Genomic DNA, 57,074 nt, shown 5'->3' on the forward strand with positions numbered 1-57,074 from the left:
AACATCAGATGTGGGCGGCGCAGCACTTTGATTTCGAGGCACCCAACAAGTGGCTGACCAGTGGTGGCCTCGGCACGATGGGCTACGGCCTGCCGGCCGCGATCGGCGCGCAACTCGGCAATCCGGGTGCGCTGGTGATCGACATTGCCGGCGAAGCCTCGATCCAGATGAACATTCAGGAGCTTGCCACCGCCACGCAATACCGGTTGCCGGTCAAGATCTTCATCCTCAACAACCAGTATATGGGGATGGTCCGCCAGTGGCAGGAGCTGACCTACTCAAGCCGCTATTCGGAAAGCTATTCGGATGCCCTGCCCGATTTCGTCAAATTGGGTGAGGCATATGGCTGGAAGGGTATCCTGATCGAAGGGCCGGACCAGTTGGAGAGCGGCATCGCCGACATGCTCGCCCATGACGGGCCGGTAATCGTCGATTGCCGGATAGCACAGCTCACCAACTGCTTCCCGATGATCCCGAGCGGGGCCGCGCATACCGACATGCTGCTCTATTCGAGCGAAGTGTCGGGCGAGATGGACGACAGCGCGAGGGCACTGGTGTGAGAGACGACATGCACATCCAGCAGCAGATCGCCGAACGGCACACGCTCGCGGTGATCGTCGATAACGAGCCGGGCATTCTCGCCCGGATCGCCGGCCTGTTCACCGCGCGCGGCTATAATATCGAGAGCCTGACGGTTTCCGAGATTACCGACGACAAGTCGGTCAGTCGCATCACCATCGTGACGTCGGCCAGCCCGCCGGTGCTCGAACAGATCGTGGCGCAGCTCGATCGGCTGGTGCCGGTGCACAAGGTCCGCGACCTGACCGCCGAGGGCAATCACGTCGAGCGTGAACTTGCGCTCATCAAGGTGATCGGCACCGGCGACCAGCGCATCGAGGCGTTGCGCCTCGCCGAAGTGTACCGCGCGCGGGTGGTCGATGCCACGATCTCCAGCTTCGTCTTCGAAGTGACCGGCGGGATCGCCAAGATCGACAAGTTCGTCGAGCTGATGGCGGAAGTCGGCCTGATCGAGGTCGCGCGCACCGGCATCGTCGCGATCTCGCGCGGGCGCGAGGCCGCCTGATCCATTCTACCGAACAACCACCCTCGTCTCCCCGGTGTACGCCGGGATCGACGGTCGGGCGCGCTGCCCGGCCGGCATGACGATCTTGAAGCAAAGGGACTGAACATGCGTGTCTATTACGATCGCGACGCCGATCTGAACCTCATCAGCGACAAAAAGATCGCGATCGTCGGCTATGGTTCGCAGGGCCACGCCCATGCGCAAAACCTGCGCGATTCGGGCGTCAAGGAAGTCGCGATCGCGCTGCGCGAGGGTTCCGCCACCGCCAAGAAGGCGACCGACGCCGGCTTCAAAGTGATGACCACCGCCGAAGCCGCTGCCTGGGCCGACATCACCATGATCCTCGCGCCCGACGAGCATCAGGCCGCGATCTATACGAATGACCTCCACGCCAACCTCAAGCAGGGCGCGACGATCGCGTTCGCGCACGGCCTCAACATCCACTTCGGCCTGATCGAGCCGCGCGAGGATCTCGACGTCATCATGATCGCGCCCAAGGGCCCGGGCCACACCGTGCGCAGCGAATATGTGCGCGGCGGCGGCGTGCCGTGCCTGATCGCGATCCACCAGGACAAGAGCGGCAACGCGCACGACATCGGCCTCGCCTATGCATCGGGCGTCGGCGGCGGGCGCTCGGGCATCATCGAGACCAACTTCCGCGAGGAATGCGAAACCGATCTGTTCGGCGAACAAGCCGTGCTGTGCGGCGGCACCACCGCGCTGGTGCAGGCCGGGTTCGAGACCTTGGTCGAGGCGGGCTATGCGCCGGAAATGGCGTATTTCGAGTGCCTCCACGAACTCAAGCTGATCGTCGATCTGATGTACGAAGGTGGCATCGCCAACATGCGCTACTCGATCTCGAACACCGCCGAATATGGTGACATCAAGACCGGCCCGCGCATCATCACCGACGAGACCAAGAAGGAAATGAAGCGCGTGCTCGCCGACATCCAGTCGGGTCGCTTCGTCAAGGATTTCGTGCTCGACAACCGCGCTGGTCAGCCAGAACTGAAGGCGGCACGCGGCGCGGCGCAGCGACATCCGATCGAGGAGACCGGTGCCAAGCTGCGCGCGATGATGCCGTGGATCGGCGCCAACGCACTGGTCGACAAGGCGAAGAACTGATCTCCGCGCCGGGTCGCCGTCGTGGCGACCCGGCGCTTCGATTGTGAAGCCTGCGGGCAGCGGCGCAATCGCCACAAACGGGGTACCTGCGAAACGATCGGTTGCGGACTCTGGCTTTGACGGGCACGTTCCGCTCGCCCAAGGCTCGCGCACCTCAACAGGAGACCTTCGTGATGCGCCGTTTCATTCTTGCCGCCTCGCTTGCCGCCGCCGCCGTCGCGGTGCCACTGACCGCGCAGATGCACCGCCCCGACATGCTGCACGGTGCCGGTGCACCCACTGACGTCAAGGCCGGCACCTATGCGGTCGAGTCGGGCCATACCCAGGTCGCGTTCAGCGTCAGCCACATGGGCATCTCGCCCTTCGCCGGCTGGTTCTCGGGCGCAAGCGGCTCGATGAAGCTGGACCCGGCCCATCTTGACGCCACCACGCTTAGCGTCTCGATCCCCGTCGACAGCGTGCAGACCACCAGCGGCAAGCTGGTCGAGGAACTCAAGAGCGCCGACTGGCTCGACGCCGGCAAGTATCCGACCGCGACCTTCCGCTCGACCAAGGTGACCGCGCTCGGCCCCGACGCCGCACGCATCGAGGGCCAGCTCACGCTGCACGGCGTCACCAAGCCCGCCGTAATCGACGCACGCTTCTTCGGCGCGGCGACCAACCCGATGAGCAAGAAGCCGTCGATCGGGTTCCTCGGCCGGCTTTCGTTCAACCGTTCCGAGTTCGGCGTGACCAAGTACGTGCCCTTGGTGTCCGACCGGACTGTGCTCGTCATCAACGCCGCGTTCGAACTGCAATAATGACCGAAACGCCGTCCGAGGAAGTCGAAGGCCGGCCCGGCGTCGGCCGGGTCGAGGCATTCTCGGACGGCGTGATCGCCATCATCGTCACGATCATGGTGCTGGAATTGCACCCGCCGATCTCGGAAGGGATGGCGAAGCTGTGGACGTTGTGGCCGGTGTTCCTCGCCTATGTGCTGAGCTACGCATACGTGGCGATCTACTGGGTCAACCACCACCGGCTGTTCAGCCACGCCACGCATGTCACCAATGGGCTGGTCTGGTCGAACATGCTGCTGCTGTTCGCGCTGTCGCTGGTGCCGTTCTCGACGTCGTATCTCGGCGAGCATCATTTCAATCGCGAGGCGACGTGGCTGTATCTCGCGACGATGTTGTTCCCGGCACTGTGCTATACGTGGCTACAGGCGACGATCCGCCGCACTGGTCTCCGCGGCGTCGCCGCCTCGCGATTTTACACCGCCAGCAATCGAAAGGGGATCGCCGCCTCGCTGATCTATGCGCTCGGCATCCCGCTGACGTTCGTGTCGCCTTGGCTGGGCATCGGCTGCGCAGCCGTCGTGGCGTTGCTGTGGTTCCTGCCGCAGAGCCGTGTCGACGGCTGGTTCTCAGGCCGTCAGGCGGACTGAAGCCGCGCGAAGCTGGTGAATTGCGCGCGGACGCTGGGCGACGCGTCGATAGTGAGCGCATCGACGCGGTCGATCGCCGCCTGTCCCGCCGCCTCGCCCGCACCGAGCGACGCCATCGCCCAGTCGCCAAACTCGCGGGTATCGACTTCACGGCGTGACAGCGTGACGACCGCGGCGTGGCGATCGTCCGCCTTGATCCGCGCGATCGCCGTCTCGACCACCGCCGCCGGTCCTTCGAGCGCTTGCAGGAAACGTCGGCCGTTGAAGAACAACAGTCCGCTGATCCCGTCACGCGCATTGTTGCGGCGCGATGCCGACAGGATGCGCGTGAGTTCCGGTTCGCGCATCGCCGGTGTGGCGGTACTGATGTAAATCAACTGCAACATCGGTGCATCTCCTTGTCTTGAGAGGATTTATCGACGGTGTTTGAGCGAATGGTTAACACCAGGGGATTTATTGCGCCGATCAGGCTGGACAAACCGCGTAACGCGACGCTATCGCTAGCAAGGATGACGATCGGGACCGGCCTGCTGCTTCGACTTACGCGCCCTTAGGCGCGACCGTCCCGTTGCGCGGCTTTGCCGACGCACGACGCGCCTGAGGGCAAGACCGAGTTCCCCACCCTTCAGCAAGCGAGATACGCCCATGCTGCGCGATCCTTCGACCAAATACCGCCCCTTCCCGCAGATCGATCTGCCCAATCGCGAATGGCCTTCGCGCACGATCACCCATGCGCCGCGCTGGCTGTCGACCGATCTGCGCGACGGCAATCAAGCGCTGATCGACCCGATGGATGCCGAGAAGAAGACGCGGATGTTCGATCTGCTCTGCAAGGTCGGCATGAAGGAGATCGAGGTCGGCTTTCCGAGCGCGGGCGCGACCGAGTTCGATTTCATCTCCGGCCTGGTGCAGACCAGCCGCATCCCGGACGATGTGACGGTGCAGGTGCTGACGCAGTCGCGCCGCGACCTGATCGAGAAAAGCTTTGAGTCCCTGCGCGGTGCGCCCAAGGCTATCGTCCACCTCTACAATGCGGTCAGCCCGGCTTGGCGCAAGATCGTATTCGGCATGACGCGCGACGAGATCCGCGCAATCGCGATCGAGGGTGCGAAAATCCTGCGCGACTGCGCCGCCGCGCAGCCCGACACCGACTGGTTTTTCGAATACAGCCCAGAGACGTTCTCCACCGCCGAACTCGATTTCTCGGTCGAGGTTTGTGAGGCGGTGATGGAGGTGTTGCGCCCTACCCCCGACCACAAGCTGATCCTCAACCTGCCCGCCACGGTCGAGGCGGCGACGCCCAACGTCTATGCCGATCAGATCGAATGGTTCGGCAAGAACATCCGCAACCGTGATTCGATCGCAATCAGCCTGCATACGCACAACGATCGTGGCACCGGGGTCGCTGCGGCGGAACTCGGGCTGATGGCGGGGGCGGACCGGGTCGAGGGCTGTCTGCTCGGCAATGGCGAACGGACCGGCAATTGCGATCTCGTGACGGTCGCGCTCAACATGTACACGCAAGGCCTGTCGCCGGGCCTCGACCTGTCGGACATCGACGAGATCGTCAACACGGTGAACTATTGCACGCAACTGCCGGTGCATCCGCGCACGCCCTATGCCGGCGATCTGGTGTTCACCGCCTTTTCAGGCAGCCATCAGGACGCGATCAAGAAGGGTCTCGCCGCGCAAGAAGCCAAGAACGATCCGCTGTGGGAGGTGCCGTATCTGCCGATCGATCCCGCCGATCTAGGCCGCAGCTACGAAGCGGTGATCCGCGTCAACTCGCAATCCGGCAAGGGCGGCGTCGCCTGGGTGATCGAGCAGGACAAGGGGCTGAAGCTGCCCAAGCGCTTGCAGGCGGATTTCAGCCGTTACGTTCAGGCGCTGGCGGACGAAACCAGCCGCGAACTGAACGCCGCCGATATCTGGGGCGCGTTCGAGCGGACCTATCTCGCCAAGTCCGGCGACCGGTTCGTGCTTGGCGCGTATGACGAAACGCGGGGACCGGCCAACGAGCGCATCTTCGTCGGCGATATCGAAGTGGCTGGCGAGCATCATTCGGTGAGCGGGCGCGGCAACGGCCTGATCTCTAGCGTAACCGCCGCGCTCGCCGATGGCTTTGGTGTGAACCTTGAAGTGGCCGATTACGTCGAACACGCGATCGGCAAGGGGTCGGACGTGCGCGCCGCCGCCTATGTCGAGTGCCGCACCGTCGAAGGGCGGACGGTTTGGGGTGTTGGCATCGACGAGGATATCGCCACTGCCTCTGTTCGAGCGGTGCTGTCGGCGGCGAACCGGGTGTAAGCGATCGCGGCTACCCGCCTCACTTGGGGAGGGTAGCCGTCACCGCCGCCGAAGGATTTCGCAGCCGATCCGCGCATCGGGGTAGATGTCCGCCTTCACAGTTCGCACCCGCACCCCGACCACGCGACGATCGGTCATCGCTAATGCGGCGATCGCCTCACACAACGTCTCCTGCAACTCAAAATGGCGTGAGCCGGCGAGCGCGTGGATGCCGGTGCGCAGGAAATCGTAATCGACCACTGCGTCGATCCGGTCGGCCGGGGGGGCTTCACCGTAATCGCAGTACAGCCACACGCTGACCAACACGCGCTGCGGCCCGGCGCGTTCCGCCGGATGGATGCCCAGGCCCACGGAAATATCCAGCGTGTCGAGCAACGTGATGTAACTCGCCCGACCTGCGGCGGGGTCGTCCAGATCGCGAAAATCAGTCAAGCGCACGCTCCCGGGTCGCGAACATCACATCGCTGTCGCGGGTGATGAACCGCTGCCCGCAATCCACGAAGATGTTCTGTCCGGTGATGCCGCCGCACATCAGAAGCCATGCCACGGTGCCGGCGATATCCTCTGCTGAAACGGGGCGGCGCAGCAGATTGTCACGCGCTACCGCCTCGAACTCGTCCGCGCTCTGGTCGTGGCTGACCATCGTCAGCCCAGGCGACACCGCATTGACGCGCACGCGCGGGGCGAGCGCCTGTGCGAGCATCACCGTCGCACTGTCGAGCGCAGTCTTGCTGAGTGAGTAGGAGAAGAAGTCCGGGTTAAGGTTAGCAATCTTCTGATCGAGCACGTTGACGATCGCGCCATCCGCGATCCCGTCCTGCCGCGCCAGCGCCGTCGCCAACGCGATGGGCCCGGCAAGGTTGGTCTGGATCATCGTCGCGAACAGATCCGGCTTCTCGTGCGGCGGCCGGTCGAAGTCGAACAGCGATGCGCAGTTCACCAGCCCATCGACAATCCCCCCCGCCGCCGCGCGCGCGTCCGCGAACACCCGGTCGGCATCGACCGAAATGTCGCCGTGGATCAACCACGCGTCCGCGCCGCCGGCGCGCAGATCGCTCACCAGTGCTTCGGCATCCTCGGCCGAGTGGAAATGGTGGACGACGACCCGGTGTCCTGCATCCGCCAGGGTTCTGGCGATCTCCGCGCCAATCCGACGCGCCGCGCCGGTGACGAGAACGGTACGTCGCACGCGGATCAAAGCCCCATCAGCGCGAGCACTTCCTTCCGGCTGCGGTCGTCATCGCGGAACACGCCCATCATGCGGCTTGTCGTCATCGACACGCCGGGCGTACGCACGCCGCGTGCCGTCATGCAGGCATGGCTCGCCTCAATCACGACGGCCACGCCGACCGGCGCGAGATTGTCCCAGATGCAGTCCGCTACCTCGGCGGTAAGCCGCTCCTGCACTTGCAGGCGCCGCGCGAAGGCATGCAGCACGCGCGCCAGTTTCGAGATGCCGACGACGTGGTTTTTCGGCAGATAGGCGATGTGCGCCTTGCCGATGATGGGTGCCATGTGATGTTCGCAATGCGACTGGAACGGAATGTCTTTCAGCAGCACGATCTCGTCATAGCCGCCAACCTCTTCGAAAACGCGCGAGAGGTGATAGGCTGGATCGTCCTCGTACCCGGCACAATATTCCCGCCAGGCGCGGGCAACGCGGTTGGGCGTATCGAGTAGCCCCTCGCGCGCGGGATCGTCACCGGTCCAACGGATGAGCGTCCGCACCGCGTCGGCGACATCGTCCGGAACGACGATCTTGCCGTCGTCGCCGATCAGATCTCCGGATGTTGCGGTGCCCGATCGTTGGTTCATTGCACATCCTCAGTGATTAGCTTCACGGTGCGACGCGCGCCCGACGCTTGGGCGCGATTATCTGCGACGTCCAGAGCAGATACGGTCTGCCTGCTGGCTCCGCAATGGTGGCGGGCAGATAGGGTTCTTGCGGCGCGGCTCACCTGAGATCAAGCCGCCTGAGCGATCAGAATTTGCAACCCCCGGCGTCTCTCTTTATCGAGCGCGCCCCGGCCCGCTTCCGTAACGACACGGGCCATAGCGGTCAGGACGCGCGACATCGAACCAAAGGCGGCGCACAAGCGCACCCACGCTGCGCGCCAGCGCGCAACCGATGTCGCGAAGAACGACACAGCAGGAAGGACCAAAGAATGGCAAAGACCGAAACCGCAGCAGCGCCAAAAACCGGCGGCATCCACGCGCCGATCCAGCCTTCGGAAGATCTGGCGAAGATCGTCGGCAGCGATCGGCTTCCGCGCAGCGAAGTCATCAGCAAGGTCTGGGAATATATCAAGAAACACGATCTCCAGAACCCGGAGAACAAGCGCGAGATCGTCGCGGACGAGAATCTCAAGAAGATCTTCGGCAAGGATCGGGTGACGATGTTCGAGATGAACAAACATCTCGCCGGTCACATGAAGGCCTGAACGGCCCGACGGGGCGCCGGCTCATGGCTGACGCCCCGCAGTACCAAGGGCAGTCGCTACACGGGGCGGAATTGGTGGTCCCGGAGGGACTCGAACCCCCGACGCCCACATTAGGAATGTGGCGCTCTATCCGGCTGAGCTACGGAACCACGCTGCCCTCCCCCTAACCTGCCGCGCTCGCGCGCTCAAGCGTGTCGATCAGTTGATCGTCTCGGGCGGCAGAACCGGAAAGGGAAGCGGCGCGACCGCGACGCCTTCGTCGATCAAGGATTTGGCTTCTGCCAGCGACGTTTGGCCGTGGATCGGCCCCGCCGGCAGCTCACCGGCATGCATTGCCCGCGCCCGTTCCGGGAAAGCCGTGCCGACCCATTCGGAACCGGCCAGCGCCTTTGCTTGCGCTGCTGCCATTGCGCGCATCGCCGCCTTGATCGTTGCCGGGTCTGGCGGTGCATCGGTCATCGCAGAAGCGGCGGGGCGGGTGTTGCCCTTAGCCGCTACGTTCGGCGCCATAACGGCTTTGACCACATCGCCGTCCCCGCAAAACGGGCAAGACAGCAGGCCACGCTCGCGCTGCTCCTGATAAGCAGCGCTCGATCCGAACCATGCCTCGAAGACGTGCGCCTGCGAACAGCGCAGGTCAAAGACGATCATGTGGTCGACACTTCGGGGATGGGTCGGCGGTGCGCGATCACCGGTACGCGTGCGCGCACATCGGCGATCCGTGCCGGGTCTATGTCAGCAAACCCGAGTCCGGCAGCCTCACCCATGTCGAGCAGCACCGTGCCCCACGGGTCGATCACCACCGAATGGCCGTACGTTGCGCGGCCATCCTCATGCGTGCCGGTCTGCGCAGCGGAAACGACATAGGCAGCCGACTCGATCGCACGCGCGCGCTGAAGGATATGCCAATGCGCCGCACCGGTCGGCCGCGTGAACGCGGCCGGCGTCGCCAGCACCGTCGCGCCGGCATCGCTCAGCGCCGCGAACAGCGCGGCAAAGCGCAGATCGTAGCAGATCGACAGACCGAGTGCGCCGACCGGTGTATCGACCACCACCGCATTGGCACCCGGAGCGTAAGCAGCGGATTCACGCCAGCTTTCACCACTTGGCAGGTCGACGTCGAATAAATGTAGCTTATCGTAACGCGCCCGGACCTCACCGGCGTCATCGATCACGAAGGCGCGGTTCGCCAGCCTGCCATCATTGCCGTGTACCGCAAGCGAGCCGAGGTGCACCCAAATGCCATGTTCCCTCGCCGCCGTGCGGGTCGCTGCCAGCACCGGATCATCACCTTCCGCGTGGAGCGAAGCGGCAGCGCGTTTGCGGTTTTGATCGATCAGGCCGGACATTTCCGGCGTGAACAGCATCGCCGCCCCGCTTCGCGCCGCTTCCGCCGCCGCGTCGACGATGGTGCGTGCATTGGCAAGCGGATCGACCCCGCTCGTCATCTGGAGCAGCGCGATCTTCATGCCGCGAGCAGCACGTCCAGCTTGCCGGCGGCTTCCAGCGCGGCGAGGTCGTCGGATCCGCCGACGTGCGTATCACCGATGAAGATCTGTGGCACCGTGGTGCGACCGTTAGAGCGGCCTAACATCTCGGCGCGCTTGGGGCCGCCCATGGTGATGTCAAACTCTTCCACCTCGACGCCCTTCGACGCAAGCAACCGCATCGCGCGCGAGCAATAGGGGCAGAACGCCTTGGTATAAATTTGTGTCTTTGCCATAGGTTTAACGTGTGCAGTCAGTCACCGCTTGTCAATCATGCAGCATCCGAATCGATCACCCGCGCCCAGCACAGAATGGCCACCGAAGCGGCACCCGCCGATAGCAATGCGTCGACGCATGCATCGGTCGTGGCGCCGGTGGTGTAGATGTCATCGATCAGCACGACCGCCCGCCCCGCCACCCGTTCAGGCTTGTCCACGGCAAACGCGCCATGGACCGCCCGGGCGCGTCCTTTCACCCCCAGACCTCGCAGCATCGGCGTGGCGCGTACGCGCCGTAGCAGCATCGGATCGGCCTCGATCTGCATCGTCTTCGCCAGCGCGTCCGCGATCAGCGCCGCCTGGTTGAAACCGCGCGACCAAAGCCGCCAGCGGTGCAGAGGCACCGGCAGGAGCAGGTCCGCCCCCGCCGGCACCAGCCGCGCCATCTGCCGCGCAACCGTTTCCGCGAAGGCGATACGGCCGCCATATTTCAGGCGTAGCGCCAGCGTGCGTGCGACCTTGCCATAGGCAACCGCCGCGAACACGCCGGCGTGGACAGGCGGTTCGGCTAGACAGTTGGCGCACTGTTCGGAAACGCCATAATCATGCTCGAAGGGCGTCTGGCACCCTGCGCACCACGGCGGCGCGAGGAAACGAAGATCACCCCAGCAGGTGGCGCAGAACCGGTGATCCGCCCCGGTCACCGCCCCGCACCCCGGGCAGCGTGGCGGCAGCGCAAGACCGGCAACGAAACGCAAAGGTGCAGCAAGCCGTGACACAGCCCCTTGTCGCGTGCGCGGCGAACCGGCACAAGCCGCAGCGTGAGCGTACCCGATATCTTCGATCGCGCCGCCCGGCGTCAGCACCGTGACCGCGCAGCACCCGGCTTTGCTGGCCATGACTTCGTGCGCGCGGTCATGCTGGACGGCATCCAGGAGCGCCTCGACAGTGTGAAGCGCAGCTTTGCCGACGTTCTCGACCTCGGTTGTTTTGACGCAGGCTTCATGCCCGATAGGTCGATTACGCGCTGCGACGCCGGTCCACGCTTCGCGGCGGCGGCAGGCGGGATCGTTGCCGAGGAGGATGCCCTGCCGTTCGCGGAGGCGAGCTTCGACCTGATCGTATCGGCAGGCGTGCTGGATAGCGTAAACGATCTCCCGGGCGCACTGATCCAGGCGCGGCGCGCACTCCGACCCGACGGGCTGTTCCTCGCGGCGTTCGTCGGCGCAGGGTCTCTCGCCACGCTCCGCGCCGCGTTACGTGTGGCAGAAGGCGACCGGCCAGCGGCGCGCTTACACCCGCAAATTGACGTGCGCTCGGCCGGCGATCTGCTGATGCGGGCCGGCTTCGCGCTGCCGGTAGCGGACAGCGAAACACTCAATGTGCGGTACGGGGATCTCGGCGGCTTGTTGCGGGATCTGCGCGGCATGGGCGCCAGCAACGCGATGGTCGGGCGGCGGCCGTTACGCCGCGATACGCTGGCCATGGCTTATCAAGCGTTCGCGGACCTTGCCGATGCGGATGGACGCGTACCTGAGCGTTTCGAAATCATTTTCATGACCGGCTGGGCACCCGCGCCATCGCAGCCACAGCCCGCGCGACGTGGCAGCGCCACGGCCTCGCTGGCGGCGGCGCTGAAGATACCGGACGCTTAAGCAACGCTGATAAACGCCACGATCAGGAGCGCGGGCCGTATACAAGCAGGCAATTCAAAGGCGCTGGAAGACGACTTCAGACCGTCGCATCAGCTCCCGAACGTCAGCCGATCATGCCTTCGCCAGCGCCTTTGGCGAGCATGCGACCGATCGCATCGAACAGTGAATCCATCGCGACGGGCTTGAACAGCACCTCGTCCGCGCCAGCCGCGATGCAGCGTTCGCGCAAGTCGATCGCGGTGTCGGCAGTGATTACGATTACCGGCAGATCTGCCTTAGCGTCGCCGCGTGCGCGAATATGGCCAAGCGCGGTCAAACCGTCCATGCCCGGCATCCGAAGGTCGAGCAGCACGATGTCGAAATCACTCTCATCAATCAGGCCCAGTCCGATCTCGGCGCTTTCGGCTCCGATCATGGTGGCGCCAGCCACATCAAGCATATCATTCACGACCCGACGATTCATCGCATCGTCTTCGATGAACAGGATCTTCATGGCCGGTGGCCGGCGAAGACCGTCAAGATTTGCTCACGTTTCATGCCATGCTCATTATCGGATCATACCGCTTGCGTTACAAGCCTGCTTGTCGACTCGTCTCGCAGATTTCCGCCGTACATCATGTCTGCCAGCCGCGTGCCGGCAACCGGCTTCGCGACCAGCCGGTCGATGCCAGCTTGCTCGGCGCGACTATAGTCACCCATTTCGGGTATAGCCCACAACAAAGTGCTGCCCGCGCCCGAAGACCGGGCGGAGTTCGCAATTTGGCCCAGCGCGGTCGTTACATCCTCGCCGGCCTTGATCGTTGCGTCGTCGATCAGCACCTGCGAGACCCCGCCAGCGTCGATTTGCGCTACGGCCTCCGCTACGCTGCTTGCAAACGTCACCGTGCCGGCGTGCGGCGCGAGCACAGTGCGCAACATCGCCCGCGTAATGGGATTGCGGTCTACGATCAGCAATCCACGCGTCAACGGCTCCACCGGCAGGGTGTCGGGGGTGGTGGCATGCACCAGCGGCAGGTCGATGGTGAAGGTAGACCCCTCGCCCGCTACACTGGTGACCGTCACGTCGCCGCCCATCGCACCCGCGAGATTGCGGCAGATCGACAGACCGAGACCGGTGCCGCCGAAGCGACGCGTGGTTCCCGCATCGACCTGTCGGAAGGACTCGAAAATCAGGTCGAACTTGTCCGCCGGGATCCCGATGCCGCTATCGCTGATCGCGATCCGCACGCGCTCCCCGTCGACGGCGGTCGCGGTGGTCACCGCGAGCCTGATCGTGCCACGCTCGGTGAACTTGATCGCATTCGACAGGAGGTTGAACACGATCTGCCGCAGCCGCGTCACATCGCCTTCAATGCAGCGCGGCGACGTGTTCAGGTCGAGCGCGAAGACCAGTCCTTTTGCGCGCGTCTGCTCCTGCCACATCTGGCTCACCTCCTGTAGCATGGCGGCGAGGTCGAACGGCGCCTGCTCGAGTGAAAGGTTGCCGGTCTCCATCTTGGCAACGTCGAGAATGTCGTCGACGAGTGCGCGCATCGTCACGCCCGCGCTGTGTACGATGCCGATGCGATCCCGCAACGTGCCGGCAATCGCCTGATCTGCAAGCATCACCTGCGTCATCCCCAGGATGCCGTTGAGCGGTGTTCGGATCTCGTGGCTGGTAGTGGCAAGGAACTCGGTCTTGGCGGCGAGCGCCTTGCCCAGTGCGGTGTTGGTTTGGGCGAGATCGAGGTTGACCGCCCAGACATCGTTGCGGCTACGGCGGATCACGACCAGGTTGGTCGCCAGCAAGGCTATGACAACAAGGGTGACAATCGCTGCGCCGGTGAAGATCAGTTGCTGGGATTCCGCGCGTGAATGTTCAAAGGCGTTGGTGCGCGCCAGTTCCTCGTTGCGCAACTTGGCTATGCGCAGTTCTTGATTGGCGAAGTCGAAACGGGCGGCGGCCAGCGCGGTGTTGGTCGAGGCGGCAAGCGTAGAGGTCTGGTCGTCGAAACGCTTGAGCGCTTCGAGGTGTTCGAGCGCCTGCTTCTCGTCGCCGACGCTTTTGAATGCCTTGTATGCAGTTTCGTGCGCCTCCCGATCCGACAGCGTTGGATGCGCCTGATCGACGTTCACGAACGCGTGCGTGATGAGTGCGGCCGCACGCCGCGCATCGCCATGCTGGAGTGCGGATTGCGCAGCAAGCGCCCAGAACTGTACGGTCGCGGGGGCTGCATCCGGATCGCGTTGGTAGCCAAAGCCTAATGCAATTGTGCGATCGGCGTCGGCGACCTTGCCGGCGCGAAGCTCGCTACGCGCGATGTTGCTCAGGACACGCGCTTCCAACGCAGGGCTGTGTAATGTCTTGGCCAGCGTAAACGCTTCGCGAAACTGCTGCTCGGCCTCCCGAAAGCGGCCGAGTTCCTTGAGGGCGTTGCCGCGATTGTTGAAGATCGACAACAGCAGTTGTGGATCAGCACTGTAAACGTCCCGCGCCTGATCGTAATAGCGTAGCGCGTTACCGTAGTCGCCGGCTTCCTGGTACAGCAACGCGATGTACAACAACGCAACCGCCCGACTGCGCGTCTCGCCGATGTCGCGAAACAGATTGTGCGCTTGCTGGTAATCGGCAAGCGCAGCGGCAACTTGTGCAGTGGCTGTATGCAGCCCGCCGCGTGACAACAAAATGTCACCGGTTAATTTTGTCGCCGGCCCGGCTGCTGTTGCCAACGCGTAGGCGCTGTCGATCAGCGGACGTGCATGCGTCACGTCGTCCGAGCGCAGATAGGCCTCTCCCTGCAGCCATTGCGCAGTGGCGACACCGATTGCACGACGGTTGGCCGGCAAGGTCTCCGCGGCGCGTTGGGCGACTTTCGCCGTCTCGATCGTTTCGCTTGGGTTCACCAGCATCGCCGCGCGGGCTGTTGCGATCAGCGCATCGAAGCGGTCGTCGCCAGCCGACGCCCATGACGCTTGCGGAGCAAGCAGCAGGCCGCACGCCAGCAACAACGGAGCGAGCAGGCGCGCCAGCCGCACGTATGGAGAACTACAGCCCATCGCCGGACGTCTTACTCCCTGGATCGTTAAGGTGGCGCTACGCACCCATGGCGATCAGGCAGTACGCCAGAAACTTGCGGGGCGCTTGAACATGGAGTCACGCCCGTCGCCGCCCAGCTTGAGCTTGTCGTCGCGCAAGAACGCACGGAAGGCCTCGATCGAGATCGGCCGGCTAAGCAGGTATCCCTGTACCATGTCACACCCCATCACGGTCAGCAATGCGAGCGCAGCCTGCGTCTCGACACCCTCGGCGGTAACCTCCATCTCCAGCGCGTGTGCGAGATCGATGGTGGAGCGCACGATCAGCGGGTCGCGGTTACTGCTGGTAAGCTGGAGTATGAACATCTTGTCGATCTTCAACTCGCGCGCAGGCAACTCCTTGAGGTACGCTAAGGACGAGAGGCCAGCACCATAATCGTCGATCGCAATCGTGATTCCAACTTCGTCAAACTTGCGCAGGTTGGCGATCGCGCTCTGCGGATCGCGGATCACCGCTGTCTCGGTGATCTCGAAGCCGATCCGGGCGCCGCCCTCGCGCACCTTGCGACACGCGCTGGCGACAAACTCGGCATCGCCCAGCAACTGGCCGGAGATATTGATGAAGATCGTCAGGTCGCGATCCTCGGCGCGCAGAATGCGTTGGTCTGCGATGACGCGATCCAGCGTCCAGAGCGTCAGCGCGTCGATCTGACGCGATTCCTCTGCGAGGGTGATAAAGTCACCCGGCAAGATCAGTCCGCGGCGCGGATGTTGCCAGCGCACCAACGCCTCCGCGCTCGCGATTTCCTGGCGACGGACATGTACCTTAGGCTGATATTGCAGGAACATCTCGCCACGTGCGATCGCATCGGGCAGATCGCGGATCAGCGACAGCCGGTCAAACGCCGGCGTGCCAGCGGACAAATCGCGCAAGACGGTACGAAACTCTGCCCGCGCCTGTTCTAGGGCGCCCTCGGCCTCCTCGACAAGCCGCACATCTTCCGTGCTGCCCACCGGTGCCGCGGCAGCAGCAAAGGTGATTTCGAGCTTGTGTCGCTCGCCCTCGAACTCGAAGGGTGCCTCGAACGCAACGCGCAACATCTCGACTGCCGTCTCAATCGCGGCGAGATCTGTCGAGCCAAGCTCGAATTCGACGAGGCTGCGTGCGACCGCAGTTGCGCGCAGCCCGGCGATACACCCGGTCGCCCGGTCAACCAGTGCCGTGGACAGGCGATCGGCGCAGAGCCGTCCCAGGTGTCGACGCAAACCTGCGAAGTTGGCGATCTCGGCGAGAGCGACCACGCGCCACGCAACTGTCACCGACGGTCCGCCCGATTGATCATTACGTGCCCACTGCCGAACATGTCCCAAATCGGAACGCATCGGAAGGCCGCTTAACGGCGCTTCGCTCCGCATCGGCACCACGCCAGCATGAGAATAGCGCCAAACGGCTGGAAGATCCTCGGTTTGGAGAGCACGGGCCATGGAATTGGCTTAGAACGAGAGGCTTGAACGAAGCGTTAAACAACACCTCCATTTTCGCAACGATCTCGCAGAGGCGATTGAGATATCGTTAAATTTGGATTAACGAAGCGGGGCACCCAACGAGGTGCCTATAGGGAGAAAGTACATGCTTCGTTTCGTTCTCGCGCTGATCTACGGCGACAACATCCGCCCTTGGTAATCGCTTAACCCGACTCGGCGCGGAAACAACAGGCTGATATTTCAGTGCGTTAGTTTCCGCGTCGGGCTGACCTTCCGACGGGACATCGGCTAGCTCGCGATCAAAGCACACAGCCGGATCTCTGTTGATAAGATGGTCGCGGATGACGCCGCGACTGCAATGGTTACTTTGGTCTCTTACGCGAAATACGTATTCGTACCTAGGCTGCTTACGATGCACATGATGAGGCCTGCCGTTACCTCAGCGCTTCATCCAATCGTGCCATGAAAGCTGATCCACGTTCGAACTGTGCAACCTCAAGATACTCGTCCGGCTGATGCGCCTGCTCAATCGAGCCGGGGCCGCAGATAATTGTCGAGAACCCTGCTTCCTGAAACTGACCTGCCTCTGCCGCATAAGACACCACGCGCGCGCTCCCGTTATCGTCCGCCAGCCGTCGTGCGAGCGCCTCGGCAGGGCTGTCGGGCTTGAGCGCGAACGAGGGCGTCGACGACCGGCGCACGATCTCCACGCCAGCGTCGGGAAACCGGGCGCGGATCGCTTTGTCCTCTGCGGCGCACAGCAGCTCGAACGGTGCGATGATCGCCTGCGGGTCCGTGCCGGCCGGCGTGCGTAGATCGAAGACGAATTCACATTCGCGCGCCAGTATGTTTACCGCAGTGCCGCCTTTCACCACCCCGATCGTCAGCGTCGCATGTGGCGGATGATAAGGCGAGTTACGATCGGCGGGCCGCTCCAATCCGTCGGCAATTTCGCTGAGCGCGTGCATGAGCTTCACCGCGACCATATTCGCCGACACGCCGAGATGCGTCAGGCTGGAATGCGCCTCGTGGCCCCGCACGACCACGCGCCAGCTTGAGATACCCTTGTGGCCGCTCACCACCTCCATGTTGGTAGGCTCGCCGACGATCACGGCAAGCGGCGGCGGTAGATCGCGCACCAGCTCTCGGATCATCGAGGGTGCACCCAGGCAACCGACCTCCTCGTCGTAGGAAAACGCGAGATGCAGCGGGCGCGCAACCTGCCCGCGCGCGACTTCGGGAACGATCGCCAACGCGAGCGCCAAGAAACCTTTCATATCACACGTGCCGCGCCCGTACATACGATCGCCTCGCCGGGTCAGCGTGAACGGGTCACTGGTCCAGTTCTGCCCGTCGACCGGTACCACGTCGGTATGGCCGGAAAGCACGACACCACCGGGTACGGCCGGGCCGATCGTCGCGTACAGGTTCGCCTTACGGCCATCCGCGTTGGCCACACGATGCGACGCGACGCCATGACCGCCGAGAAACGCCTCGACATAGCCGATCAACGCGAGGTTCGAATCCCGCGAAGTCGTGTCGAACGCGATCAGCCGTTCGAGATGTGCAAGCGCGGCGGTGGCAATGTGCGATGTGTCCATGGCCGGTACCTTACCGGCTGTGCCGGGCACGTCAAAAGGTCACGACACCAGCAACGCCGCCTCTGGCGAGCATCAGGACGTGGCCGGCGACGTTTCGCTCCACCCGCCGCCGATGGCCTTGAACAGCGACGCGGTATCCTCGCGCAACTGCATGTCACTCGCCGCGACCTGTTCACGCGCGGACAGCACGTTTACCTGCGCGTTCAGCAGTTCATCCTGCGTGACAAAGCCGCTGCGGTAACGCGCTTCGATCGAGCGTGCCGTACTCTCCTGGTCCTGAACGGCACGTCGCAACGTGGCGTTGCGCCGCCGCTCGGCGTCGAGCCGGGCAAGCGGGTCCTCGACGTCGCGCAATGCGCCGAGCACCGTTGCCTTGTACTGCGCGTACGCCTCTTCTGCCTGTTCCTTGCGGATCGACACTGTCGCGCGGCGGCGACCCCAATCGAGCAACGGGAAGTTGATCCCGCCGGTCGCGGTCGCCTGCAAGCTGTCCTTGCTGAACAGATTGCCGAGCGAGGTGGACAGCAGTTCGCCGAGGCCAGTCAGCTGAAATTTAGGATAGAGATCCGCAACCGCTACGCCGATATCCGCTGTCGCTGCCGCCAGGTTGCGTTCGGCAGCGCGAATGTCCGGGCGGCGGCGCAGCAGGTCGGACGGCAGCCCCGCTGGAACGCCCGGCAGGCCCAGTGGAAGCCCGGGCGCCACCGCCAGTTCGGTGTCGAGGGTCGCGGGCGCTTCGCCGATCAGAATGCCAAGAGCATGGATGCGCACGCGCACGTCGGCCTTTAGCGGCTCCAGCCGTGCTTCCAGCGCAGTCAAGGTGCCGCGCTGCCGCGTAACGTCGCTCTGCGGCACGAGGCCGGCTTTGGCGATGTGGCCGGCGATCTCCAGCGCTCGGTTCTCGCGGGCGATCTCATCCGTGACGATTGCGATTTGGTTCTGATCGAGCCGAAGGGAAAAATACGCCTGCGCGACCTCAGCGGCGAGCGTCACCGCCGCGTCTCGCTGGTTCCAAACGGCGGCACTGGTCCGTGCGACCGCCCCCTCGACCTGCCGACGGCCGCCGCCGAAGATGTCCAGTTCCCAGCTCGCGTCGAAGCCGACCGCGTAGGTGGTGATGCCGCTGCCAGGAAGTGCGACGCCGCCGCTGTTCGAGCCGCCACCGCTCGACCCGCTTCCGCCAGATCCGCCGGAGAACAGCTTTGCGATGCTGGAGATGCCGCTGTTCTTGCTCAGCTCGATATGTGTGGCATTCGCGGTGGCATCGATCGTCGGACGGCCGACCCCGCGCGCCGCCACCTCCGAAAGGCGCGCCTGCCGCACCCGCGAAGCGGCGATCGCCATGTCGGGATTACCGTCCAGCGCGCGCTCGACCAGCGTATCGAGTTGCGGATCGCCAAAGCCCGTCCACCACCGCGCCGGATCGATGCTGGCGCCCGGCATCTGAGCCTGCGGTTCTGCGAAGGTCGCCGGCACCGGCAGGTCGCGCGCGTGGTAATTCGGCCCGACCGTACAGGCGCCGGCCAGCAGCGCCGCTGCCAGTGCGGAAAGGTTGCGTGCCTTTTTCAATGCGCCATTCCTCCGCCGCCGCCGCCCGATTTGCTGGGCTTCATCAGAAACACCGCAGGGGACACGATCAGCACAATAATCATCAACGACCGAAACACGTCAAGGAACGCCAGCATCGACGCCTGCCGCTGCACCTGACTGTACAGCAACGCCAGCGGCGTCATGGTATCGCCGACGCTGCCGACTGCATTTTGCGCCTTGGCGAGCCACTCGCTGTAGTTGAAATTCAGCGGGTTCAGCCCCTGAACCAGTTCCGTCTGGTGGCGCTGCATCGCGTTCGCCAGCATCGACTGCGAACTCGAAATCCCGATCGTTCCGCCGAGATTGCGCGCGACATTAAGCAGGCTGGACGCCTGCGCCGTCTTGTTCTGCGGGAGGCCCGCGTAGGCGACCGCGTTCAGCGGCACGAACAGGAACGGCAGGAACATCGATTGATACAGCCGCGCGATCGCCGCATCGGCGAAGCTGATGTCCGCACTCAGATGCGACATGTTCCAAAGCGCGAACGCCTGCCCCAGCAACGCGGGGAACAGCAGCATTCGCACATCGACCGCTCCGCTGAGGCGCCCCGCGACCGGCACCATCACCAACGTCGCGATGCCGCCGGCCGTGAGGGCAAGACCCGCATCGAACGACGTATAGCCGATCACCTGCTGGAGCATCTGCGGAATGAGCTGTGTCGTACTGAACAGGATCATGCCTGTCAGTCCCATGACCAGCAACGTCGCCGAGAAGTTGCGATTGCGCAGCAGCTTCAGGTCGACGACCGGCTCATCGGTATGGGTTTCCCACAACACCAAACCGATCAGCGATATCACCGCGATCGTCGCCGTGGCGATGATGAACCCGCTCGAAAACCAATCCTCGCGCTGGCCGCGGTCAAGCGTGACCTCGAGAAAACCAAGACCGAGCGCGACCAGCAGCACGCCGATATAATCAATCCGAATGCCGCGTTTCAGCAGCTTGTCGCGATCCTTCTTGATCGTATCCGGCTCGTCCACGAACAGATTGACGAGGAACAATGACAGAATGCCGATCGGCACGTTGATGAGAAACACCCAATGCCATGTCCACGTTTCCGTGATGTAGCCGCCCAGCGTTGGCCCGAGCACCGGCCCGACCACCACCACGATCGCGAACGCGGCGAACGCCATACCGCGTTTACTGGGCGGAAAGGTGTCGGCCAGCATCGACTGTTCGACCGGAGCAAGACCGCCGCCACCGATCCCCTGCAATACGCGCGCGATCACCAGCGTGCTGAGATTGGGCGATAGCCCGCAGATCAGCGAGGAGATGGTGAACAACGCGATCGAAATCATGAAATAGCGCTTGCGGCCGATCACGTCGGACAGCCAGCCGCTGATCGGGATGACGATCGCATTGGCGACGAGGTAGCTGGTCAGCACCCATGTCGCCTGATCGCTCGAAATCGACAAGCCACCTGCGATATGGTCGAGCGACACGTTGGCGATCGATGTGTCGAGCACCTCCATGAACGTCGGGATGCTGATCAGCGCCACGATCATCCACGGGTTATAGGACCCGGCCGCCGAACGGCTGGGATCCCAGCCGTCCGCGCGTTTCGCCGCGCTCGCCATGCTCAGCGCACCTTGACGGTGGGAATGACCGACATGCCGGGACCGATCGGGTATTTACGCGGATCGGGCGCATCCTTGCCGTTGCGATCGAATTCGATGCGGACTGGAACGCGTTGCACCACCTTGACGTAATTGCCGGTCGCATTCTGTGGCGGCAACAGCGCAAACGCCTGCCCCGCCCCGCGCTGCACCGAATCGACATGACCGTGGAACTTGACGTCCGGATAGGCATCGACCTTGATCTCTACCGGCTGGCCGATCTTCATGTTACGCAGCTGCGTTTCCTTGAAATTGGCCGTCACCCAGACGTGGTCGGGCACGATCGCCATCAACTGCGTACCCGGCCCCACATAGGAGCCGAGATTGACCTGACGGTTGACGACCTGCCCCGACACCGGTGCAGTGAGACGCAGATAGCCGATCGTCACGTTGGCCTGCTTCACCTGCGCCTGACGTGCGGCGATGACTGCCTCGGATGCCGCGACCTGGCGACGCGCGACCTCTACCTGCGCCTGCGCACTGGTGATCTCGCGACGGGCGGCGGCGGCATTCGCCGCGGTGGCGCGCGCGGTGGCGCGCGCTTGATCGAGTTGCTGCCCGGCAACCGCCTGCGGGTCGATCCGCTGGAGCTGTTGATAGCGGCCGAGATCCTGCGCAGCCTTCTGCGCATCGGCGAGTGGGCCGCGCGCCTGTTCCTCGGCCTTCGCGGCGGCGGCCTGCGCCGCAACGACCTGCGCCCGCGACTGTTCGGCCTGCGCGGTTGCTTGGCTGACGTTCGCTCGCGCCTCCGATAGCGTTGCCTCGGGGCCGTTGGGCTGGATCACCGCTAACAACCGCCCCGGCTCGACGTGTCGGTTATCGACGTTCGCGACCTGCACCAGCGTGCCGGCGACGTTGGGCGCAATCCGTACGATATGTGCATCAACGAACGCATCGTCAGTTGATTCGTACTGCCGCGCGTGAAGGTAGTATAACACTCCGGCGATGACGATGATCGCAGCCACCACGACCACGATGATCCAGAACAACGGTTTTCGAACAAGCGAGGGCTTTTTCGGCTTGTCGTCGCCTTTATCATCGCCAGCGTCATCAGACTGGTCGCTCTGCTTGTCCTGACCGCCGTCGCGCTGCTTGTCCGACGACGGTGCGTTGGACTCCTGCTCGTCGCCCTGATCGTCATTGCGGTCGTCCGATCCATTGCCGGACTTCGGGGCCTGATCTTCGGTCATGCGGTCTCCTGGCGATCGGCATGCAGCCGGTCGAGCATCGCGTCAGTATTAAAGGAAATGAGACTCGTCAGCGACTGCGCGAACGGCCCCTCGGTGGCGGTTTGCCCGGCCACGCGTAACAGCGCGCCACGCGCCGAGCGAAGTGAGAACACCTGTGCGGCAAGCAGAAAGGCGAAGAGGCGCGTGCGCTCGTCAGCCGGCGCATCCGTCGCAACCGCTACGAGCTCGGAGAGGTAATCAAGCACCTGACCCATTGCCGCTTCGTACAACCGATCGAACGCCTCGCCGGGGTGAAGCTGCTCGCGCATGATAAACATCGACAGTGCAGCGGATTTTTGTCCCATCATCCGCTGCGCGAAAGCGTTCAGGATGTGGTGAATCTTGGCGCGTGCGGCCTGTGGATCACGAAGGGGGGCGGTATTCGCAAGATCGAGCACCGGCAGCATCTCACTCGCCATATGCTCAGCGATGTAATCCGCCACGGCGAGATACAGGCCCTGCTTGCTACCATAGTGATAGGTAATCGACGACATCGCAGTGCCGGCGGCGCTGGCGATGCTACGCGTGCTCGCGCCGTCCAGCCCCTTTTCGCCGAACTCGCGAATCGCAATGTCGAGAAGACGATCGTGAACCACGAACCTTTCTAGTTCGTTCGACCGAACGATACAATTATGTTGTGTGCAGTGCAGCAGACGATTTCTGGCTCATGGCATACTGCCGGCGGCGTTGAGCACTCATCTATCGGAGTCCTTCTCCGTAACCGGGAAGTGAAGCACAGCAGATCGGCACAGTAGGACTAGATTGCGGCGCCGGCCTGCAAGGGAACAATCCTCCGCATGTCGAGAACGGTCAAACCGGTGACGACTGGATACGATGACCAAGCGTGGGCATAATCACAGCCGGGACGATGCTTGGGACGTGGCAGACGTCCTATATCTCCGACGCAATCCATATCAAACGAACGTGGTGGCTGCGCTGACTGTGGCAGTGACATAGCCGATGCCGAGATTCCGGCATCGGCTATATTGGAGATTGCAGTCGTCTCGACAGTGATAAGCGAAACGGCGATCAGTAATCCTTCTTGTAGCGCAGGCTTACGTTCGAACCACCGAATGTGCCCGCCTGCGACAGGGCGCTCAATCCCTTTGACAGCGCGATCTCGAGCTGCGTGGCGGTGAACCCCTTCGCGTCGGTTATGATCTCCACATAGATGTTCTTGGTGATGTACTTGCCCGCAGCGAGCGACGTGCCCTGACCCGTCGTCTTGTCGCCACCGACGATCCGCAACCGATCGAACCCGGTCGCCGAACGCAACTTGCCGAGCGGGTTCAGTCCGCCTCCACCGCTCCCGCGCAGCGAGTTGAGCGCCGCCGCCAATTGGATCGCCTCGGTAGCGGACAGGTTGGTGACGGAGGTTCCAAACAACAACCGGCTCAGCACCTCATCCTGCGGCAGCGTTGGCGTCGACGTGAAGGTGATCTGAGGATGCTGCCCCGTGCCACCGATTGCGATGATCGCCGAGACGGAGTCTACCGTTGTCGATGCGCTGATATCCAGCTCCGGATCGGCGAGCGGACCACCGTTGAAGCGTACCACACCATGGTCGATATCGAAGCGCTTGCCCGAGAACGTGTACGTGCCGCGCACGATCTCCAGCTTGCCGACGACCTTGGGATCGGCCGACGTACCGCTGACCCGCATGTCAGCAGACCATTCGGACTCCAGGCCCATGCCGCTCACATAGAGCTGTTCTGGCGCGCGGATGTGGATGTTCAGCTTGAACAATCCCGGCGGACCGGCGGCAGTTGCCTCGCCGGATGCAGTGGCCTTCGCCACATCGCTCTTGCGGCGCACGCCCGTCAGTTCCTGCACCTCGGCCTGGCCCTGCGTGACGATTTCGTAACGGGCGTTCGGTATGCGCAGATCACCGGTGATCTGCCCGCCCGCCGCCTTGCTGTTGGTAATCGCGAGCGTGCCGCTCACCGTCGCGCCGAGCGCATCGCTCTTGGCAAGCTGGGCATTGTCGAGCGTTGCCTTGATGTTGATCGGGAAACCTGAGTCCGCCGCAAACCCGACCGACCCCTGCGCCTGAACCGTACCGCTGCCGGCCTTGGCATTCAGCTGCGTGATTTCGAGACGATCGTTGGTGAACCGCCCGGCCATCCTGATGTTGGTCAGCCGCGTTCCGTAAACATCATGGTCATACGTCAGATTGTCAGCGCGGATTAGACCGTTGAGCTGCGGCGCGGAAGCGCGACCGGAGAAGTCCGCCGCAACGGCGATCGGTCCGCTGAGTTGCTGCTGGGCGAGACCTGCCAGTGAGAACAGCACCGCAGAAGGGCCGTTGTAGCGGATCCCGCCGCTGAGCGGCGCAGACATCAGTCGCGTTGTCCAGCTGCCCGACCCTGGCGGCAATGGCCGCAACGTCGCGACCATGCGCCCGACCGTCGTACCGGCACGCGTGATAAGCGCGCGAGCGTCACCGCCGTCCGGCAAAAGCTTGCCCGAAAACACGATTTCGACGGGCTCCGACACGGTCGCGAGACTGGCCCGCGTGAAGTTGGCGATCCGGAATTGGGCATTGGCTTGCGGGAAACTCGCGCCCGCAGGCTGGCTGAAGTCGACACCACCGCTTGCGGTGCCGCCAAGGCCGAGGTTCGGCACCAGCGCGTTGACCATCGACAAGTCCATCCGGTCCAGTCGCGCCTTCACACTCATGCCCTTGCCGTACGTGCCGGCCAGTCGTGCCGAGCCACCCGATGCGGCGCCACCAAAGTCGATCAGGGTCGGCTGCAGCGTATAGGTGCTGCCAGCGATCCCGATGCGCGCCGGCGCGGCCGTCTTGAAGTCGATGCCGTTGGCCTGTCCCTGAGCGGCAACCAGCCACAGCGTCGAGCTGAGCTTTGCATTGGCAGCCAGCTTGAACGGCACGCCGCTCGATCCGTTGGCAAGCAACTGCGCCGTCCCCGACCCACCGGCATAGTTTACCTTGGCGCGGGCCGCGGTGACGACGGCAGCGCCATAACGGACGTTGCCGATCTGCGCGTCGGCGATGATCTGCGGCGCCTTCGGATACAGGATCGCCTGCGCCTTGATGATCGCGCGGCCGATCGTGAACTCGGTAGCGCCCGGTATCTTGGCGTTGGTCGCCGTAGCCGCGATGTCCGCGCGCTGCACCGAACCCTGGCCACCCAAGATCGCCGCGCCGTTGATCCCCGATCCGGCGAATTGAACGCGACCGGCGAACGGACCTGCTTTCAACTGCTGCACCTTGCCGCTCGCCACTACCCCGGCGAACTGTACTCGGTGGATGTCGACGGTCAGCGTCGGCGCGGTCGCGGCGACCACGTCGGCGGTGAACGGCCCGTAATTGGTGCCGCCCTTCGCCACGATCGCGTAAGCCGACCCGGTGCCACGCACCTGTGCCTCAAGATTCACCAGGCCAACGCCGACACCCGGACGTGGCGCGCGCAACAGTACGACCGGCTTCGCCACGGTACCGGTAACGCGGGCGGTCAACGGACCGTATTGCTTCGAATATGCGTCGGCGTTGACCAACAGCGGGCCCGCCGGATCATAGCGCCCCTCACCGCGCGTCACCTGGAAATCTGGCGCCGCCAGCTTCAGATTACGGAAGGTGATGATCCCGTCAGGTGCATAGCCGACATCCGCCTTCACGATCGCATTGCCGCCGAGGAAATTCCGTGCACCCTCGTTGAAGATTTGCGACGTGCGCGCGACGACGTGGCCGGTGATACCAAAACCCCCTTTGGGAGCCGTCACCAGCTTCGCGTTCGTTGCCAGGCTGACGATCCCAAAGCCCTCGACCCGGTAATTGTTGACCTTGCCGTTAAGCGCACCCCGGTACATGCCGGTTGCGAGGTCTGCGACGACCAGCGCGGTCGCGTCGATCTTCGACGAGCGAATGCGCAGGTTATCGGACAACACCTTCCCATTCTGGATCGCGAAGTTGCCGTTGATCGCAACGTTCTGGAGCAGACCACCAGCCGCCGCATTGAGCCCGACCACCCGCGCAGCGCGCGCGTTGACCGGGATCAGGATGTGATTGGCATCGACGGTCGCCAGCCCGGAGGCATATACGTTATCGACACGGATCGCGCCAAAGCCGATCTGCGCACCCTGTACGACGTAGTTGACCGTTGGCGTGGCAAATGGCCCGTCCAGCACCACATTCGCAGCCACATCGCGGCCGTTCAGATTCGGCGCGATCGCACCAGGCCGCAACAGCTTTGCGGAGATCTTCAATTGCCCGAATTTGCTTGCGGCAAGGTCAAGCCGTCCCTGCCCGGCCACCGCCAGAGCATCGGACTTGAGCGTCAGCATCGTATCGACGACACGCTTGTTCATCGTCGCGTCAAGCGCGATGTCGAGTTGCGGCGCGGTCAAGGCGGCAACGGGGTTGACCGGCGTTGCCGCGTTCTTTGGCGCTCCACCGGGATACAGACCGGGGTGCGCGTTGCCACGTAGTTTGAACCTGCCGTTGTTGGCGGCCAGTGTCAGATCGGCCAGCGAAGCGCCGCCTAACGTGCCGGCAATTCGGCCATTCCAGGCCTTCCAGCTACCTTTGCCGCCGATCGTCAGGTCGAGCGGCGCGCCAAGTTTGGCAAGCGTCGCCACCACGCCGCCTGCGGGGGCGTTCAGCTTCGCGTCGATGTCGAGCTTGTTGTCGTCCGGTACAGCGTCGAGTTTCAGCGCAAGCCGGTCGCCGCCGGCAACACCCGCACCCGCCAACGCCGCTACGTTGGCGGTCACCTGCGCACGTCGATCGGCGATGTGCGCCACCCCGTCGATGCCGATGATGTGGGTCTGTCCCGTTACCGCCTTCTGCACCACGAAACGGTCGATCTTGAGCCGGCCGACGTCGATATCGATGCTGGGCAAAGTTGGCGCGTTTGGGTCGCTCGGTGTCGCCTTCAGCACAGGCGTGCGCATCATGGTGATGAGCGCGGCCGAGGCGCTGCGCACGTCGGCATGATTGTTGACGAAAGCAAACGGCCGCCAGTCGACGGCGATCGCCGGCGAGGTGAGGAACACGCCTTTCGTATCGCGTACGCGCACATCCCGCAGCACCATCGCGCCATAGATCGACCCATCGATCCGACCGACCTTCACGTTCAGCCCGGACGCAAGCGTATAACCGTTAATCGTATTGACGAGAAAACGACGTCCCGGTTGCGTGTTGATGCCGAACACCAACGCAACCGCCGCCAGCACCAGCACCGCAAGCGCGACGCCGACCCACTTGAGGATCCGCTGCCACAACGGCGTCTTGGCGATAACGACCTGCTCGGATGGGGCTTCGCTGGCCATCAGAATGCCTGCCCGATCGAGATATAGAGTGCGATCAAACCGTCGCCCTTGCGTTTGTTGAGCGGCGTCGCGACGTCAAAGCGCAGCGGGCCGAAATTGGTGTAGAACCTGCCGCCGATACCAGCGCCGTAACGCATGTCGCTGCCCTTCGGGATACTGCTCTCGTAGCTGTTGCCGCCATCGAAGAACGGCACGATGCCGAAATTGCCGAACCTGTAGCGCGCTTCAAGCGAGAATTCGTTCAGCGATCGGCCACCGACCGGATTGCCGTTTGGATCGAACGGCCCCAGCCGCTGATAGCCATAGCCACGCACCGAACCGCCACCGCCGCCGTAATATCGCCGGGATGGCGCAAGGTCGTCGCGCGAAATACCATCGATCGATGCGGCGCGAACGCGTCCTGCCAGCACGATGCTATCGCTGATGGGATAGTATCCGCTGACCTCGGTCAGAGCGCGGATGTACGGGCTAACCTTGCCTTGAACCGACGTTTCAGGGCTGAGGCTCAACTTGACGCGGTAACCCTTGGTGGGATTGAGCAGGCTGTCGGTAGTGTCCCATTGTGCCTGACCAGGCAAGGCCGCGATGAAATAGGTGCGACGAACGTTCCCAGGCTTGCCGAAATCGTACACGCTTTCGTTCGTGCCGGTCAGCTCAGCGCCCAACGCCCAAGTGAACTTCTTCTGCCAGATCGGCGTGGAATCGTACGACAGACGCGCGAACACCGTACCCGTGAACGCATTATAGGCGTCGTAGTTGGAATGGTCTGCGGCGACGCCAAAACTAAACGTCCGATCGCGCTTACCGGCATTGGACCGTTTGAAGGTCGCGCCCGCACCCTGTTCCTGCGAACCGCCGGTCACGTTGAGGATCAGCGCACCCTCGGGCGGGAACAGGTTGCGGTTGGTCCACGAACCCTCGAGCTTGAATCCCTCGCCAGTGCTATAGCCACCACTCACGGCCAGCGACCGTTTCGGACCGGCCACCTGCCTTACGAGCAGATCGACCTGTTGCGTACCGTCCGGGCCAACTCGGTCGGTCTTCACAGGCTCGACCGACGCGGTCGAGAACAGACCGGTTGCGATCAGCGCCTGACGCAGATCGTCTACCTTGCGACTGTCGTAGATCTCACCGGGTTTGAAACGCGACAACACGCCGACATGATGTGCGTCGAACGCCAGCTTGCCCGTAGTCGTGAAACCACCGAACGACGAGCGCGCACCGATGTCGACTGGCAACGTATAGGCGCCGGTCAAGGTCTGCTCATCGAGCAGGATGTCGCGCTGCCCGACCTTCGAGAAGGGGTAGCCGTTCTGCGGCAGCACCAAGGCGACGTTCGCTTCGGATCCCTGCACACGACCAGCCTCGATCGGATCGCCCGGTTTGAGAGCAAGTGCATTCTCGATCAGGTCGGGCGGAACAGTCGGATCAGCAACCACCTTAACCGACCCGAGATGATACTGCTTGCCCGGTGTCGCGTTGACGATAGCGCGGACACGACCCTGCTCGTTCGGGATGGTCTCGATCGTGGCGACGGCGGTACCGTCGTAATATCCCATCGACCGCATTACGCGCCCCGCCAATTCCTCATCTTCATGAGCGCGCGCTGAAACGACCGCCGCATTGGCGGCCTTGCCACTCTTCTTCAGCACGGAGTGGGCGCGGAATTCATCCAGGAGGCCGACTTTGTCCAGCCCGTTCACAACCGTGTCGTAGCGGATCTCCGGACTTTTCTCAGTCTTGTCGGCCACGGTCACGAACGGCGTCGAATCAAAGGTAGCCAGCGGCGGTAGCGGCCGGTCAAGCTCGGCAGAAACGTCCTGGGCGGTCGTAGGCGTGCCCGCCGCGCTGCTGATCCCGGATGGCGCGGGCTCCGCCGACTTCGGGGCGGCTGCGACTACGCCGGTAGCTGGAGTTACTGGAGGCGGAGGCAAAGTCCCGACCGGCTCCAGAGCCATCGGCTCGAGCGGGGCGTTGATATCGCTGCTTAGCGGCGGCAGCGCTTTGTCGAATTCCGCCTCGGGAACAATCGGCTGATCGGCGGCAGGATCGGGCATCTGCTGCATGGCAGGCACTGGCGCGGCTGGCGGCAACTGCTGGGGCGCAGCGCCCATAACTGCGATCGCTAACCAACTTGTCGAGAAACCCGGCGAAATCAAACAGCTCTACCCCTTAGCAAGAGCGAACCGTTTTGATCCCGCCCCTCGTTACCGCAAACGCGCCTCTACCAAATTGGTTTCACGGTAAAAAGGTACTTTAGCGGCAGTGCGGCAAAGTTCGCCGCACTGCAAGGTCGGCTTAGTTCTTGCCCATCGCCCCTTTTGCCGCCGCCGAACCGGCGGTCGACAGCGCCTTGAGCAATCCTTCGATCAATTTGCCTGCGGTATCTTTCGCAGCGTTCGGACTCAATCCGAGCCCGTCAAGTTCGGCAAGGCCAGCCTCCTTCGCAGCATCGGTTGCACCCCGCGCCGCATCGGTGAGGCGTTGCCCGACCGGCTTGAGCAGCTGCGCCTCACGGTCGCTGCGTGGGATCAGTGCGCCTGCCAGCACACCGAGCGCGACACCGCCGACCAACACCGAAAGCGGGTTCGCCTCGATACCCTCAGCCGTTTTACGAGCGGTTTCCTTGGCGGTATCGCCTGCGGAAGCGAGCGCCTTGCTGGCAGAATCCTTGGCATTCTCCAACGTCGTTTCAAGCGTGTCGCGCACCCCGGCCTTCTGACTGGTTTCGTTTCCTTTGCGCGCGGCCTCGTGGGTCTGAACGGTCATTGCGGTTATCCTTTCGCGCCCTTGCGGGTGATGTGAGGAACAGATTTCTTCTTTCGGCGAAACAGCGCCATCACCGGTCGCCGTATCAGCAACACCCCAGCCGCAGTCAGTATCGCAGCAACCACCCCCGGGTTTCGTTGCGCTACCGCGGCCGCTACCTCGCCTTGCTCACGCAAGCCATCGGCCGCGTGCCTCGCGATCGTGCGCGGATCTACCTTGTCACGTAGAGCGCCGACTGTCTCATCAAGTCGGGCCTTGGCTGCGCGCGCCTGCGTCTGCGCAAGTGCCAGATTTTCATCGGCAGCACTCATTGCGACACTCCTTTCCGGCCGGCGCTACGGACCATCGACAGTGCGACGACTATTAGCAGCCCAACGATCGCAAAAGTGCCACCGATCGTGATAACCGTCGCCCAAATTGGTCCTAGCGCCTGCGCGATGCTCATAATAACGCCAACCAGCAGCGCGATGATCGCGGCATGCGCGAGGATCAGCGCGACGATGCACAGGATTGCTGCCGTGCGATAATCGGCCACCAACTTAAGCGCTTTGGCCTGGTATACCGCAATCTCGGCCCGCACGAAGGCCTTGGCGTCCTCGACCAGACGGCTAACCAGCGTACCAATACCGTCTTCGTCGTTTGTGTTCTCGGCCATGCTATCCTCTGGCAAACGCGCGATCAGACCTGTTCGTCCACGGGCGCGGCCGAGGGTGCTGAACCTTCCGGCTCGAGCCCTGACTTGACCAGTCGCGCAAGCACGAAACCAATCGCCGCAGCCGCACCGATGGCAATTGCCGGGCTCTTGCTGACGAAACCGCGCGCGTCTTCGATCAGTTCATCGAGCTCCTTCGCCTTGATCTGGTCGGAGAAGCCGGTGATCGTCTCGGCGGCCGTACGGGCATATTGACCGTATTGCGGGCCGACCTTCTCGTCGACCTGCGCAGCTGCGTCCGAAACCATACGGGCCAGTTCGTCGAGCGCACCACCAGCCCGGGCCTTACCATCCTCGGCATAGCTGCGCGCGCGATCGGTTGCTTCCTTGGACAGCTTCGCGGCGCTGTCTTTCAGCGTCTGCGTCGGGCTTGCCGTCTCAACCTTGGCTTCGGGTGCGTCCCGCTCCGGGGCGATCGTGTCCTCGTCGAGCGGCAGATCGTTCAGCACGGCGGGGGTCGGTTTATTGATGGTGTCGTCGGCCATGGAATGCCCTTTCTCGAACTGTCGTGCGCTCAACCGGCAGCGACGGAGCCGGTTCCATCGGCGCTACGAATTGCGGGCGACGTGATATGCCGGTAGAGGCCGGGCGAACGCCGCCCAAGGCCCACGATAGAAGGATCGTTTCGTGACCGCAATCATCGACATTCACGCCCGTCAGATCGTAGACAGCCGGGGCAATCCTACCGTCGAAGTCGATGTGATGCTGGAAGACGGCAGCTTCGGTCGCGCCGCCGTGCCTTCGGGCGCATCGACCGGTGCGCATGAAGCCGTCGAGCGTCGCGATGGCGACAAGAGCCGCTGGTCGGGCAAGGGCGTGCAAGGCGCGGTCGACGCGGTGAACGACGAGATCACCGATGAAGTGATCGGCATGGACGCCGAGGATCAGGCCGATGTCGACGCTGCGATGATCGCGCTCGACGGGACCGAGAACAAGGGTCGGCTCGGCGCGAATGCGATCCTCGGCGTCTCGCTGGCGGTCGCCAAGGCGGCGGCGGATGCGCGTGGCATGCCGCTCTACAAATATGTCGGCGGCGTTTCCGCGCATGTTCTCCCGGTGCCGATGATGAATATCATTAACGGTGGCGAACACGCTGATAACCCGATCGATTTTCAGGAGTTCATGATCGTTCCGGTCGGCGCTTCGTCGATCATGGAGGCGGTGCGGTGCGGCTCGGAGATCTTTCACACCCTGAAAAAGGGTCTGCACGACAAGGGCCTCGCCACCTCGGTCGGTGATGAAGGCGGGTTCGCGCCCAACATCGCCTCGACGACCGACGCGCTCGACTTCATCATGTCGTCGATCGAGAAGGCCGGGTACAAGCCCGGCGACGACGTGATGATCGCGCTCGATTGCGCCGCTACCGAATTCTACGAGAACGGCAAGTATGACATCTCGGGCGAGGGCAAGATCCTCGATAGCCACGAAATGGCCGGCTACCTCGCCGATCTCGTCGCCCGCTACCCGATCTTCTCGGTCGAGGACGGCATGAGCGAGGACGATTGGGAGGGCTGGAAGGCGCTGACCGACATGATTGGCGACAAATGCCAGTTGGTCGGCGACGATCTGTTCGTCACCAATCCAAAGCGCCTCAAGCGCGGTATCGAGGGCGGATATGCCAACTCGCTTCTGGTCAAGGTCAACCAGATAGGCACGCTGACCGAGACGCTCGAAGCCGTGTCGATGGCGCAGCGCGCGCGTTATACCGCCGTCATGTCGCATCGCTCCGGCGAAACCGAGGATGCGACGATCGCTGATCTCGCGGTCGCCACCAACTGCGGGCAGATCAAGACGGGCAGCCTCGCGCGGTCGGATCGGCTCGCCAAGTACAACCAGCTTATCCGCATCGAGGAGGAACTGGGCGACGCAGCCTATTACGCTGGCCGTTCGGTGCTGCGTAAGTAGTTACCCGCTCCGTAAAGAATATCGTTAAAGCGGGGTTGATCGACGAGTCGCGATGCGCGATTACGATGCGTATGGCAAAGCGCGCATCTCCGAAGCGGACCTCGTTCCGGGTGGTCCTCCGTAAAGCGGGGCCGCCGGCGGCCCTCTTGACCGTAGGCGCGTTTTTTGGCGCCTACGCGATTATCGGGCCGAACGGCGCGCTCGCTTACGGCGATATCGAGAAGCACCTCGCTCGTAAAAAGACGGAACTCGCGTTGCTCACCAAGCAGCGCGACGTTCTGAAGAACCGGGTCGGCCTGCTCGACCCGAAGAACGCCGATCCGGATATGGTCGACGAACTGGTGCGCAAGGATCTTAACGTCGCGCACCCCGACGAGGTCATCGTCCCGCTGAAGTAAGCCGCACGAAAGACGTGCACGCACGTTCAGAGCCGCGTCTTACTGCTTAATCCGACGACGGAAGTGGAGTGACTTGGTCACCCCACTTCTCCAAACCAGCTTACGGCACGATCGGCGCCAGTTGCGGGTGCAGGAACTGTTCGCGCTGCACCTCCTCCTCGACCGTGCCCGGCACATCCACTGCCGGCCGATGTCCGAGGAACGTCAACAGATCGCGCGTGAATCGGTCGCTCTCGGTGAGCGTCAGCGCATGCGGCGCGCCGTCATATTCCACCAGTTGCGACTGGCCGATCGCCGCCGCCGCCGCGCGACCGGTGGGATCGATCGGCACAGTCTTGTCGGCAGTGCCGTGAACGATCAGCGTCGGCACACGGAATGCCGACAGGTCGGGCCGGAAATCGGTAAAGGCAAACGACTCCGCGCAGGCAAGGATCGGCTTCAGACCCGCCATGCTCATCTGCTGCTGCGCCCAGTCCAGCGTCTCGTTGCTGACCGGCGAGGAGATGAACCCGACACCAAAGAACTGCTTGAAGAACGTCGCGAAGAACCCGTAGCGATCCACCTTGATGCCATCGACGATGCCGGTGAGTTGGTCGACCGGCGCGCCGTGCGGATTGTCGTCCGTCTGCGGCATGTACGGCACCACCGACGAGATCAGCCCGGCGCCGACCACACCCTTGCCACCATGGCGGCTCATATAGCGCGCAACCTCGCCGCCGCCCATCGAGAAGCCGATCAGTGTCGCATCCTGCGCGCCGGTTGCTTCCAGCACGTCGGCGAGATCGTCGCTCAACGTGTCATAGTCATAGCCGGTGAACGGCTGGCTCGACCGGCCGAAACCGCGACGATCATAGGCGATCGCCCGGAAACCGGACTCGGCCAGTGCCATCGCCTGCGCGTCCCAGCTGTCCGACGACAGCGGCCAGCCGTGGATCAGCACCACTGGGCGTCCACTGCCCCAATCCTTGACATAGAGGTCGGTGCCGTCGCGCGTCTTGATATAGGGCATTGATCGTCTCCTGTTCGGATCGTGAGCAAGAACGTGCGCCACGGCGCGCCGTTCCGCCGGGCTGGCGCGGGCGCGCGCAAGCTGCCAGCATCCCGGCCACACCGAATCGGAGAGACCATGCGCAAACTCTGGCTGGCAGGCGCTGCCGCACTCGCAATCGCCGGCTGCACCGCCAAGGCCCCTGCCCCATCCGCCACTGCCGCGATCAGCCCGCTGCCGGTGACGAGCTGGCCCGCCTTCCGCGACGCCTTCATTGAAAACTGGTTCAAGGTATCGCCCGCCGATGCGGTGTATCAGGGCCGGCACGCCTTCGACGGCGGTCTGGGCGACTGGAGCGCCGCCGGCCTCAAGCAACAGGGTGACTTCCTGCGTGACGCGATTGCCAAGGCCAAGGCGTTCGATCCTGCCAAACTCGACAAGCAGGGCGCGTTCGAGCGCGCCTATCTCATCGCCGTCGCGCAGGGGAAGCTGTTCTGGCTGGAGGATGCCGACCAGCCGCATACCAACCCGGCGTGGTATGTCGGCGCAGGCCTCGACCCGAACGTCTACATCGCGCGCAACTATGCCGATCCGGCGACGCGGATGCGCGCCACCATCACGTTGTTCCGCAAGATCCCGCAGGCCGCCGCCAACATCCGCGCCAACCTCAAGACGCCCATGCCGGCGAGTTACATCGATTATGGGGTCGCCGCGTTCAAAGGCTTCGCGGACTATTACGGCGGCGACGCCAGAAAGGCGTTCGCAGGGGTGAAAAGCCCCGCGCTGCAGGACGAGTTTGCCAAGTCGTCCGGCGCCGCCAGCAAGGCGATGGCCGATCTCGCCGCCTGGCTGCAAAGCCAGCGCGCCACGCAGACGCAGGACTTCGCCCTCGGCGCGGCGCGCTTCTTGCGGATGCTGAGCATGACCGAGGGCGTGGACGTACCGCTCGATACCTTGGAAGCGGCGGGCAAGGCCGATCTGAGCCGCAACCGCACGGCGCTGGTCGCGGCATGCGGCCAGTTCGCACCCGGCGCGACCGTACCCGCCTGCGTTGCCAAGATGAACGCCGACAAACCCGCCAACAACGATCCCGTCGCGGAGGCACGCAAGCAGATCCCCGAACTGCGTGCGTTCGTGCTCGCCAACGACATCGTCTCGATTCCCGACAACGAACAGGCGCTGGTCGAGGAGAGCCCGCCGTATAACCGGCAGAACTCCGCGTACATCGATCCGCCCGGGCCATTCGAGAAAGGCGTACCGTCGATCTACTACATCTCCCCGCCAGATCCGGCGTGGAGCAAGCAGATGCAAGCGGACTTCATCCCCGGCAAGGATGACCTGCTGTTCACCACCGTGCATGAGGTGATGCCCGGCCACTTCCTCCAGTTCCGCCACGCCAACCACTCGCCGTCGCTGTTCGGTCGGCTGTTCGTCGGGTACGCCTTCGCCGAAGGCTGGGCGCATTATGCCGAGGAGATGATGTGGGAAGCAGGCTTGCACAAAGGCGACCCCGAAACGCATATCGGCCAGCTTTCCAATGCCTTGTTGAGGGATTGTCGCTTCCTGTCTGCGATCGGCCTGCACGCGCGCGGCATGACGCAGGAGCAATCGCGCAAGATGTTCGTGGAGCAATGCTATCAGGATGAAGGCAACGCCCGCCAGCAATCGGCGCGCGGCACCTATGATCCGGCGTACCTCAACTACACGATGGGCAAGCTGATGATCCGCCGCCTGCGCGCCGACTGGACGGCGCAGCATGGCGGCCGGGCAAGCTGGAAGGCATTTCACGACACCTTCCTCAGTTTTGGGGGACCGCCGATCCCGCTAGTTCGCAAGGCGATGCTCGGCGGCGATGGCAAGGCGGTGTTCTAACCGCGCTACAGCGATGCGAAACCAACCTCTGCCGCAGCGCAGCAGGTTGGTTTTCGTAACGCGCTATCCTAAGAGGAAGCCGACACCTTTCACGGAAAGATCGGCCATGAGCAAACTTCACCTCGTCTTCGGCGGCCGCGTCAGCGACCCGCAAACGCTCGACTTTAACGACACCGCGTCGCTCGACGTGGTCGGCATTTTCCCCGACTATGCGAGCGCCGAGAAGGCATGGCGCGCCGCCGCACAGCGTACCGTCGACGATGCGGAGATGAAGTACGTCATCGTACACATGCACCGGCTGCTCGAGCCGGATCTGCTAGCCTGAAGAAAAAGCGCACCGGCGAGGCAACGCCGGTGCGCGATATGCCGCGTCTCAACCGGCGGCGGCTCGCACCAGCAAGCCCAATGCGATAGTCAGTCCCGCGCGTTCGTACGGTGCCGTAGGACCGAGCGCTCCCCGCTTAGATGAACTCGATCTTCTCGACGACATAGTAGCGGTCACCCGACGGTACCGTCACTTCGACCTCATCCTCGATCTTGCGACCGATAAGAGCACGGCCAAGCGGCGAGTTGTACGAGATCCGACCGCCCTTGGCGTCCGCCTCGGTCTGGCCGACGATCTGATACTTCACCGGCTTGTCGTCTTCGTCCATCAGCGTCACCGTCGCACCGAACACGACCTTGTCGCCCGACAGATCGCGCGGGTCGATCACCTGCGCGCGGCTCAGCTTGTCCTCAATGTCGGAGATCGACGCCTCGATCTGGCCCTGCCGTTCCTTGGCGGCATGATACTCTGCGTTTTCGGACAGATCGCCGTGCGCGCGCGCTTCCTCGATGGCGTCGACGATCAGCGGACGCTCCGCCTTCAGCTGTTTCAAATGCGCAGTGAGCGTGTCGTAGCCCTCTTGCAGCATCGGCATCTTGTCGACGGTCGCCATCCCTTAGTCCTTCGTCCCGAAATCTGTCCCCAAGCCGGTCCTTCCGAACCGGCCCGCACCGTAGTTCAACTGTCGGGGAGTAATCGTGCGATCAGGAATAATAGGATTGGAGTGGCCGCACTTCAAGGTTTCGTGTCGCAAGCGCCACGATCGCGTTTGCCGCCTCGACGCTCGCCGAAGCGGTGGTGAAGTACGGGATCCGCTGCGTCAGTGCCGCAGCGCGGATCGGCTGCGAGTCCTTCAGGCTCTGCCAACCCTCGGTGGTGTTGAAGATCAGGTCCATCCCGCCGTCCTTGATGCGATCGACGATATGCGGCCGCCCCTGCGCTACCTTGTTGACGCGCTCCACCGCGACCCCGTTGCGCTCGAGGAAATCGGCGGTGCCGCCGGTCGCGACGACAGTGAAACCGTGCTCGGCCAACTGCCGCATCGCCGGCAGGATAACGACCTTGTCGCTATCCTTCACACTGACGAACAACGTGCCCGACTTGGGTAGCACGGTGCCCGCGCCGAGCTGCGCCTTGGCGAACGCGATCGCGAAATCCGGGTCGATTCCCATCACTTCGCCGGTCGACTTCATCTCCGGCGACAGCACAGGGTCGACGCCGGGGAAGCGCGCGAAGGGGAATACCGCTTCCTTCACCGCATAATAACTGATGTTCCGGTCAATCGCCGGCAGATCTGCCAGTTTTTCACCTGCCATTACCCGAGCCGCGAGCTTGGCGATCGGCGCGCCGATCGCCTTGGCAACGAAGGGAACGGTGCGGCTGGCGCGCGGATTGACCTCGATCAGATAGACGAGGCCGTCCTTGATCGCGAACTGAATGTTCATCAGCCCTACCACGGACAGCGCCTTGGCAAGCTCGCGCGTCTGGCGCTCGATCTCGGCGATGATCTCAGGCGAGAGGCTGTAGGGCGGGATCGAGCAGGCGCTGTCGCCCGAATGGACGCCGGCCTCCTCGATATGCTGCAATACACCCGCCACCACGACATCGGTGCCGTCGCTGATCGCATCGACATCGACCTCGATTGCATCGCGGAGATACTGGTCGATCAGCACCGGCGACGAGCCCGACACCTGCACCGCCGTCTGAATGTAATCGTCGAGCTGAACCAGCGAATCGACGATCTCCATCGCGCGGCCGCCGAGCACGTAGCTCGGCCGCATCAGAACCGGGTAACCGATCCGCTCCGCCACCGCGACCGCCTCGTCGCGGCTGCGTGCGATGCCGTTGAGCGGCTGGCGCAGGCCGAGCTTGTTGATCATCGCCGCAAACCGCTCGCGATCCTCGGCAAGGTCGATCGCATCGGGTGAGGTGCCAAGGATCGGGATACCCGCATCCTGCAATGCCTGCGCGAGGTTGAGCGGGGTCTGCCCACCGAACTGCACGATCACGCCGTGCAGCGTGCCGTTCGACATCTCGACGTGCAGGATCTCCAGCACGTCCTCGGCGGTGAGCGGCTCGAAATACAACCGGTCGGAGGTGTCGTAATCGGTCGACACGGTCTCCGGGTTGCAGTTGACCATAATCGTCTCATAGCCCGCATCCGCCAGCGCGAAGCAGGCGTGACAGCAGCAGTAGTCGAACTCGATGCCCTGCCCGATCCGGTTCGGACCGCCACCGAGAATGACGACCTTCTTACGGTCGGTCGGCATGCTCTCGCACTCCGGCTCGCCAAAGGTGGGCGCCTCGTAGGTCGAGTACATATACGGCGTCTTGGCGTCGAACTCGGCCGCGCAGGTGTCGATACGCTTGAAAACCGGCCGCACGCCCAGCTTGTGACGCGCCGCACGCACCTCCGCTTCGGTGACGCCGCCGGTCATCGCCTTCACCGCTTCGTGGATCAGCCCGCGGCCCTGCGCGATGCCGCGTTCGTTGCCACGCAGATTGGCCGACTTGAGCGCGAGATACGCGAGCCGCTTGTCGGAGAAGCCCATCGCCTTCAGCTTGCGCATCCCCGCCGCATCGCGCGGCAGGCCGTCGTGGCATACGCCTTCCTCGGCGCGGACGATCTCGGCGATCCGCTCCAGGAACCACGGATCATATTTGGCGATCGCATGCACCTCGGCGACGGTGAAGCCCTCGCGCAGCGCTTGCGCCGCCACCAGCAGCCGGTCAGGCGTCGCCTTGGCGAGCGCCGCCTCGATCTCGACACGCGGCGCGCCCGACAGCCGCTCGACCATGTTGAAGCCGGACAGACCGGTCTCCAGACCGCGCAACGCCTTCTGCAGCGATTCGTGGATGTTGCGGCCGATCGCCATCACCTCGCCGACCGACTTCATCGCGGTGCCGAGCACCTCCTCGGCGCCCTTGAACTTCTCGAAGGCGAAACGCGGGATCTTGGTAACGACGTAATCGATCGTCGGCTCGAAGCTCGCCGGGGTTGCACCGGTGATATCGTTGGTGATCTCGTCAAGCGTGTAGCCGACCGCAAGCTTGGCGGCGACCTTGGCAATCGGGAAGCCGGTTGCCTTCGATGCCAGCGCCGAGGACCGCGACACGCGCGGGTTCATCTCGATCACGATCAGCCGGCCGTCCTTGGGGTTGACTGCGAACTGAACGTTGGAACCACCTGTTTCCACACCGATTTCGCGCAGCACCGCGATCGATGCGTTGCGCATGATCTGGTATTCCTTGTCGGTCAGCGTCAGCGCCGGTGCGACCGTGATCGAATCGCCGGTGTGCACGCCCATCGGATCGATATTCTCGATCGCGCAGATGATGATGCAATTGTCGTGGCGGTCGCGCACGACCTCCATCTCATATTCCTTCCAACCGAGCAGCGACTCCTCGATCAGCACCTCGTTGGTCGGCGAAGCATCCAGCCCCGAGCGCACGATCGCGATGAACTCCTCGCGGTTGTACGCCACACCACCACCGGTGCCGCCAAGCGTGAAGCTCGGCCGGATGATCGACGGCAGCCCGGTCCGCTCCAGCGCGACCAACGCCTCCTCGACGGTATGCGCGATTGCCGAACGCGCGGATTCGAGGCCGATCTTGTCCATCGCATCGCGGAACTTGAGCCGATCCTCGGCCTTGTCGATTGCGGCGGCATCGGCACCGATCATCTGCACGCCGAACTTCGCGAGCGTGCCGTCGTTATACAGCGCCAGCGCGGTGTTGAGCGCGGTCTGCCCGCCCATCGTCGGCAGCACCGCGTCGGGCCGCTCCTTCTCGATGATCTTGGCGACGATCTCGGGCGTGATCGGCTCGACATAGGTCGCGTCAGCCAGCTCGGGATCGGTCATGATCGTCGCGGGGTTCGAATTGACCAGGACGATGCGGTAACCCTCCTCGCGCAGCGCCTTGATCGCCTGCACGCCCGAATAATCGAACTCGCAGGCCTGGCCGATCACGATCGGCCCAGCGCCGATGACGAGGATGGAGGAGATGTCGGTGCGTTTTGGCATCAGTCTTTTCCGGTCTCGGCGGTGCAACCCCAGCCGTCATATTCAACGTCGTAGGCGAGTTCGATCTGCAGGCATTTCACCGTCAGCGCGCGGATCGCGTCCGCTTCGGCGGTCTGCTCGCTGCCGAGGAACGTGGCGAGTTCGCCATCCTCGGTCTCCTCGCGCTCGATTAAACTGAAGCCGAGGCTCTCGGCGTCATCCTCCAGCCGTTCGAGCGCAGCCTCGTCACCACGAAAGCTCACGTCGACGAGGCGGACGATCCCGGCAACGTCGCCATTCTCGGCAAGGCTGGCGAGCACCTCCTTGTCAGCGGCCCATTCCGCCTCGACGCGGGCGGGATCGACGTCTGGAAGGGTCATGCCGTCAAACTCCCCACGAACTTCTCGAACAGATACAGGCTGTCTTGCGGACCCGGCGACGCCTCGGGGTGGTATTGTACCGAGAAGACCGGGCGGTCGGTCAGTTCCAGCCCGGCGTTCGATCCGTCGAACAGCGAGACGTGGGTCGCCTTGGCATTGGCCGGCAATGTCTCACTCAGCACCGAGAAACCGTGGTTCATCGAGGTGATTTCGACCACACCATCCGACAAGCGCTGCACGGGATGATTGGCGCCGCGATGGCCCTGGAACATCTTGCTGGTCTCCGCCCCGACCGCGAGCGCGAGCAGCTGGTGGCCGAGGCAGATGCCGAACAGCGGCTTGCCGGTTTCCAGCAGGTCGCGGATCACCGGCACTGCGTAAGCGCCGGTCGCGGCGGGATCGCCCGGGCCGTTCGACAGGAAGATGCCATCGGGGGCGAGCGCCATCACGTCGGCCGCAGTAGCGGTGGCGGGCACTACCGACACCTTCGCACCGGCCGCGACGAGGTTGCGGAAGATGTTATGCTTTGAGCCGTAATCGATCGCGACGACGTGCGGACGTGCGTCCTCGCCTGCGCTCTCGGCATAGCCGAAGCCGAGCCGCCATAGCCCGCCTTCCCAGCCGCCATGCGTTTCGCGCGTCACTTCGATGGCGAGGTCCATGCCCTCCAGCCCTGGCCAGCCCTGCGCCTGCGCGAGCAGCGCGGGAATGTCGAACACGCCGTCTGCGTCGTGCGCGATCACGCCGTTGGGTGCGCCACCTGCGCGGATGCGCTTGGTCAGCGCGCGCGTGTCGATGCCCGCGAGACCGATGCGATTGTGGCGACGCATCCAGTCGTCAAGCCGCTCGACGCTGCGAAAATTGGAGGGTTCGGTCACGTCCTCGCGCACGATCATGCCGAGCGCGTGCGGCTCGTCCGCCTCGATATCGTCGGGGTTGGCGCCGACATTGCCGATGTGCGGGAAGGTGAAGGTGATGATCTGACCCGCGAAGGAGGGATCGGTCATGATCTCCTGATACCCGGTCATCGCGGTGTGGAAACAGACCTCGCCGACCGCCGCGCCCTCGATACCGAAACCACGGCCCCACAGCACGTCACCGGATGCCAGAACCAATACGCCGGTGGCGCCTTCGGGCGCGGAAATGGGTTTGGCGTCGGCCATGATCGGCGGGCACTCCTCGTTTGGGTTGGCGATGTCGCTAAGGCGCGGCAGCTAGAACCAGCGGGGGGTAGCGTCAATCTGTTATCGGCGCGGCGGTTCGGCTAAGCGACGGGTTTGGATGCGCGGGCGACCATCCCGCCCCGCGCTCGACGACAAGGATACGCATATGATTCGCGACGACATCAAGGCCGCGCTCGTCACCGCCATGAAGGCCGGCGAAAAGGCCGACACCGCCACGCTGCGCCTCGTGCAATCGGCGATCAAGAACCGCGACATCGAGGCGCGCACCGGCAAGGCGCCCGACGATGACGACACGCTGGTGGTCGAAGTGCTCCAGAAGATGGTCAAGCAGCGGCGCGAATCGATCGAGATGTTCGAAAAAGGTGGCCGTCAGGAACTCGCCGATGCCGAGGCGGCCGAGATCGCGGTGATCGAACGCTTCCTGCCGCAGCAGATGAGCGAAGCCGAGACGACTGCGGCGATCGAGGCGATCAAGACCGAACTCGGCGCTAGCGGAATGAAGGACATGGGCCGCGTGATGGCCGAACTGAAAGCGCGCCACGCCCAGACGCTCGACATGAGCAAGGCGAGCGGGCTGGTGAAGGCGGCGCTTTCGTAAACGGTTGCAAATCGGGCGGTGCGTGGGATATTGCGTGGTATCATAGAGCGTGAGTTTATCCCCCGCCTTCCTGGACGAACTGCGTTCCCGCACGACGCTGTCGACGCTGATCGGGCGCACGACCAAGCTGCAAAAGGCTGGTCGAGAGTATCGCGCATGCTGCCCGTTTCATAACGAGAAGAGCCCGAGCTTCTACGTCAACGACGACAAGGGCTTCTATCATTGCTTCGGCTGTTCCGCGCACGGCGACGCGATCCGGTGGCTGACCGAACAGCGCGGGCTACCGTTCATGGATGCGGTGAAAGAACTCGCACAGGCGGCGGGCATGGAACTCCCCGCGATGGACGCCCGCTCGGCCGAACGTGCCGAGGTCGCCAAGGGGCTCCATGAAGCGTGCGCGGATGCATCGGCATGGTTCACCGAACAGCTCCACGGCCTCGGCGGGGCGGACGCGCGCGCCGTGCTGGAAAAGCGCGGCATCCGCGCGGAGACGGCGCGGGATTTCGGCCTCGGGTTCGCGCCGGATTCGCGGGGCAAGCTGAAGACCGCGCTGAAGGATTATGGCGACTCCATGCTCGTCGAGGCCGGCTTGCTGATCTCGGTCGAGAACAAGGATCCGTACGACCGCTTCCGCGGGCGGCTGATGATCCCGATCCGCGACCAGCGCGGCCGCGCGATCGCGTTCGGCGGCCGCATCATCGGTGATGGTGAGCCCAAGTACCTCAACTCGCCCGAGACGCCGTTGTTCGACAAGGGCCGCACGCTCTACAACCTCGACAAGGCCGCCCCGGCTGCGCGGAAGGCCAACCGCGTGCTGGTGGTCGAAGGCTATATGGACGTGATCGCGCTGGCGCAGGCGGGATTTGGCGAGGCGGTCGCCCCGCTCGGCACCGCGCTGACCGAGGCGCAGCTCGAGCGGCTGTGGCGGATGCACGACGTGCCGATCCTGTGCTTCGATGGCGACGGCGCCGGGCGAAAGGCGGCGATCCGCGCCGCGCACCGTGCCTTGCCGATGCTCACCCCCGGCCGCAGCCTCGCCTTCGTCACGCTGCCACAGGGACAAGACCCGGACGATCTCGTGCGGGCCAAGGGACCGGGCGCGTTTGAGGCGTTGCTGCGAGATACGCAGCCGCTGGTCGATCGGCTGTGGGCGCACGAGGTCGCCGCCGAGCCGACCACCACGCCCGAACAGAAGGCGGGCCTAAAGGCGCGCTTTACCGAGCTGGCCAACAGCATCGCGGATAACGACGTAAAGCACGAATATCTCGCCGATTTCCGCCGCCGCTTCAATGAAATGTTCCGCCCGCAACGTACGCCGTTCGTGCCGCGCGCGCCCGGTCCTGCCGGCAATCGTGGCGGCGGCGGTCGTCGCGGCGGGCAGCCGTGGAAGCCGCCGATTGGCCCGGTGGTCGAACAGACCAAAGGGGTGCGCGCCGCCGGGATCGATCCGATTCTCGCCAAGGCGGTGCTCGCCGGACTGATCCGCCATCCGGCCGAAATCGCGCGGCACATGGAGGTGCTGGGCTCGCTCAGGCTGGTCGATGGTGCGCTTGGTCGGCTGTTCGAGGCGGTAGTCGACCTCGCGATCGAGGATCAGACGCTTGATAGCGACCGTCTCGTCACCATATTGGCTAAATCCGGTTTCGACACGATCGCATCCGATCTTCTGGCGCCTTCCGGATTCAATTACTCGTTCAACCAGCGCGATGCAGATCCGGTGGCAGCGCGGGAGGATTTGGATGAAGCGATCGCGATTTTGGTGACGCGGCCGGAAATCGACAAGGCTTTGGCCGCCGTGAACCACGATGAAGTCAGCCGATCCGACGAAGCATTTGCACGTCAGGTCGCATTGATTAGAGAACAGCAGGCGCTCAACGCTCGCCTTGCAAATCTTTTGCAAGCGAAGGAAGACGCCAGAATGATTAGAGCCGAGGGCAATTGATGGCTAAGACCGACATGGCGGACGTTTCCGACACCAACGAGGGTGGCGACGCGCCGTTGATCGACCTCAACGATGCTTCGATCAAGAAGCTTGTCGCCCGTGCGAAGAAGCGCGGCTACATCACCTACGAGCAGCTCAACGAGGCGCTGCCGCAGGATCAGATGTCGTCCGATCAGCTTGAGGATGTGATGTCCGCGCTGAACGAGATGGGCATCAACATCGTCGAGAATGACGAGCAGGGCGAAGACGGCGAAACGGAGGATCAGCCCGAGGACGAGGCCGAACCGGCGGATGCCGCCGAGGAAAGCGCGCCCAATATCGACGTCAAGAAGAAGGAGGTCGTCGACCGCACCGACGACCCCGTCCGCATGTACCTGCGCGAGATGGGTGCGGTCGAGCTGCTTAGCCGCGAGGGCGAGATCGCCATCGCCAAGCGGATCGAGGCGGGTCGCGACACGATGATCCTGGGGCTGTGCGAAAGCCCGATCACCTTCAACGCGATCATCGATTGGTCGACCGCACTCAACGAAGGCACGATGCAGCTTCGCGAGATCCTCGATCTCGACGCGATGCTCTCCAAGGATCCCGCGCCCGAGAGCCTGACCGAGGACGGTGAAGAGGCCGACGGCGAGATCAGCGAGAAGACCGCCGGCCCTTCGTTCAAGGAAGAGGAAGAGCCCGAGGAGGCTTCCGCCGACGAGGACGAGGATTCGATGACCGAGCGGCGCACCCCGCGCCCGTCGGACGACGAGGAGGAGGACAATACCCTCAGCCTTGCGCAGATGGAGGAGCAGCTCAAGCCGATCGCGCTCGAGCGGTTCGCCAACATCACGGCGATCTACAAGAAATTTTCTAAGATGCAGCAGCAGCGTCTCGACCAGATGAGCGCGGGCGGCGAACTGTCGGCGGCGGATGAGCGCAAGTACCAGAAGCTGCGCGAGGAACTCACCGCCGAGGTCGAGAGCGTCCAGTTCCACAACGCCAAGATCGAATATCTCGTCGATCAGCTCTACGCCTTCAACCGCCGCCTCACCGCGCTCGGTGGGCAGATGCTGCGTCTGGCCGAGCGTCACAAGGTCAGCCGCAAGGACTTCCTTGATCGCTACATTGGTCACGAACTCGACGAGGCGTTTCCGTCGAGCGCGGCCAAGGTCGACAAGAAGTGGGCCGCCTTCGTCGCCAACGAAAGCGACGCCGCCGACCGTATCCGCAACGAGATTTCGGAAATCTCGCAACAAACCGGCATGGCGCTTGGCGAGTTCCGCCGTATCGTCAACATGGTCCAGAAGGGTGAGCGCGAAGCGCGCATCGCCAAGAAGGAGATGGTCGAGGCAAACCTGCGGCTCGTCATCTCGATCGCCAAGAAGTACACCAACCGTGGGCTGCAATTCCTGGATCTGATCCAGGAGGGTAACATCGGCCTGATGAAGGCGGTCGACAAGTTCGAGTATCGCCGCGGCTACAAGTTCTCGACCTATGCGACGTGGTGGATCCGTCAGGCGATCACCCGCTCGATCGCGGATCAGGCGCGGACGATCCGCATTCCGGTCCACATGATCGAGACGATCAACAAGCTGGTGCGCACCAGCCGCCAGTTCCTCCACGAGCAGGGCCGCGAGCCTACGCCCGAGGAAATGGCCGAGCGTCTGTCGATGCCGCTCGAAAAGGTCCGCAAGGTGATGAAGATCGCCAAGGAGCCGATCTCTCTCGAAACGCCGATCGGCGACGAGGAGGATTCGCATCTGGGTGACTTCATCGAGGACAAGAACGCGATCATCCCGGTCGATGCCGCGATCCAGGCCAATCTCAAGGAAACCGTCACCCGCGTGCTGGCGTCGCTCACCCCGCGTGAGGAGCGCGTGCTGCGGATGCGCTTCGGCATCGGCATGAACACCGATCACACGCTGGAGGAAGTCGGCCAGCAGTTCTCGGTCACGCGCGAGCGCATCCGCCAGATCGAGGCGAAGGCGCTGCGCAAGCTCAAGCACCCGAGCCGCAGCCGCAAGATGCGCTCGTTCCTCGACCAGTAATCAAGCTGACGAACAGTGGAAGGCCGCGCCGGGCAACTGGCGCGGCCTTCGCGTATCCTGACGGCAAATCATGAAATTGCCGTGACTTGCTCCGTTCCGGCGCGGAGTCATCGTAAACTACCGCCGATCCCGTAAGCCGTCGCTATGCTCGATCCGGTTCCACCTCCCCGTCAAATCGTTACGTCTTCCGATCTCGTCCGTCACTTCGGCTATTGGCAGGACCGCGCCGCGCGAACGCCGGTCTATATCCTTCACCGTGGTCGCCCCCGACTGGTGCTCACCTCGGTTGAAATCATGGATGCGCTGTGCGCGCCGCATTTCTCCGGCCAAGGCTGCGGTCCCGATCTTGCGGCCGTGCTGGAACGGGTCGAGGATCGGGTGCTTATCGCCAACGACCGCCAACAGATCATCGCCGCCAGCGATACCGCTCGCCGCGATTTCGGTGATCTCGCGGAGATCGGCCGTGCGCTGGTGCGGATCGTACCGGAATACGTTCAGACGCAACTCGCCGCCGGGATCGATCGCGTTTCCCGAACAGGCGTCGCTGTCTCGCTCGATCTGCCGTCACGTGCGCCGTTGATCGAGAGCATGACCTTGCTGATCGATGCCTGGCCCGGCGGTGTGATGCTCGTCGCGCGCGATGCCGCTGGCGATGCCGAAATGGCCGAACGTGCGGCACTGGATGAAGCGATTACGGCCAGTGACGCAATAGCTCCAGTCCGGATCGATTTGCGCGGGCGGCTCGAAAGCGGATCATCCTCTCTGGCCGCATGGTGCAACCTTCGCACCGACGCACTCGCGGCGGTGCCGTTCGCCAGCCTATTCGACGGGTCATCCCAAGGCGCTATTCGCGACGCCATAGATCGCGTGATCCGCACCGGACAAGCGTTACAGATCAATGCCTTACTGCTCGCCAATCTGACGGTGCCGGCGGCCGTGAGGATCGGCTTTGCCGCACGCCGAACCGGCGCCAGCGTTTCCGGCATCGCCGCCGTTCTGATTACACGAGTAGGTTGAGACAGGCTTAAACCGCTTTAAACCACGTCTTTACGTGCTTCGTATAAACCCGACGGGCAAACCGTGCGGCAGGCGGCCATTACGGTCCGGACAGGGGCAGACATCAATGGCGTTACAAGCCGCATCAACGAACCGCGCCGAGGGCGTGTGGCAAGTACTCGCCGCCCTGGCAGCGACAGATGGCAGCGCCGCGCACCCGCTGGTCGCGACGCTCGTCACGCCTGCCGCCGCCAAACGAGATCTGGCGGACGCGATTCACGCGATCTGCACGATTCATGGTCGCTATCTGTTCGATCAGGTTGCACTGCCCGACGATGACACTGCCGCCGAGTGGTTCGCCGCCGTCACGCAGGCTTTCACCGCCGAACGCACGTATCTCGCGCACCTGACGGCGGCCGCCGGGCCGCTGCCCTCCACGCCAGGTCAGGCCGAGGCCGACGCGGCGTTCGCCAATCAGCGCCACGCCTTCGATATGCTCGCCCGCTCCAGCCGCAAGGGCTGCGCGATCGGCGCCGCGCTCGCGCTGATCCTCGACTGGCGCGCAATTCGCGGCGTGCTCGACGCCGCAGCAGAGCGCTTCGGTGTGATGGTACCCCCCCGCGAGTTGCCCGACATGGACGGCATCGCCGCGCTCGCCGCGACGCTCGGCGATACGCCTGCGACACAGCGCGCGATCGCATTTGGCGCAGAGCAGGTGTTTGCCCAACATCGCGGTTTGTGGAGCCTGCTTGAAGCGCGGGCGAGCGCGCGCGATCACGCCTGACCGGATCAATTTCGTCTCCAGTTGCTCTGCCTGCTAGATCCGGTCGCACATCCGGCGTTTACGAGCGCCGATAGACTACACCGGTGCGACGCAGCACCGTATCAGGTGCCGGACGAGGCAATTGCAACGCCGACCTGCGGGGGCGGCCGGATCGATGGTTCGGCGCAGCTAGTGTCACAGGCAGCCTTTTGTCCCGCGCTCGGTGCGGACGGATCATCCAGTCGAAGGCGCAATGACGGGTCAAGCTGGCCGCTGATTGTTCGCTTGTTCAGCGGCTTCTGCTGGCGATGCGGCATGTCGACCTTCAGTACATCCATGCGCATGTGATCCTAGTCTTGGTCGGACCGTACGACCTTACAGAGTAGCTTACGCCGGTAGCGACGATCATGAACCTGACCGATGTACTCGGCGCTCTTGTCGATCGGAACGACAGTCAACAAGCGCCAAGCGCCGGACGGTTAGAGTTTGCTTCGGTTTGGTAACCTGCTTTTAAACCAGCTTCGCTTACCCGGCGGTTGGGGGGTGCCTTGTAAGGTGCCTGTATGCGATGTGTATTTCGCCTGTTGGCTTGCTCAGCCGCGCTTTTGGCGGGGTCCCCGCTTTGTGCGGGTTCTCTTCTCGATTATGTCGGGGAGTGCGTGCCGTTCGCGCGCGCAGCCTCGGGCATCCAGATCTACGGCGATGCCTGGACGTGGTGGTCCAAAGCCGCCGGCCACTATCAACGCGGCGACGTCCCCCGGGTCGGTTCGGTCATCGTGTTCTCAAAGACGTCGCGACTGCCGATGGGGCATGTCGCGGTCATCAGCCGGATCGTCGATCCGCGTGTGGTGATGGTGACCCACGCCAACTGGTCGCGCCAGAATGGCAGACGCGGCCACGCCGAACAGGACGTGACGCTGACCGACGTTTCCGCCGACAACACGTGGCGAGAGGTGAAGGTGTGGTACCGCGACATGGACGGACTCGGCAGCACCACCTATCCGGTTTCGGGCTTCATCTATGGCAGCGCGGTCGATGGGGCGCGACGCGCTCATGTTGCGCCTGAACTGACCGGCCGCGACCCGGACTATGTCGGGGCGTTGCTGGACGTATATCGCTAGGATCCGGTCGCTTTAGTGGCGGCGCGAACTGCCGGCCCCCGCCCCCCGCATCCATCAGTGCTGGATGCAAAACGGTGCGGGGACGCTGCGCCCACGCTACCGTACACCTCGCTCAAAGCTTCTCCGTACCGTAATCAGCCACGAATCGCGACGAGCTTCGCCTCGAACATCTGCGCCAGTTCAAGGCGGCGTTTGCGTGCTTCCTCGGTTACGGCAGTACGTGCCGCGACATTCTCCTGCATGGCACGCCGTGCATAATAATGAACATTCGACTCCATAGGTGCAGACCCGCCCTTGCCACCAAGTGTTCCAAGATGCTCACGCTACTGCGCGCGTTATGACCAAGATCATAAGCTTTTGTGACAAAATGGCGCTGCGGCGCGGCGGGTGGCGCAATTAACCTGAATAAAGGTGGAAGGCTGCGCTTTCCAGCGCCCAGGCGGCTTCATCCGGCGCGGTGAGCGCGTCGAGATCGCCGGGTAGAGCACCCGATTCGTCCACCCACTCTCGCAGCGCAGGACCGCCGTTGATGACGTCAATCGGCAGTTTCCCGAACGCATATTCGTAGGGGAAGTCGCGCCAAAGCGGATAGTCGGGCGCGATGGCGCGAATCGCCTTGAACGCAAGCGCCTGCAATCGCCACGGCCTGAAAGCGGCGTGATCGTAGAACCGCCGCTCGGCATGGATGTGCACGCCGTTACACAATTCGCCGACGTGCTTGTGGAAGGTCGGCTGAAACCAGATGTCGCGCAGCGCGCAGCCGGCGAGCCACTCCGGCGCGAGCCGGTGCATCCCGGCAATCACCGCCTTGGCATCGAGATCGGGCGCTCCGAACAGTTCGAGTGGCCGCGTCGTGCCGCGTCCTTCCGACAGCGTCGTCCCCTCCAGCATCACCGTGCCGGGGTATGCGCGCGCCATGTTGAGGTTGGGCGCGTTCGGGCTGGGGTTGATCCACACCCGGTCCACAGGCCAGCCGAAGCCCGGCGCGGCGTCCGGCGCCCAGCCATCCATCGCAATCACACGGTAGTCGACGTCGAGACCCAGCGTCTTGATGAACCAGCCACCCAGTTCCCCCATCGTCAGGCCATGTCGCATCGGCATCGCGCCCGCACCGACGAAGCTCTCCCAACCCGCGCGCAGCGTCAGTCCCTCGATCGGGCGGCCGGCGGGATTGGGCCGATCGAGTACCCAGACCGTCTTGCCGTGTTCGGCCGCAGCCTCCAACACGTAGCGCAGCGTGGTAATGAAGGTGTAGATCCGCGTGCCAAGGTCCTGAAGATCGACCAGCATGACATCGAAGGTCTGCATCGATTCCGCACTTGGCCTGCGCACTTCGCCATACAGGCTGAACACCGGCATGCCGTATGTGGGATCGGTGAAGTCCGGAGACTCCATCATATTATCCTGAAGGTCGCCGCGCACGCCATGTTGCGGCCCGAACACCGCCGATATGTTCAGCCCGCACGCGACCAGCGCGTCGAGCGAATGCGTCAAATCCGCCGTCACCGAAGCGGGGTGCGCAAGCAGCGCGACGCGTTTGCCCTCCAGAGGCTTGCGCAGAACTGGATCGGCGAGGAGGCGATCGATTCCGAAGTTCACTGCAATATCACTCCCGTCCGTGCCTCCCGGTGACGGCCGAAATCCCATTGCACGCCGCCCGCGACCATGGGCTAGCCTTCGCCGGGCAAGGATGATGGGTCAAGCATTGTCGGGCATCCGCCAACCGAAATGCCCGCAGGCCGCAGCAACTCCGCACCACACCGACGGAGCGAAAACCTGTTTGGCGGGTTCAGCCCGCAACAAGGAAGGAAACACGATGTTACGCTCTGTCCTGATGGGTCTGGTCGCCGGCTCGCGCGCGATGACGCCGCTTGCTGCTGTGGCGAACGCCGCACGCACCGGCAAGCTGCCGAAGGACAGCGCCGCTCCCGAATTTCTGGCGAGCCCGTTGATCTCCGCCGGCACGATGGCACTCGCGGCGTACGAACTTGCCGGCGACAAGCAGGCGAGTGCGCCGGATCGCGTGATCACCCCCGCCGTGGTGGTTCGCACCGTCAACGCCGCGCTGGCGGGGGCGGCGGTAGCGCCCCGCGACAAGCGCTGGCTCGGCGCGGCGCTAGCCGGTGGCACCGCGGCGGCCGCCGCTTATGTGAGCTGGCGGCTGCGGATGCGCGCGATGCAGGGCGGCGGCGGACAGGCCATCACCGGCTTTATCGAGGACGCGGTGATCGTTCCGCTCGCGGTGGCAGCGGCAACGCGCTAGGCGGGCGCTGGCAGCGCGGCGACGAACCCCTCGGCGTTGTGGAAATCCGGTGGCCCGTCGCCATGCGCGAGCGCCCAGTAGGATTTGGTGCCGTCGGCCTCCTCGATCACCGCGCTGAGGCCGGCCATACTCGCGACCGACAGTGGCGGAGCAATTCGCGCGATGACGATCAGCGCATCGCCGTCGTCGCTCACCATGATGCGCGGCGCTACATCAAGCGGCATCTTCGCCATGCCGGTGCGGTAATCGGTGAAACGATATGCCGCCCACGCGCTGGATGGGGAAAAATTGAACTCGAGATAACCAGACGTGCAGGTCTTCACGAACAGTTCGAGGCAGGTGCTACGCCACAGGCCATCCGCGCGGGCGGGCATGACGGCTGCCGGCACGACGAGTCGATCGGTCGGGCACCCGATGACGTAGGCGAGATCCAAGCCATATTCGCTCTGCCTGATGGACGCGTGGACGTACTCGACCGCGCCGGACGGCGTGTCGGGGTGTGGTACCAGAGCCCACTCCTCCTTTGCCGCCGCAGGGCACGGTCCCGCAACGGCATCGCTCATCGCTGTGCGACTCCGTGGCACTGCTCAGCCCTGTCCTGATGCTCCCGCTCTTTCCCGATCTGCTGCCAACGCTTCATCTGAAACTCCTGCTCGCGTGCCAGAGCGAGATCACCAAGTTCCTCGTATCAGACGAGCAGGTTGCAGGCATAGCATTTGCGAAAGCCATCAGCCGCACCAGTGCGATTGCCCTAACCGCGCCGAGCAGGGTAGTTGTGCGATGCGAAGAGCGCTTCCGATGCGTGTACGCGCCAAGATGTACCGTAAGCCTGCCGATCCACGGCGACGGTTTCGTACCTGATCCCTGGCCTTCACCGGCAGAGGACGAACACTCTGTAACCGACGTGCACTATTCGCCGGACGCGGAGTCCAGCTACGGCGTCTTATGCGATCAGGCGACAGGCCCGTGCGACCCGCGATCTACGGATGCCGCAGAGACGCAAGCACTCACCCCCCGGCCCACCGCAATTCCACGACACTGGCAAATCCTCCCCCGATCCCCTACATGGCGCGCTCCCATGGCAACGATCCTCCCCTCCCCGCCGCGTGTCGGCATGGTTTCGCTTGGCTGTCCCAAGAACCTGGTCGACAGCGAGCGTATCCTCACCAAGCTGCGCAGCGACGGCTATCAGATGTCGCCCGATTATGCGGGCGCGGACGTGGTGCTGGTCAACACCTGCGGCTTTCTCGATTCCGCCAAGGAAGAGTCGCTGGAAGCCATCGGCGAGGCCATCGCCGAGAACGGCCGCGTCATCGTTACCGGCTGCATGGGCAAGGAAGCTGAGACGATCCGCGCGCGCTTCCCGAACGTCCTCGCCGTCACCGGCGCGCATCAGTATGAGGAAGTGGTCGGCGCGGTCCACGAAGCGGCGCCGATGCCGCCGAGCGCGTTCCTCAATCTGGTGCCGGACAGCGGGCTGAAGCTCACCCCGCGCCATTACAGCTATTTGAAGATCAGCGAGGGCTGTAACCACCGCTGCTCGTTCTGCATCATCCCGGCGCTGCGTGGCGATCTCGTCAGTCGTCGCCCCGACGCGATCCTGCGCGAGGCGGAGAAGCTGATCGCGGCGGGCACGCGTGAACTGCTCGTCATCAGCCAGGATACTTCGGCATACGGCGTCGATATCCGCCACCAGCCGCGTGACTGGAAGGGCAATGAAGTCCGCGCGCACATGACAGACCTGTCGCGCGAACTTGGGCGTCTGGGCGCATGGGTGCGGCTGCATTACGTCTACCCCTACCCCCACGTCGATCAGGTCATCCCGCTGATGGCGGAGGGGCTGATCCTCCCGTACCTCGACATTCCGTTCCAGCATGCCAGCCGCAACGTCCTCAAGCTGATGAAGCGCCCCGCCAACGAAACCAAGGTGCTCGAGCGCATCAAGCACTGGCGCACGATCGCCCCCGATATCGCGATCCGCTCGACCTTCGTGGTCGGCTTCCCCGGTGAGACCGAGGATGATTTTGCCTATCTGATGGACTGGCTGGAGGAGGCGCGGCTCGACCGGGTCGGCGCGTTCCGTTTCGAACCGGTCGAGGGTGCCGTCGCCAACGCGCTGCCCAACCACGTGCCGGAGGAGATCAAGGAGGAGCGCTACGCCCGCCTGATGGAACTCACCGCGCGCATCTCGGCGGAGAAGTTGCAGGCCAAGATCGGCCGCACGCTCGACGTCATCATCGACGAGGTGGGTGAGGAAGGCGCGACCGGCCGCTCGCAGGCCGACGCACCCGAGATCGACGGCGAGGTGTTCCTGCGCGACGCCGCCCACCTCGCCGCCGGCGATATCGTGCGGGTCGAGATTGAGGATGCCGACGAACACGATCTGTACGGGGTTCCCCTCCCCGCGTGACGACCCCGGCCGAAGCGCTCAAGGACTGGACACCGCAACGCTATGCGGCGGTCCGCGCGGGCGTCCGCACCGGTGATCTGCTGATCTGCTCAGGCAATCAGGCGTTCTCGCGCGTGATCCAGTGGGCGACCCGCAGCCCGTGGAGCCACATCGCCATGATCGTCCGCCTCGACGAGATCGACCGCGTGTTCGTGATGGAGGCCGTTCAGAAGATCGGTGTGCGCGTCGTGCCGCTGAGCCGTTGGATCACCGATTTCCAGCCGCACGACAAACCCTTCAACGGCAAGGTCGTCGTCGCCCGTCACGATGTGGTGGCGGGGGCGAGCGCGGAGCAGTTTCGCAGGATGAGCGGCTTCGCCACCGATCAGCTCGGCTGTCCGTTCGACGCCGGCCAACTCGTCAGGATCGCGCTGCGGATCGGCCTGGGCCTATTCGGTGTGCGACTGCCGCGCATGATCCAGCCCAACAAAGAATATTTCTGTTCGGAATATCTCGACGAATGTTACCAACAGCTCGGCGTCAAGATACCGTGGGACGGCCGCGGCTTTATCGCGCCGTCCAACTTCGCGCGCGCTCCGCAAGTGCAGGCGGTGATGCGGGTGTCACGTTTTCCCTTCCGCGAAGGGCCGTTAGAGGATGACGAATGAAGATTAGCCTGCCGTTAGCCACCGCTTTGCTGGCGTTAGCCACACCGGTTTACGCGCAAAATCTGACGCCAAGCGAAGCGGCAAAGGTCGATGCGATCGTCACGCAGAGCCTCGCCCGCACTGGCGTCCCCTCCGCCTCGATCGCGATCGTGCGTGGCGGCAATACGGTTTTCGCAAAAGCTTACGGCAAGCAATCCGAGACGATACCGCAAGCGCGTGCGGACCTGAAATATCCGATCGCCTCGATCTCCAAACAATTCACCGCTGCCGCTATGCTGTTGCTGGAGGACGAGGGCAAGCTCAGCCTCGACGATCACGTTTCGAAGTACGTGCCCGGTGTCAGCGACGGCGATGTCATCACCATTCGGCAACTGCTCAGCCATACCTCCGGTCTACAGGATTACTGGCCGCAGGATTACAGCTTCGCCGCAATGCGTAATCCCGTTACCCCGCAGCAAATCCTCGACCGCTGGGCGAAGAAGCCGCTCGACTTTACCCCCGGCACCAAGTGGCAATATTCCAACACCGGCTATGTCGTCGCCGGCCTGATTGTCGAAAAAGTCGCCGGGATGCCGCTGCTCGACTTCCTGAAGCTGCATGTATTCACGCCGCTCGGCATGGATCCGGTCGATCAGGACAAGGCCAACGGTCCAGGGTATCCACAGGGTTATCAACGCTTCGCGCTCGGCCCGGTGCGGCCAGAGCGACCCGCCGCGCCCGGCTGGTTGTTCGCCGCCGGCGAACTGGCGATGTCGGCGAGCGACCTTGCCAAATGGGACATCGCGCGCATGAACCGCACGCTGCTCCCGGCGGAGGACTGGATTACGCAGGAAACCCCGGTGAAGCTGGCCGACGGCACCACCAACGGCTACGGCCTCGGTGTTTCCGCGCATGAGCAGGCCGGCCACGCCTATATCGAACATAGCGGTGAGGCGGTCGGCTTCCTGTCCGAAAACACCGTCTTCCCGGACGACAAGGCGGCCGTGGTGGTGCTGGTCAACGCTGATTTCAGCGGCGCATTCACCGATATCGCGGGCAAGATCGCGGACGTAATCCTGCCGCCTTCGCAAGCCCAGCGCGCCGAAGTCGCCAACACTGCAAAGGCGCTCCGCCTTTACGAGATGCTGCGCATGGGGACGCTCGACCGCAACACCATGACGGACGATTCGAACTATTACTTCACCCCCACCGCGCTTGCCGATTACAAGGCGACGCTCGGCCCGCTTGGCGAGCCGAAGAGCTTCGAACTCGCGCAACCGCCCAAGCTGCGCGGCGGCTTCGTCAACCGGAACTATCGCGCGGTGTTCGCCGATCGCACGCTTAACATCGCGACCTATGCCGAACCCGGCGACACCGGGCGCTACGAACAATTTTTGGTGATGCCGAGCCAATGACCTACGATCCCGCCCTTCTGCTCCAGCCCGATCGCGGGCAGAGCGCGCGCACCATCCACGTGATCGCCAGGCAAGGCCTCGACGATTGGCGATCCGCGCAGCCGCCCCGGGTTCGCGCAGCGCTCGATGCTGCCCGGATCGACGGCAAACCTGGCGCCAGCCTGATTCTCCCGGGAGAGGACGCCGAAGACTGGTCGGTGCTGCTGTGCGTCAGCAAGGTACCGCTCGGCACGTGGGATCTGGCGAACCTTGCGGAGACACTGCCCGATGGCAGCTACCGGGTTGATGGTGCGGGTGTGGGCGCGGCGCTGCTTGGCTGGGCGCTCGCCCAGCACGTTTTCACCCGCTACAAGCCGGCGGATCGCGTACCCGGCCGCATATTGTTGACGACGGAGCCCGCGCGGATAGCGGAAGCGGTGGCGCTCGCCCGCGCGACGGCCAGTGTGCGCGATCTCGTCAACACCGCCGCCGCCGATCTCGGTCCCGCCGAACTGGAAGCCGAAACCAGGACGCTGGCCGACACGCACGGCGCCACGCTCGCCATCACCAAAGGAAGTGCGCTCGCCAGCGGTTATCCGATGATCCACACTGTCGGTCAGGCTGCTGCACAGGGTCGCGAACCGCGGCTGATCGAACTCGAATGGGGCAACCCGGCGCATCCGCGCATCGCCGTTATCGGCAAAGGCGTATGCTTCGATTCGGGCGGGCTTGACATCAAGCCCTCCTCCGGCATGCGGCTGATGAAGAAGGACATGGGCGGCGCGGGCCATGCGCTCGCGCTCGCTCGCCTCATCATGGACGC

The 57,074-nt window shown here is 63.7% G+C and carries 53 protein-coding genes and 1 tRNA gene (2 of these 54 running past the window's edge); 23 read left to right on the forward strand and 31 right to left on the reverse strand.

Annotation, left to right across the window (positions count from 1 at the left end; genetic code table 11):
• The 5 genes from L8F97_RS03525 to L8F97_RS03545 all read left to right on the forward strand — a co-directional run.
• Window positions 1-560, forward strand: partial view of an acetolactate synthase 3 large subunit gene (locus L8F97_RS03525; protein ID WP_242146590.1) — the 3' end only. 1,198 nt of this gene lie to the left of the window's left edge; the window shows 560 of its 1,758 coding nt (coding positions 1,199-1,758); its start codon lies off the left edge, out of view; its stop codon occupies window positions 558-560.
• An 8-nt stretch (window positions 561-568) separates the two neighbouring features.
• The gene (gene ilvN / locus L8F97_RS03530; RefSeq protein WP_242146591.1) at window positions 569-1,084 is read left to right on the forward strand and encodes an acetolactate synthase small subunit; all 516 of its coding nucleotides are present in this window, start codon (window positions 569-571) and stop codon (window positions 1,082-1,084) included.
• Between the two features lie 105 nt (window positions 1,085-1,189).
• Window positions 1,190-2,209 carry a ketol-acid reductoisomerase gene (gene ilvC / locus L8F97_RS03535; protein WP_242146592.1) on the forward strand — a complete coding sequence of 340 codons (1,020 nt, stop codon included), beginning with the start codon at window positions 1,190-1,192 and terminating at the stop codon, window positions 2,207-2,209.
• A gap of 173 nt (window positions 2,210-2,382) precedes the next feature.
• Entirely contained in the window at window positions 2,383-3,009 is a 627-nt protein-coding gene (locus L8F97_RS03540) for a YceI family protein (protein ID WP_242146593.1), read from the forward strand.
• Complete coding sequence (locus L8F97_RS03545) at window positions 3,009-3,635, forward strand: TMEM175 family protein (RefSeq protein WP_242146594.1); 627 nt, start codon at window positions 3,009-3,011, stop codon at window positions 3,633-3,635. Before L8F97_RS03540 ends, L8F97_RS03545 begins: the two co-directional genes overlap by 1 nt.
• Here L8F97_RS03545 and L8F97_RS03550 read toward each other — a convergent pair.
• Window positions 3,623-4,021: a BLUF domain-containing protein gene (locus tag L8F97_RS03550; protein ID WP_242146595.1), complete on the reverse strand. Its 399-nt coding sequence runs from the start codon at window positions 4,019-4,021 to the stop codon at window positions 3,623-3,625. The genes L8F97_RS03545 and L8F97_RS03550 overlap by 13 nt on opposite strands.
• Before the next feature lie 259 nt (window positions 4,022-4,280).
• Between L8F97_RS03550 and leuA the strand changes: the two genes are divergently transcribed.
• Window positions 4,281-5,942: a 2-isopropylmalate synthase gene (gene leuA / locus L8F97_RS03555; RefSeq protein WP_242146596.1), complete on the forward strand. Its 1,662-nt coding sequence runs from the start codon at window positions 4,281-4,283 to the stop codon at window positions 5,940-5,942.
• 39 nt (window positions 5,943-5,981) lie between these two features.
• Here the strand turns inward: leuA and L8F97_RS03560 are convergent, their stop codons facing one another.
• The 3 genes from L8F97_RS03560 to folE are packed head-to-tail and all read right to left on the reverse strand — an operon-like array spanning window position 5,982 to window position 7,757.
• On the reverse strand, window positions 5,982-6,374 hold the full coding sequence (locus L8F97_RS03560) for a dihydroneopterin aldolase (RefSeq protein ID WP_242146597.1): 393 nt from the start codon (window positions 6,372-6,374) through the stop codon (window positions 5,982-5,984).
• Complete coding sequence (locus L8F97_RS03565; protein ID WP_313931891.1) at window positions 6,367-7,131, reverse strand: SDR family oxidoreductase; 765 nt, start codon at window positions 7,129-7,131, stop codon at window positions 6,367-6,369. Before L8F97_RS03565 ends, L8F97_RS03560 begins: the two co-directional genes overlap by 8 nt.
• A 5-nt stretch (window positions 7,132-7,136) precedes the next feature.
• The gene (gene folE / locus L8F97_RS03570) at window positions 7,137-7,757 is read right to left on the reverse strand and encodes a GTP cyclohydrolase I FolE (protein WP_242146598.1); all 621 of its coding nucleotides are present in this window, start codon (window positions 7,755-7,757) and stop codon (window positions 7,137-7,139) included.
• Window positions 7,758-8,107: 350 nt separating this feature from the next.
• On the opposite strand from folE, the gene L8F97_RS03575 reads away from it, so the two are divergent.
• On the forward strand, window positions 8,108-8,383 hold the full coding sequence (locus tag L8F97_RS03575) for an SWIB/MDM2 domain-containing protein (protein ID WP_242146599.1): 276 nt from the start codon (window positions 8,108-8,110) through the stop codon (window positions 8,381-8,383).
• A 72-nt stretch (window positions 8,384-8,455) separates the two neighbouring features.
• On the opposite strand, the gene L8F97_RS03580 is transcribed toward L8F97_RS03575, so the two are convergent.
• The 5 genes from L8F97_RS03580 to L8F97_RS03600 form a co-directional block, all read right to left on the reverse strand.
• Window positions 8,456-8,532, reverse strand: a tRNA-Arg gene (locus L8F97_RS03580).
• 49 nt (window positions 8,533-8,581) lie between these two features.
• On the reverse strand, window positions 8,582-9,034 hold the full coding sequence (locus L8F97_RS03585) for a DUF1178 family protein (RefSeq protein WP_242146600.1): 453 nt from the start codon (window positions 9,032-9,034) through the stop codon (window positions 8,582-8,584).
• The gene (locus L8F97_RS03590; protein WP_242146601.1) at window positions 9,031-9,852 is read right to left on the reverse strand and encodes a carbon-nitrogen hydrolase family protein; all 822 of its coding nucleotides are present in this window, start codon (window positions 9,850-9,852) and stop codon (window positions 9,031-9,033) included. Before L8F97_RS03590 ends, L8F97_RS03585 begins: the two co-directional genes overlap by 4 nt.
• Window positions 9,849-10,106, reverse strand: a complete 258-nt coding sequence (gene grxC, locus L8F97_RS03595) for a glutaredoxin 3 (RefSeq protein ID WP_242146602.1) — start codon at window positions 10,104-10,106, stop codon at window positions 9,849-9,851. Before grxC ends, L8F97_RS03590 begins: the two co-directional genes overlap by 4 nt.
• Before the next feature lie 35 nt (window positions 10,107-10,141).
• Window positions 10,142-10,867: a ComF family protein gene (locus L8F97_RS03600; RefSeq protein ID WP_242146603.1), complete on the reverse strand. Its 726-nt coding sequence runs from the start codon at window positions 10,865-10,867 to the stop codon at window positions 10,142-10,144.
• A 42-nt stretch (window positions 10,868-10,909) separates the two neighbouring features.
• On the opposite strand from L8F97_RS03600, the gene L8F97_RS03605 reads away from it, so the two are divergent.
• Window positions 10,910-11,743, forward strand: coding sequence for a methyltransferase domain-containing protein (locus tag L8F97_RS03605; RefSeq protein WP_242146604.1), 834 nt, complete (start codon window positions 10,910-10,912; stop codon window positions 11,741-11,743).
• 103 nt (window positions 11,744-11,846) lie between these two features.
• Here the strand turns inward: L8F97_RS03605 and L8F97_RS03610 are convergent, their stop codons facing one another.
• The 14 genes from L8F97_RS03610 to L8F97_RS03675 all read right to left on the reverse strand — a co-directional run bounded on the left by L8F97_RS03610 (window position 11,847) and on the right by L8F97_RS03675 (window position 31,537).
• Window positions 11,847-12,236: a response regulator gene (locus L8F97_RS03610; RefSeq protein WP_242146605.1), complete on the reverse strand. Its 390-nt coding sequence runs from the start codon at window positions 12,234-12,236 to the stop codon at window positions 11,847-11,849.
• A gap of 62 nt (window positions 12,237-12,298) precedes the next feature.
• Window positions 12,299-14,779 carry an ATP-binding protein gene (locus L8F97_RS03615; protein ID WP_242146606.1) on the reverse strand — a complete coding sequence of 827 codons (2,481 nt, stop codon included), beginning with the start codon at window positions 14,777-14,779 and terminating at the stop codon, window positions 12,299-12,301.
• A 54-nt stretch (window positions 14,780-14,833) separates the two neighbouring features.
• On the reverse strand, window positions 14,834-16,078 hold the full coding sequence (locus L8F97_RS03620; protein WP_242146607.1) for an EAL domain-containing protein: 1,245 nt from the start codon (window positions 16,076-16,078) through the stop codon (window positions 14,834-14,836).
• Window positions 16,079-16,677: 599 nt separating this feature from the next.
• Entirely contained in the window at window positions 16,678-17,844 is a 1,167-nt protein-coding gene (gene argE / locus L8F97_RS03625) for an acetylornithine deacetylase (protein WP_242146608.1), read from the reverse strand.
• Window positions 17,845-17,916: 72 nt separating this feature from the next.
• Window positions 17,917-19,413: an efflux transporter outer membrane subunit gene (locus tag L8F97_RS03630; RefSeq protein ID WP_242146609.1), complete on the reverse strand. Its 1,497-nt coding sequence runs from the start codon at window positions 19,411-19,413 to the stop codon at window positions 17,917-17,919.
• Complete coding sequence (locus tag L8F97_RS03635; protein WP_242146610.1) at window positions 19,410-21,011, reverse strand: DHA2 family efflux MFS transporter permease subunit; 1,602 nt, start codon at window positions 21,009-21,011, stop codon at window positions 19,410-19,412. Before L8F97_RS03635 ends, L8F97_RS03630 begins: the two co-directional genes overlap by 4 nt.
• 2 nt (window positions 21,012-21,013) lie before the next feature.
• Window positions 21,014-22,240: an HlyD family secretion protein gene (locus tag L8F97_RS03640; RefSeq protein WP_242146611.1), complete on the reverse strand. Its 1,227-nt coding sequence runs from the start codon at window positions 22,238-22,240 to the stop codon at window positions 21,014-21,016.
• On the reverse strand, window positions 22,237-22,875 hold the full coding sequence (locus tag L8F97_RS03645) for a CerR family C-terminal domain-containing protein (RefSeq protein WP_242146612.1): 639 nt from the start codon (window positions 22,873-22,875) through the stop codon (window positions 22,237-22,239). The genes L8F97_RS03640 and L8F97_RS03645 overlap by 4 nt, the downstream gene beginning before the upstream one ends.
• Window positions 22,876-23,308: 433 nt before the next feature.
• Window positions 23,309-27,571: a translocation/assembly module TamB domain-containing protein gene (locus L8F97_RS03650; protein ID WP_242146613.1), complete on the reverse strand. Its 4,263-nt coding sequence runs from the start codon at window positions 27,569-27,571 to the stop codon at window positions 23,309-23,311.
• Entirely contained in the window at window positions 27,571-29,685 is a 2,115-nt protein-coding gene (locus L8F97_RS03655) for an autotransporter assembly complex protein TamA (protein ID WP_242146614.1), read from the reverse strand. The genes L8F97_RS03650 and L8F97_RS03655 overlap by 1 nt, the downstream gene beginning before the upstream one ends.
• 184 nt (window positions 29,686-29,869) lie before the next feature.
• A complete protein-coding gene (locus L8F97_RS03660; protein ID WP_242146615.1) occupies window positions 29,870-30,340 on the reverse strand; it encodes a hypothetical protein in 471 nt (156 codons plus the stop codon).
• 5 nt (window positions 30,341-30,345) lie between these two features.
• Window positions 30,346-30,651, reverse strand: coding sequence for a DUF3618 domain-containing protein (locus L8F97_RS03665; RefSeq protein WP_242146616.1), 306 nt, complete (start codon window positions 30,649-30,651; stop codon window positions 30,346-30,348).
• Entirely contained in the window at window positions 30,648-30,995 is a 348-nt protein-coding gene (locus tag L8F97_RS03670) for a phage holin family protein (RefSeq protein ID WP_242146617.1), read from the reverse strand. The genes L8F97_RS03665 and L8F97_RS03670 overlap by 4 nt, the downstream gene beginning before the upstream one ends.
• A gap of 23 nt (window positions 30,996-31,018) precedes the next feature.
• Window positions 31,019-31,537 carry a hypothetical protein gene (locus L8F97_RS03675; RefSeq protein WP_242146618.1) on the reverse strand — a complete coding sequence of 173 codons (519 nt, stop codon included), beginning with the start codon at window positions 31,535-31,537 and terminating at the stop codon, window positions 31,019-31,021.
• Between the two features lie 142 nt (window positions 31,538-31,679).
• On the opposite strand from L8F97_RS03675, the gene eno reads away from it, so the two are divergent.
• The gene (gene eno / locus L8F97_RS03680; protein ID WP_242146619.1) at window positions 31,680-32,957 is read left to right on the forward strand and encodes a phosphopyruvate hydratase; all 1,278 of its coding nucleotides are present in this window, start codon (window positions 31,680-31,682) and stop codon (window positions 32,955-32,957) included.
• 71 nt (window positions 32,958-33,028) lie between these two features.
• Window positions 33,029-33,355 (forward strand): FtsB family cell division protein, encoded by a 327-nt coding sequence (locus L8F97_RS03685; RefSeq protein WP_242147151.1) that lies wholly within the window; start codon window positions 33,029-33,031, stop codon window positions 33,353-33,355.
• Between the two features lie 100 nt (window positions 33,356-33,455).
• Here L8F97_RS03685 and L8F97_RS03690 read toward each other — a convergent pair whose 3' ends face one another.
• Window positions 33,456-34,364, reverse strand: a complete 909-nt coding sequence (locus L8F97_RS03690) for an alpha/beta fold hydrolase (RefSeq protein ID WP_242146620.1) — start codon at window positions 34,362-34,364, stop codon at window positions 33,456-33,458.
• 117 nt (window positions 34,365-34,481) lie between these two features.
• Between L8F97_RS03690 and L8F97_RS03695 the strand changes: the two genes are divergently transcribed.
• Both L8F97_RS03695 and L8F97_RS03700 read left to right on the forward strand, forming a co-directional pair.
• On the forward strand, window positions 34,482-36,215 hold the full coding sequence (locus L8F97_RS03695) for a DUF885 domain-containing protein (protein WP_242146621.1): 1,734 nt from the start codon (window positions 34,482-34,484) through the stop codon (window positions 36,213-36,215).
• A 106-nt stretch (window positions 36,216-36,321) separates the two neighbouring features.
• Window positions 36,322-36,540, forward strand: a complete 219-nt coding sequence (locus tag L8F97_RS03700; protein WP_242146622.1) for a DUF4170 domain-containing protein — start codon at window positions 36,322-36,324, stop codon at window positions 36,538-36,540.
• A 136-nt stretch (window positions 36,541-36,676) separates the two neighbouring features.
• Here the strand turns inward: L8F97_RS03700 and greA are convergent, their stop codons facing one another.
• The 4 genes from greA to carA all read right to left on the reverse strand — a co-directional run bounded on the left by greA (window position 36,677) and on the right by carA (window position 42,087).
• Window positions 36,677-37,153, reverse strand: coding sequence for a transcription elongation factor GreA (greA, locus tag L8F97_RS03705; protein ID WP_242146623.1), 477 nt, complete (start codon window positions 37,151-37,153; stop codon window positions 36,677-36,679).
• Window positions 37,154-37,244: 91 nt separating this feature from the next.
• On the reverse strand, window positions 37,245-40,565 hold the full coding sequence (gene carB / locus L8F97_RS03710; protein ID WP_242146624.1) for a carbamoyl-phosphate synthase large subunit: 3,321 nt from the start codon (window positions 40,563-40,565) through the stop codon (window positions 37,245-37,247).
• A complete protein-coding gene (locus L8F97_RS03715) occupies window positions 40,565-40,924 on the reverse strand; it encodes a ribonuclease E inhibitor RraB (RefSeq protein ID WP_242146625.1) in 360 nt (119 codons plus the stop codon). The genes carB and L8F97_RS03715 overlap by 1 nt, the downstream gene beginning before the upstream one ends.
• Window positions 40,921-42,087 carry a glutamine-hydrolyzing carbamoyl-phosphate synthase small subunit gene (gene carA / locus L8F97_RS03720; RefSeq protein WP_242146626.1) on the reverse strand — a complete coding sequence of 389 codons (1,167 nt, stop codon included), beginning with the start codon at window positions 42,085-42,087 and terminating at the stop codon, window positions 40,921-40,923. Before carA ends, L8F97_RS03715 begins: the two co-directional genes overlap by 4 nt.
• 166 nt (window positions 42,088-42,253) lie before the next feature.
• On the opposite strand from carA, the gene L8F97_RS03725 reads away from it, so the two are divergent.
• The 6 genes from L8F97_RS03725 to L8F97_RS03750 all read left to right on the forward strand — a co-directional run bounded on the left by L8F97_RS03725 (window position 42,254) and on the right by L8F97_RS03750 (window position 49,558).
• Complete coding sequence (locus L8F97_RS03725) at window positions 42,254-42,706, forward strand: GatB/YqeY domain-containing protein (RefSeq protein ID WP_242146627.1); 453 nt, start codon at window positions 42,254-42,256, stop codon at window positions 42,704-42,706.
• A gap of 49 nt (window positions 42,707-42,755) precedes the next feature.
• Window positions 42,756-44,648, forward strand: a complete 1,893-nt coding sequence (dnaG, locus tag L8F97_RS03730; protein WP_242146628.1) for a DNA primase — start codon at window positions 42,756-42,758, stop codon at window positions 44,646-44,648.
• Window positions 44,648-46,678, forward strand: a complete 2,031-nt coding sequence (rpoD, locus tag L8F97_RS03735) for an RNA polymerase sigma factor RpoD (protein WP_242146629.1) — start codon at window positions 44,648-44,650, stop codon at window positions 46,676-46,678. The genes dnaG and rpoD overlap by 1 nt, the downstream gene beginning before the upstream one ends.
• 144 nt (window positions 46,679-46,822) lie before the next feature.
• Entirely contained in the window at window positions 46,823-47,695 is an 873-nt protein-coding gene (locus L8F97_RS03740; protein WP_242146630.1) for a hypothetical protein, read from the forward strand.
• A gap of 106 nt (window positions 47,696-47,801) precedes the next feature.
• On the forward strand, window positions 47,802-48,458 hold the full coding sequence (locus L8F97_RS03745; protein ID WP_242146631.1) for a DUF6975 family protein: 657 nt from the start codon (window positions 47,802-47,804) through the stop codon (window positions 48,456-48,458).
• Window positions 48,459-49,000: 542 nt separating this feature from the next.
• Window positions 49,001-49,558: a CHAP domain-containing protein gene (locus L8F97_RS03750; protein WP_242146632.1), complete on the forward strand. Its 558-nt coding sequence runs from the start codon at window positions 49,001-49,003 to the stop codon at window positions 49,556-49,558.
• Window positions 49,559-49,692: 134 nt separating this feature from the next.
• Here the strand turns inward: L8F97_RS03750 and L8F97_RS03755 are convergent, their stop codons facing one another.
• Both L8F97_RS03755 and L8F97_RS03760 read right to left on the reverse strand, forming a co-directional pair.
• On the reverse strand, window positions 49,693-49,836 hold the full coding sequence (locus L8F97_RS03755; RefSeq protein ID WP_242146633.1) for a hypothetical protein: 144 nt from the start codon (window positions 49,834-49,836) through the stop codon (window positions 49,693-49,695).
• A gap of 118 nt (window positions 49,837-49,954) precedes the next feature.
• Window positions 49,955-51,157 carry an exo-beta-N-acetylmuramidase NamZ domain-containing protein gene (locus L8F97_RS03760; protein ID WP_242146634.1) on the reverse strand — a complete coding sequence of 401 codons (1,203 nt, stop codon included), beginning with the start codon at window positions 51,155-51,157 and terminating at the stop codon, window positions 49,955-49,957.
• Between the two features lie 217 nt (window positions 51,158-51,374).
• On the opposite strand from L8F97_RS03760, the gene L8F97_RS03765 reads away from it, so the two are divergent.
• Complete coding sequence (locus L8F97_RS03765) at window positions 51,375-51,821, forward strand: DUF4126 family protein (protein ID WP_242146635.1); 447 nt, start codon at window positions 51,375-51,377, stop codon at window positions 51,819-51,821.
• Here L8F97_RS03765 and L8F97_RS03770 read toward each other — a convergent pair.
• Window positions 51,818-52,384, reverse strand: coding sequence for a DOMON-like domain-containing protein (locus L8F97_RS03770; protein WP_242146636.1), 567 nt, complete (start codon window positions 52,382-52,384; stop codon window positions 51,818-51,820). The two genes, L8F97_RS03765 and L8F97_RS03770, sit on opposite strands and share 4 nt — an antisense overlap.
• Window positions 52,385-52,899: 515 nt before the next feature.
• On the opposite strand from L8F97_RS03770, the gene rimO reads away from it, so the two are divergent.
• The 4 genes in view from rimO to L8F97_RS03790 are tightly spaced (each overlapping or abutting the next) and all read left to right on the forward strand, a layout consistent with a single transcriptional unit that may run on beyond the window.
• Entirely contained in the window at window positions 52,900-54,231 is a 1,332-nt protein-coding gene (gene rimO / locus L8F97_RS03775) for a 30S ribosomal protein S12 methylthiotransferase RimO (RefSeq protein WP_242146637.1), read from the forward strand.
• Complete coding sequence (locus L8F97_RS03780) at window positions 54,228-54,878, forward strand: YiiX/YebB-like N1pC/P60 family cysteine hydrolase (protein ID WP_242146638.1); 651 nt, start codon at window positions 54,228-54,230, stop codon at window positions 54,876-54,878. Before rimO ends, L8F97_RS03780 begins: the two co-directional genes overlap by 4 nt.
• On the forward strand, window positions 54,875-56,272 hold the full coding sequence (locus L8F97_RS03785; RefSeq protein WP_242146639.1) for a serine hydrolase domain-containing protein: 1,398 nt from the start codon (window positions 54,875-54,877) through the stop codon (window positions 56,270-56,272). Before L8F97_RS03780 ends, L8F97_RS03785 begins: the two co-directional genes overlap by 4 nt.
• On the forward strand, window positions 56,269-57,074 hold the 5' portion of the coding sequence (locus L8F97_RS03790) for a leucyl aminopeptidase family protein (protein ID WP_242146640.1). 583 nt of this gene lie beyond the right edge of the window; 806 of the gene's 1,389 nt are visible here — the first part of the coding sequence; the start codon lies at window positions 56,269-56,271; the stop codon falls past the right edge of the window. Before L8F97_RS03785 ends, L8F97_RS03790 begins: the two co-directional genes overlap by 4 nt.

It is taken from the genome of Sphingomonas sp. BAUL-RG-20F-R05-02, from assembly GCF_022662305.1.
Taxonomy (GTDB): Bacteria; Pseudomonadota; Alphaproteobacteria; order Sphingomonadales; family Sphingomonadaceae; genus Sphingomonas.

Excerpts from the sequence above, each read along its gene's own strand:
- ilvN (WP_242146591.1), top strand. The coding sequence starts at position 569 with ATGCACATCCAGCAGCAGATCGCCGAACGGCACACGCTCGCGGTGATC.
- ilvC (WP_242146592.1), top strand. The coding sequence starts at position 1,190 with ATGCGTGTCTATTACGATCGCGACGCCGATCTGAACCTCATCAGCGAC.
- L8F97_RS03540 (WP_242146593.1), top strand. The coding sequence starts at position 2,383 with ATGCGCCGTTTCATTCTTGCCGCCTCGCTTGCCGCCGCCGCCGTCGCG.
- L8F97_RS03545 (WP_242146594.1), top strand. The coding sequence starts at position 3,009 with ATGACCGAAACGCCGTCCGAGGAAGTCGAAGGCCGGCCCGGCGTCGGC.
- L8F97_RS03550 (WP_242146595.1), bottom strand. The coding sequence starts at position 4,021 with ATGTTGCAGTTGATTTACATCAGTACCGCCACACCGGCGATGCGCGAA.
- leuA (WP_242146596.1), top strand. The coding sequence starts at position 4,281 with ATGCTGCGCGATCCTTCGACCAAATACCGCCCCTTCCCGCAGATCGAT.
- folE (WP_242146598.1), bottom strand. The coding sequence starts at position 7,757 with ATGAACCAACGATCGGGCACCGCAACATCCGGAGATCTGATCGGCGAC.
- L8F97_RS03575 (WP_242146599.1), top strand. The coding sequence starts at position 8,108 with ATGGCAAAGACCGAAACCGCAGCAGCGCCAAAAACCGGCGGCATCCAC.
- L8F97_RS03585 (WP_242146600.1), bottom strand. The coding sequence starts at position 9,034 with ATGATCGTCTTTGACCTGCGCTGTTCGCAGGCGCACGTCTTCGAGGCA.
- L8F97_RS03590 (WP_242146601.1), bottom strand. The coding sequence starts at position 9,852 with ATGAAGATCGCGCTGCTCCAGATGACGAGCGGGGTCGATCCGCTTGCC.
- grxC (WP_242146602.1), bottom strand. The coding sequence starts at position 10,106 with ATGGCAAAGACACAAATTTATACCAAGGCGTTCTGCCCCTATTGCTCG.
- L8F97_RS03610 (WP_242146605.1), bottom strand. The coding sequence starts at position 12,236 with ATGAAGATCCTGTTCATCGAAGACGATGCGATGAATCGTCGGGTCGTG.
- L8F97_RS03615 (WP_242146606.1), bottom strand. The coding sequence starts at position 14,779 with ATGGGCTGTAGTTCTCCATACGTGCGGCTGGCGCGCCTGCTCGCTCCG.
- argE (WP_242146608.1), bottom strand. The coding sequence starts at position 17,844 with ATGGACACATCGCACATTGCCACCGCCGCGCTTGCACATCTCGAACGG.
- L8F97_RS03635 (WP_242146610.1), bottom strand. The coding sequence starts at position 21,011 with ATGGCGAGCGCGGCGAAACGCGCGGACGGCTGGGATCCCAGCCGTTCG.
- L8F97_RS03640 (WP_242146611.1), bottom strand. The coding sequence starts at position 22,240 with ATGACCGAAGATCAGGCCCCGAAGTCCGGCAATGGATCGGACGACCGC.
- L8F97_RS03650 (WP_242146613.1), bottom strand. The coding sequence starts at position 27,571 with ATGGCCAGCGAAGCCCCATCCGAGCAGGTCGTTATCGCCAAGACGCCG.
- L8F97_RS03655 (WP_242146614.1), bottom strand. The coding sequence starts at position 29,685 with ATGGGCGCTGCGCCCCAGCAGTTGCCGCCAGCCGCGCCAGTGCCTGCC.
- L8F97_RS03660 (WP_242146615.1), bottom strand. The coding sequence starts at position 30,340 with ATGACCGTTCAGACCCACGAGGCCGCGCGCAAAGGAAACGAAACCAGT.
- L8F97_RS03665 (WP_242146616.1), bottom strand. The coding sequence starts at position 30,651 with ATGAGTGCTGCCGATGAAAATCTGGCACTTGCGCAGACGCAGGCGCGC.
- L8F97_RS03670 (WP_242146617.1), bottom strand. The coding sequence starts at position 30,995 with ATGGCCGAGAACACAAACGACGAAGACGGTATTGGTACGCTGGTTAGC.
- L8F97_RS03675 (WP_242146618.1), bottom strand. The coding sequence starts at position 31,537 with ATGGCCGACGACACCATCAATAAACCGACCCCCGCCGTGCTGAACGAT.
- L8F97_RS03685 (WP_242147151.1), top strand. The coding sequence starts at position 33,029 with ATGGCAAAGCGCGCATCTCCGAAGCGGACCTCGTTCCGGGTGGTCCTC.
- L8F97_RS03690 (WP_242146620.1), bottom strand. The coding sequence starts at position 34,364 with ATGCCCTATATCAAGACGCGCGACGGCACCGACCTCTATGTCAAGGAT.
- L8F97_RS03695 (WP_242146621.1), top strand. The coding sequence starts at position 34,482 with ATGCGCAAACTCTGGCTGGCAGGCGCTGCCGCACTCGCAATCGCCGGC.
- L8F97_RS03700 (WP_242146622.1), top strand. The coding sequence starts at position 36,322 with ATGAGCAAACTTCACCTCGTCTTCGGCGGCCGCGTCAGCGACCCGCAA.
- greA (WP_242146623.1), bottom strand. The coding sequence starts at position 37,153 with ATGGCGACCGTCGACAAGATGCCGATGCTGCAAGAGGGCTACGACACG.
- carB (WP_242146624.1), bottom strand. The coding sequence starts at position 40,565 with ATGCCAAAACGCACCGACATCTCCTCCATCCTCGTCATCGGCGCTGGG.
- L8F97_RS03715 (WP_242146625.1), bottom strand. The coding sequence starts at position 40,924 with ATGACCCTTCCAGACGTCGATCCCGCCCGCGTCGAGGCGGAATGGGCC.
- carA (WP_242146626.1), bottom strand. The coding sequence starts at position 42,087 with ATGGCCGACGCCAAACCCATTTCCGCGCCCGAAGGCGCCACCGGCGTA.
- L8F97_RS03725 (WP_242146627.1), top strand. The coding sequence starts at position 42,254 with ATGATTCGCGACGACATCAAGGCCGCGCTCGTCACCGCCATGAAGGCC.
- rpoD (WP_242146629.1), top strand. The coding sequence starts at position 44,648 with ATGGCTAAGACCGACATGGCGGACGTTTCCGACACCAACGAGGGTGGC.
- L8F97_RS03740 (WP_242146630.1), top strand. The coding sequence starts at position 46,823 with ATGCTCGATCCGGTTCCACCTCCCCGTCAAATCGTTACGTCTTCCGAT.
- L8F97_RS03745 (WP_242146631.1), top strand. The coding sequence starts at position 47,802 with ATGGCGTTACAAGCCGCATCAACGAACCGCGCCGAGGGCGTGTGGCAA.
- L8F97_RS03750 (WP_242146632.1), top strand. The coding sequence starts at position 49,001 with ATGCGATGTGTATTTCGCCTGTTGGCTTGCTCAGCCGCGCTTTTGGCG.
- L8F97_RS03755 (WP_242146633.1), bottom strand. The coding sequence starts at position 49,836 with ATGGAGTCGAATGTTCATTATTATGCACGGCGTGCCATGCAGGAGAAT.
- L8F97_RS03765 (WP_242146635.1), top strand. The coding sequence starts at position 51,375 with ATGTTACGCTCTGTCCTGATGGGTCTGGTCGCCGGCTCGCGCGCGATG.
- L8F97_RS03770 (WP_242146636.1), bottom strand. The coding sequence starts at position 52,384 with ATGAGCGATGCCGTTGCGGGACCGTGCCCTGCGGCGGCAAAGGAGGAG.
- rimO (WP_242146637.1), top strand. The coding sequence starts at position 52,900 with ATGGCAACGATCCTCCCCTCCCCGCCGCGTGTCGGCATGGTTTCGCTT.
- L8F97_RS03785 (WP_242146639.1), top strand. The coding sequence starts at position 54,875 with ATGAAGATTAGCCTGCCGTTAGCCACCGCTTTGCTGGCGTTAGCCACA.